Here is a 57,671-nt window from a genome sequence, read left to right as displayed (position 1 = left end):
TTTGCTGAAAGCCGATCAACTCATGAATGGTACTCGTCGTCGGGTTATACACCCACTCATGATCAAAGAGGCTCTTTAGCCGCTGAACCATATAGGCAGAGCCGACCACCAGAGAGTAAAAGCGGTTACCCTTACCACGCTGTTGCTCGATATTTGCCAGGGTCGCCGGTGGCAGATCCGCCATGATGAAGTCAGAAATCATCAGTAGGTCAGCCTTTTGGTATGTCTCTGCGGCCATGGTTTTCAACGCATGGCCAAGGGCTGGTGTCGCATCAGTACCGCCATGAAACGACATTTTCAGAAAGTCGATTATCGACGCAAGGCCCCATTCTCCACTCAACTCCAACGTCTTGATACCCGTAGAGAAGTTAATCAGGTAACAGGGGCGTTGCTCCTCTCTCGCTTTGGTTGCCAGAAATAGCGTCATCGCTTTGGCGATCGTCTCGGGCGCACCGCTCATCGAGCCACTGGTATCAACGCAGAGGATCATGGGGCCGCGCTTCTCCTCTTCGTTGACCTGCCTCTCCTCTTCCCTTTCAACATGCTGATGTTGAGTCTGTATACCAGCCATATCAAAGCTCATCAGTCGTGACTCGACGAACTTCAAATCAAACAGCAACGCGGTCTCGTCATCAGCCAACAGGGCTTTCTCGCTGGGCAATACATGCTCCGGATCTCGTCCCAACCGAATACCCACAATCTCCTCTCGGGAGTTGATATCGGGCAGACAGAGATCCAGAACGTGGTTGACCTTCACCCGCTCAATCTTTTCGGAGAGTTCAATCTGCCGGATCTTGCCGAGCAAGTCGCATAACGCACGCAGCCCCTTGTCGTTTGCCAGATAGCTTGCCCACTTTTGGAACTGGGCCAGATCTTGGGCAGAGAGCTGACCACTGGAAAGATCAACTAGCCGCCCCGGATCCAGCCCCAACGCTTTAAGCAAAGGTTGCAACTGCTGCAACAGCTTGAGCATGCTCTCCAATTGTTCCATTAACTGGCGACGCAGCTGCTCGATCCTGGCCAGCTCCCAACTATTGCGGGCTTTATCCAGCACCTTTTGCCATTCAGTAGCCAGCAGTTGACAACTGACGACCTTATCCTCTCTCGGCGGCTCCGCGTCCTGACCGAAACTTTCGGCAACCTGCTTTTGCCAAAATGGCGGATCCACCGGGTGCTGGCTGGCTTTACAGAGCGCGAGATAATCCTTCACCGCCCCTTGAAAAGAGGCTTTGGATATATCGCCAAGCGCACTCTCTCTTCGCCAGTGGTTCAGCTTGTGGGCATGCCCGGCGAATGGACACTCGTTGGTCAACGCGGCCTCAGCATCTCTCTTCCACTCCTCTATGTGCTGCGTGACCTGGCTGGTCAGCGAGCTGGAGTGAGCCAGCAATTCACCATAGCTGTCGCGGAGTTCTTTTTGAGCGAGAAGCGACGCACTCTCCACCTGGCTTATTTGCATAAGGCTTCCAGCCGTTCACAATCTTTGATACGCAATTTGAGCCGCGCAATCTGCTCGGTAATGCCATCAATGGCCAATGCGCTCTGCTGTGCAGGAACGAAAATGGATGCCAATTTTTTCTCATAGCCTTGGCACTGTTTTTCTATCTTATTCAGAGTGGCTATAAGCTGTTCTCTGGTTTTTGCCACCGACTCAGCCAATGAGGTGATAAGCCGCTTGTTAATATTTGGTTTCTTGTCACCTTTATGGAAAAGAACTTCTGGCTTGAAGTTATAAATATTGTAACGATTTGATATTCGACAGCTACCTTGCCCATCAAATTTACAGTAAACGCCACTAATTTCGTTACCATGTTGGTCTACCGGATGAAACTCATGATCTTTTTTAAGGTTTTCCGATGGAATAAATATGGAAGACTTAATCCTAGTGTTGTCAAATGGATTTTCAACTACAAAAAAAACATTTCCATTAATTTCTTCCGTATCATAAACATCCGTAAAATGAAATAATTCACTATTTATTTCTTTATCCAAGGCCTCTTTTTCGGCATCAATCTGCGCGAGATTAATACCACTGTCAAAACCGCTATCCTTGACAGCTTGCTCAACGATATCGTTAACGGCAACACGGTTATCTTCATGGGTCCACAAGCAGTGCCGCAATAGCAAGGCATCGCTGTGATTGGTTTCGCTGCGGCCATTAAAGAGGGCGGCAGCCTTGAGCAGTTGAATCGCCCGCTGCCAGCGGCGGTCGGAAACATAGACCTTCAGTTTGTCATATTTGGTGGCAAGTTCACTGCGGATCAGGCGAATAATGGTCAGGGTTTCCGGTGACAAGCTCACCTCATGCAGTTGCTCTCGCCATTTAGCCCACTCATCGGCCTTCACTATAAGCGACTCATCAACCCTGATGGCCGCCTCGGTCGGTTTGCACGCCAGCAATCGTTCAAAATTATCAGACTGCTCAATGGGCCCGACCAGCAGGCGGATGATAAAGCGATCATACAGCGCATCCAGCCCCTGATTGGCATCGGGCGTTTCATTCGACGCAGCCACCAAGGCTTTCAGTGGGGCCTGCTCGATCTGTTCGCCGTTACGAAAGGTGTGCTCATTGATAAGTGTCAGCAGGGTATTGAGGATCGCCGGGCTCGATTTCCATATCTCGTCCAGAAATGCAAAATCGGCCTGGGGCAGATAATGCTCGGTTTTACGAACATACCGATCTTCTTTAAGAGCCTTGATCGAGATGGGGCCAAAGACCTCCTCGGGGGTACTGAACCGGTTCATCAGATACTCGAAGTAGGCCGGATTGGCAAAGGCACAGGCGATGCGACGGGAGATCAGGCTTTTGGCCGTGCCGGGTGGGCCGTAAAGAAAGGTATTCTGACCGCACAAGGCACCCAGCAGCGCCACCGAGATCACCTCCTCACGCTCAAACATCCCTTCACATACCGCGTTGACCAGCCGTTCCATCCGTTGTTGTAATTTCATGTTTATCCCTAACTGACTGTTTATCTTATTTAATTTTTATGGTGATGCGATGCAACCAAGGCTCGCCATTCGCCTGGCCGTCACCCTCACTGAGGGTACGGGCCGAGCGCCTGATCAGTGCAAACAGCACTGCTTGTACTTCTTGCCGCTACCACAGGGGCAGGGCTCATTGCGCCCGACCTTGGCAGGGGCCTTGGCCGGTTTCACCTATGGCACCGCGACAGGCCCCCTGTTTGGCCCCCGTTGGGCGAGAAAATAGGCGTGCAATTTCAACGCGGCAGAGCCCACTTCGGCCACGCTCTGCTGATGTTCCGGCAGCGACAGGCTGGCAAGCAGTGGCAATTGGTCATCGCTGCCATGCAGGCGGATCACCTCAAGCCAGGTATCCAGCTCCTCTGGCAAGGCTGACCAGTTCCCCAGCGCCATGCCACGCAAATAGCCAAAGCACCACTCTTCGGCGTTGCAGATCTCTTGTTCTTCGAAAAGATTGACCATCAACACAGGGATAAAGTGCTCGGGCTGATAACAGAGGGTATGGGCCAGAATATTCATATGGCCCATGATAAGGTCCAGCGCCCGTTTCATCTCCCGCTCGGACGACCACTCGGGGGGCATGCCGCCCCAGAGTGCCGGCCACCACTGGCTGGGTGGTACCAGCTCGGGGCCGGAGAGCACGGCGGTCAGAAAGCCGTCGAGTGCCGACAGACTCAGCATCGAGTCGTCGTTGCCATAGTCCATCAGCCGCTGCTCCAGCCACTCAACGTCTTCCTCGGTCATGGGGTGAAGGGTCACTTTTTTCATGCGACCTCCTCCACCTTGACCCGCCGCTTGCCGGTTAGCAGTTGTTGCATCAGCGCTTTTTTCTCTTGCTTTAAGGCGTCGAGTTTCTGTTGCAGGGCTGTGATTTCTTGATCGGCAGTGGAAAGTACCGCTGCGATTTTTTGTTGCTCCTCAAGCGTGGCTGGAATAATAACCTTTTCCTTTACAAACATATTGAAATTGAAGGTCATCTTTTCAATATGAACACCATAGCTACAAAGGAATGCCTTGTGATACATTATTTTTTGTTTACTGAACCAAGAGAAAAAAGCAATGTCTATTTTTTCATCATCTTTTGGTCTCAGAGCAATGTATGAGTCTGATATGTGACACTTATTAAACTCTTCTGTTACTAACCCTGTGGCTCCGTGAACAACCTGCATCTTTGAGATTAAAAAGTCACCGGCAAGTGCAGTGTTCATTTTTTTTGTCAAAATATCTGAACCCTTTAAAATTTCACGAAGCACAACTCCCTCCGAGCGGCGCTTGACACTTAAAAGGTGATATTCACTATCATCGTCCCATTGAACTGGCCGCTTAACCTCTTTTAAAAGAGAACCAATACGTTGAGCTTTCCACTCCCCACTAAACCTCACTCCATTGTTATCCAGCAAGCGTTTTTGGCCGGTGAGCAGTTTTTGCATCAGCGCCTTTTTTTGCTGCTGGCTATTGGCTAACAGTTGCTCGGTAGTGGTGATGGCCTTATCCCAAGTGGAGAGGATTTGGGCGATTTTCTTTTGTTCAGGCAGTGAATCAGGAACCAAAATACATTGTGATTCAAATGTGGTTTTGTTAATTATTGGAACTGCTTGGGTTCCTGCTAACTTTGCAATATATGCAGCTCTCAACTCTAACTGATAATATACATAATCATCGTCGTAATCTGGCTTGGGGATCACAACATTAATTTGCTGATTTGTTGCTAGCGTGCATCCCGCAAGCCCTATTTTTCCGATTGTTGAGCCAATGCAAGTGAAAAGCGTAGCACCTGCTCTTACACTTCTTGCTTTTTCCATTCCTTGGGAGGATAAACTCTTAATACTAGAGTTTATCAATTTATGCGCACCTAAATCAGCCGGAGATACAAAAGGATATTTCCCATTGTAATACTCAGGGTTACTGGTTGGTGGAGTATTTCCTGTTACGACTGCACCGACATCAGAAATTAACTTCTGAGACCACCCCTTAGGCACCATAGCCCAGCTCCTCCAGATACTTAGCCATCTCGATTTCCAGCTCGGCCAGTTGGGTTTTCAGTTGTTCGCGCTCGGCCCGCACCGCCAGCAGATCGATCTCCTCTTCCTCCTCGAAGGTATCCACATAGCGTGGGATATTGAGGTTGTAGTCGTTCTCCTTGATCTCTTTAAGCGAGGCGAGATAGGCGTATTTATCGACATTGCCGCCGTTGCGGTAGGTGGCCACGATCTTGGCGATATTGTCCGCACTCAACAGGTTCTGGTTTTTACCCGCCTTGAACTCACGGCTGGCATCGATAAACAGCACATTGTCATCCACCTTCTGCTTTTTAAAGATCAGGATGGCGGCCGGGATGCCGGTGCCATAGAAGAGCTTCTCTGGCAGCCCGATCACCGCATCGAGCAGGTTCTCATCGATAAGCGCTTGGCGAATTTTCCCCTCGCTGGAACCCCGGAATAACACGCCGTGGGGCACCACTACCCCCATGCGGCCGCTCTTGGGTTTGAGGGTCTCAATCATATGGAGGATAAAGGCGTAATCCCCCTTGGTCTTGGGCGGCAGCCCGCGCTTGAAGCGACCGAACTTATCGTTCCCCGCCTCCTCATAACCCCATTTATCCAGCGAAAAGGGCGGGTTGGCGGTCACGATATCGAAGCGCAGCAGATCACCGTTTTTATCGAGCAGCTTGGGGTTGCGGATGGTGTCGCCCCACTCGATCTTGTGGTTGTCTTCCCCGTGCAGGAACATGTTCATCTTGGCCAGCGACCAGGTAGAGCCGATGGCCTCTTGACCGTAGAGGGCGTAGTGCTTCTCGCCATGGTTTGCCACCACCTTGCGTCCGCACTTCATCAACAGCGACCCCGAGCCACAGGCCGGATCGCAGATGGTGTCGCCCGGCATCGGCTCCAGCAACTCGGCGATAAGATCGGAGACTTCGGGCGGGGTATAGAACTCCCCCGCCTTCTGGCCGCCGCTGGCGGCGAAGTTCTTGATGAGATACTCGTAGGCGTTGCCGATCACATCCAGGGTGCCGACCCGGCTCGGCTTGAGGTTGAGCTCATCCTTGGCAAAGTCTTCCATCAGATGGCGCAGTATGGTGTTCTTCTGCTTCTCTTCGCCGAGGCGGTCGGTGTTGAAGCTGATGTCCTGAAACACGCTCTTGCCCGCGTCTTTGAGCTTGGTGCCATTGGCCTCTTCGATGGCGTGCAGCGCCTGATCGATCCGCTCGCCGTTGCCCGGCTCGTGACGACGCTCGAACAGGCTGTAGAAGCTGGCCTGTTTGGGCAGCACGAAACGCTCGTTTTTCAGCATCTCTTCAATGAGCTCCGGCTCATCGCCATATTCGGCCTTGTAGCCATCGTAGTGATCCTGCCAGACATCCGAGATGTATTTCAGGAACAGCATGGTGAGCACGAAATCTTTATAGGTATCAGGGCTGACCGTGCCCCGGAAGGTATCACAGGCAGACCAGAGGGCCTTGTTGATATCGTCCTGGTTTATCGAGGTAGTCATAAGTCACAATTCCTTGGGTATTTCTTGGAAAAATGGGCTGCTCAGCGAAACTATTTCGGTTGCTGATCGGATTGTTCGAGCAGGCTGGCAGCGATAGCCTGCATCATCTGCTCGCCGTTACGTTGCAGTTGTTGCATCAGGTTTCGTTCTTCACGCAGGCTGTGGACCAGCTTCATGATGGCGGCTTGTCTCGCAAGAGACGGGATGCCGATAGGGGCATCCTCCAACACCTGACGGCGAATACTTTTTGCCGCGCTGCCTTCGGCGTGAAGCTCGAAGTAGCGCTGGCAAGGGGACTGATTGAGCTGCCAGGCCAGAAATTCGGGACTGAGCGCCTCGCTATGCAACCGCACCACATAGAAGTGAGGGGCGGCTACGGCGGGCAATGATGCAAGCCCGGTATCGACCAGCACGGCATAGTTAGTACTGCCACGGGCCGCCACCAGGATATCGCCGGTTTGCAGCCAGTCAGGCTCCTTCTTGCTGGTAGGCTCAGAACGAAGGCAGGCAGACCAGTCAACCCCCCCTTCTGGCGAGGCATCTCTCATCTGCACCACGGCCATGCTGCCGGAATCGATCTCCGGGATCTTGCCGCGATAGGGGTGCCCAGCACTGATGGTGGCAATTTGGTTCAGCTTCACAAAATCTCTTCATCGTTAATGATGCAGTTGCAGTGTGTCGCATATGACACTGCTGCGTCAATACCACTGTATCTTTTTTTACATCAGTGACGATGATGCTTATGTGTGTACCATTGGCAAGAGGTAGACCTTGACCAGCCTGAAAGATCCAACAGAGATCTTTTTGTAATTTAATTACAGTTAATCACCGCAAAAAATAAAAAGGCCCTGCTGTTGCAGGGCCGTTGAGTTTCCAACTGCAATATCACGGTTTCCAACTTAATTGTCCGTGATCAACAACGCAGTGAATTGCCACAACCTATGTGGTTGACATTTAATTAATTTTCTATATAAAAGTACAATAAGTCTCATAGCAATTACCTGAGACAATTACATAGCTTTTATAGCTACCGATAATTGCGTAAGTTATTGAAATTGAAGGTTATATTTGTGCTGCAACATGTGAGAATGAGGGTTCGAATCCCTCCCTCACCGCCAAATCTAAAAAAACCGACCTCAGGGTCGGTTTTTTGCTTTCCGGCAAACACCTATGCCGACAAGTGAGCCAGAGCCACGCAGTGGCAGATCATCCACGCACTCATCCCCCGGTTTGCAAAGCCCTGATGGAACATCACTGCTTTTCGTATTGCCAGCCCCCACCCCCTACCTTGCTTTTGTGATTGCCCCACCCGACAAGCGTTCCTTCCAGTCACAACAGGAGCAACAAGATGATTGCAATGCCATCTTATGGCCGCAACACGCCTTCTTTTATGGACGTTACCCAGCGCCCATTAATTGCTCAGCGATTGGATATCATTTTGAAAAACTGATACTTAAGTAGCTACACTAGCGATTATCAACATGCAGGGATGTGTAAAAAAATGAGCTTGATTGGCTTGGTACTGGCGTTGATCGCCATCCTTGGCGGCAACATGATCGAGGGTGGTCATCCCAGCGCACTGCTCGATCTGCCCGCATTTCTTATCGTGATCGGCGGTACCATAGGTGCTGCGCTGACCCAGTTCCCCTTCTCCGTCGTCGGCAGCACCATGAAGCGTTTCAAATGGCTGCTCTCCCCCTCAAGCTCGACATGCATGAACAGGCCCAGTTACTGGAGACCCTGGCAGGCAACGCCCGCCGCAGCGGCATGCTGGCGCTGGAAGGGATGATCGACGAGATCAAGGATCCCTTCCTGAAGAAAGGGGTGCAGATGATGGTTGATGGTTACGAGAAAACCAAGATACACGAGGTGCTGGAGAACGAGATCGAATTTGAACAGGAAGATCTCGAACAGACGGTCAAATTCTATGAAGCCATGGGCGGCTACTGCCCGACCATGGGGATCGTCGGGGCGGTATTTGGCCTGATCCACGCCATGGGTCTGCTAGATGCCCCCGACAAGCTGGGCGGCGCCATCGCGGTGGCCTTTATCGCTACCATCTACGGGGTATCCGCAGCCAACCTGATCTTCTTGCCGTTCGGCAACCGCTACAAAGGGTTTGCCCACCAGATCCGCCACTACAAGGAGATGACCCTGACCGGCATTCTCTGCATCGTGGATGGCGAATCCCAAGCGCGCCTGCAAGTTACCCTCGAACCTTATCTGGGAGGTCACGGTGGCCAAAAAGAAAAAGGCTGAAGCACCGGAGAACCATGAACGCTGGCTGGTCTCCTATGCCGACTTCATGACCCTGCTGTTCGCCCTGTTTGTGGTGCTCTACTCCTTTGCCATGGCCAAACAGTCCGAAACCCGGGTGCTTATCCAGGGCTTTATCGAGTCGCTGGGTAAAATCGGCCTCATCTCCCCGCCTGCCGGCTCCCCCTTGATGCAGGGGGGCACAGGGATTCTCGAGCCGGAATCGAAGACCACGCCGAGCAGCCCGAAAGAAGAGACTGTACTGGAAAAAGATGCCCCCATGGCGGCATCGGACCCCTTCAACGAGACCATAGGTGCCTCGGAAAAACCGAGCGCCACCGAAGCCTGGCCCCACAAGACCAAGGAGCAGGAGTGGGTGCAGGTGACCAAGCAGAAGCTTGAGCAGCAACTCAAGGCCCAGATTGAATCGAAGGATCTCGAGGTCGAGCAACTCGGCAGTCAACTGGTGATCCGCATCGGCGAGAAGGCGCTATTCCCCTCCGATTCGGCGTTCCTGCAGCCCCAGTTCATCCCGCTGGTCAACAAGATCGCAGGCATTCTGGCCAATATCCCGGGGCAGGTAGTGGTCACCGGTCATACCGACAACTCCCAGGCGCCGGTGGAGCTTTATCGCAATAACTGGGAGCTCTCGGTGCTGCGGGCCTCTTCCATCGTGCAGACCATGCTGACCAACCCCCAGCTGGATGCCAGACGAGTCATCGCTCAGGGGGTTGCCGACACTCAACCCCGCTTTGCCAATGACACCCCTGAACATCGCCAGGCGAATCGCCGGGTCGATATCACCCTCTCTCAAGGCAAGGCCGCAGAAGAGTCGCTGCAACTGCTCAAGCCCTGATCCCCCCGCTCCTGCCTCGCGTGGGAGCCTCTTTTTAAAAACAAATAGCTCAATAATATCAACATCATAAGATCTTAATGATAATGATTGCCATTTATTGTCAAGTGGTCAGGCCTCTGCAATAATGCCGCCCCTCAGGCTTAAATAAAAACAATTATCATTATGAACAAACTGCTTCAGGCATGGCCAGCACTCTTGTGTGCCTCCGCTGGCGCGGCCGATCTCCCCCCTGTGGAGAAGGCTCGCAGCGACGACACCATCATTGTCACCGGGCAACGGGTACAACAGAAACTCTCCGATGTTTCCGGCTCCATCACCGTCATCACCCAGGAAGAGCTGGACCGTCAGGTCGCCAGCGAGCTGACTCATGTGTTTCGCAAGATCCCCGGTGTCTCGGTCACCGGCTCTGCCGGGCGACCGCAAAACATCAGCGTGCGCGGCATCGGGGGCAACCGTATCCTGCTGATCAAGGATGGGGTGCGCGTCAGCGACGGCTTTGGCGCCGACAACATCAATGACAAGGTGGGTCGCTTCAACTTCGACCTTGATGACATCAAGCAGATTGAGGTGGCCAAGGGGGCCGGCTCCTCCCTGCATGGCTCCGATGCCATCGGCGGCACCGTGGTGATGAATACCAAGCAGCCGGAAGATTATCTGCAACAGCAAGATAGCTATCTGGCGGCCAAGACCCTCTACGGTGGCGACAGCAACAAGAAGAAGCTCAGCATGACCGGCGCGGTGCGGGCACTGGAGAGCGAACATCTGTTGCGCCTCTCCGGCTGGCGTGGCAACGAAACCGCCAACTTTGAGGAGAACCGCATTCCGGCGGATCTGGATGGCATGAGTGCCTCCACCAGCAGCCGCCTCCCCCTCAATGCCCATCACGCTCTGCGGCTGGAGCTGGACTACTACGAGGATCACGCCAAACGCCAGATGGGGCCCAAAGCGGTGCCCCAACCCGATGGCAGCTGGGACGTGGTCGGTTTTCAGGAAGATGGCGATCAGCGCACCCAGGGCGGCAAGTTCAGCTGGGAAGCCAGCGATCTGGGCATGGTCGATACCCTCAACTGGAGCCTGTTTGGCAACCAGTCACGCAACGAAGCCAACCAGCGCCAGCTGCTGCGCAACGATGCCCTGAGCGGTTATCCCAGATATCGCAGCCAGCGCACCCTCTCCACGTTCGAGGAGCTGCGCCTTGGCAACGAGCTGGAGTTGCAGAGCAAGCTGAGCACCGGCTCGCTGGATCACACCTTCAGCTACGGTGTGGAGCTGGAGCAGGCCAACCACGAGCGGCCGGTCAGCAATCTGACCCTGGAAGATGGCATCACCACCCAGGGACAGAAAGCCCCCTTCAGCAAGGCCGAAACCCGCCGCGATGGCATCTGGCTGAGCGATGTGATCGATCTGGGCAACTGGCAGTTTACCCCGACCCTGCGCTTTGACCGCCAGCGCCTGCGCGCACCGGACAGCAATCTGGCCGAGAACCACAGCGACCATATCTCCCCCAGTGTGGCGGCCAGTTACCGCTTCAACGAGACATGGCGCAGCTGGCTCAGCTATGCCAACGGCTTCCGCGCCCCCGCTTATGATCAGGTTTACGGCAACATTCCCCACTACTTTGCCATGCCGCCATTCGAGATCATTGCCAACCCCAACCTCAAGGAGGAGACCAGCCACAGCTTGGAGTGGGGAGTGAATGGCCAAAGCGACAACTGGAGCGTCAAACCGGCCGTTTTCTACAACCGCTACTACAACTTCATCGACTGGCGCCAGACCGGTTTTCGCCTCGATGACGGTGTCTTCCTGCGCCAATATCGCAACGTCGCCAAAGCAGAAACCTGGGGCGCCGAGCTGGCCGCCAGCCTCTGGCTGAGCGACGAGTGGGAGCTTTCGACCAATCTGGCCTGGATGGATGGCAAGGATCACCGCGGTGAGCCGCTGCGCACCCAGACACCGCTGGAAGGCAACACCACCCTGCGCTGGCAACAGCTCGACTGGGGGGTTGAGCTCAGTGGCAACTATGCCGCCGCAATGACCAAGGTGCCCCAGTGCGCCAATGCGCAGACTGGCTACAACGGTGCCTGCCAGAGCAGCGCAGGCTGGTTCAGTCTGGACCTCACCGGCGACTGGCAGATCACCGAGGCGCTCAAGGTCAATGCCACCATCGGCAACCTGCTCGATACCCGCTACGTCCGCTATCAGGATGTGGCCGGACTTCCGGCTGGCAGCGATACCTCCCTCTACAGCCAGAGCGGCCGCTACCTGTCAGCCAGCCTCAGCTACCGTTTCGTGGGGATGTGATGAAGCATCATGCAATCATGGCGGCCCTGTTGGCCGCCCCGTTGGCGTGGGCGCAAGAGGCCCTGCCACCGCCGATCCCGTCCCAATCGCACCTGATTTCAGGCAATCCCGTACGCCAGGATCCCTACTTCTGGTTGCGGGACGAGAGCCGTAGCAACCCGGCCATTCTCGCCCTGCTCAAGCAGCAAAATCGCTGGAGCGAGCAGCAGCTCGCCGCGCAGCAGCCGCTGGAAGCAACCTTGCGCGCCGAGTTTGCCCGTCATCCGGCGGGTGAACCCGTACCGGACAACTGGCTTGTCCGCGGCGATCAGGCATGGCAGCTGCGCCCGGATGGCTCACTCTGGCAACGCCACGGGGGCAAGGTGCAGCAGCTGCTTCCCGCCAGAGCGGGTGAGGGCTATTACGAAGCGGGCGGCTGGGCCCTGAGCCCGGATAACCTCACACTGGCCATCGCCGAAGACAGGCGCGGCGATCTCGACTATCAAGTTACCCTGCTCGATCTCCAAAGCGGCAAGGCGCTAGCCAGTTTGGCGCAGCGCAGCGCTGATCTCGCCTGGTCACAAGATGGTCGCACCCTCTACAGCATCGCCAACGAGCGTTACACCCTGCGCCCCTGGCAGTTGCGCGGCTGGCAGGATGGCCAGGAGCAGACTCTCTATGAGGAGCAGGATCCCGCCTGGCTGCTCAGCCTCTATCGCACCACGGATGGCCAGCATCTGGTGTTGCAGGGCAACAACCACGACAGCTCGGAGCAGTACCTGCTCGACTCGGGCAAGCCGCAGCAGGTCAAACCCCGCCAGCGCGGGGTGGAATACTATCTGGACAGTCAATCCGGCTGGGTGATCAAGAGCAACCGAGAGGGGGCGTTTGCCCTCTACTCAGCCAGCACGCCGCTCGGTGAGTGGCAGCGCCTGTGGCCCGCCAAAGGGGAGGATCTCGGCGATCCCGACAAGTGGCGACTGTTTGATCGCCATCTGGTGGTGCAGTTTCGCCAGCAGGGGGAGGATTGGCTCGCCCTGCTCGATCGCAACGGCCATGAACGCCAGCGCCTGCCGCTGGCCAGTGGCGCCGGTACCGGCTGGCTGCAAGGAGAACATGACCCGGCCAGCGACCGTATTCTGGTGCGCAGTCAGGGCTTGAGCCAGCCCCCCGGCCAGCGCTGGCTGGATTTAAACAGCGGCCACTGGATCAACGACCAGCACACCGCAGGCAATAAAGCATTGCCCTATCAGAGCGAGCGGCGCTGGATCACCTCTGCCGATGGCACCCGGGTGCCTGTCTCGCTAGTGTGGCGCAAGGAGCTGGCCCCTCGCGCCGTACTGCTCTACGGCTATGGCGCCTATGGCACGCCGATGCGCCCCTACTACCAGAAAGAGCTGTTAAGCCTGCTGGATCGGGGCTTTGTCTACGCCATCGCCCATGTGCGCGGCGGCGGCATGCTGGGGGAGCAGTGGACCCGCGACGGACGGGGCATCCACAAGCAGAACGGCATCAGCGACTTTATCGCTGCCGGCAACACCCTGCGCCACTGGTCACCCGACTCTGCTCCCCTGCCCCTGTTTGCCATGGGGGGCAGCGCGGGGGGCACGCTGGTTGCTGCGGCCCTCAACCAGCAACCGACACTCTTTAGCGGCGCCGTGTTGCAGGTTCCCTTCGTCGATATGCTCGGCACCATGAGCGATCCTGCCCTCCCCTTGACCCGTCAGGAGTACCAGGAGTGGGGCAACCCGGCCAAGCCCGCAGAGTATCAGGCGATGCGCCGCATCAGCCCCTACGACAACCTGCACCGCGCCCCCTACCCGCCCCTGCTGGTCACTACCGCCCTGCACGACAGCCAGGTGCCCTACTGGGAGCCGGTCAAGTGGCTGGCCCGCCTGCGGGAGCACAGCACGGGCTCCGGCCCCTACCTGCTGCTGACCGAACTGGAGGGAGGCCACCGCGCCGGTGGTGGCGATCGGGCTCGTGAATTTGCCTTCTTGTTGCATCTGGCGGGGATCAATCAATGACCCTGCCGCTGATTGGGAGTACCACTATGAAACCCCTGTTGCCCGCCCTCTTGCTGGGGCTGGCTGGCTTTGCCACCGAGGCCGCCGAACTGCGTTTTGTCGAACAGGACGCCCCGGCCGATCCCCGCCTCTGGCTCGAACAGCAGCTCGGCATCACCCTGAGTGATGCCCCGGCCTATCAGCGCCAAGGCAAGCTGGGCCACTATCTGCATTATCGCCAGCAGCTCAATGGCGCACCGATCGCCGGCCTGATGGCCGCCGTCAGTCTCGATGAGCAGGGTCGCCCGTGGCGCCTTTATCACAATACCCGGCTGATGCAGGCACAGGCGGCTCCATGTGATGAAGCAAGCCGCGCCGGGGTGGATGCCTATACCGCCACGCTGGATGGTACGGTGTGGAAATTCGCTGGCAGTGACGAAGCCCAGCCCTGGTACTGGCAGGATGGCGACACACTGACTGCGGCCTGGCGCCTGCTGGCGGTGGAAAGCCAGCCGGGCAACAGCAAGAGCAGCCACTGGCAACTGTTTGTCACCTGCGATGGCAGCGCCCTGCTGGGGCGCACGCTGCAAGAGGCCAACACCCGTGCCGAAGCGGTCCCGCTGGCAAGGGAAGCGGCTACGGTGCAGGCCCGCATCTTTGCCCTCGACCCACGCACCCAGTTGCAAGATGGCAACCTGCTGTGGCGCCACGATCTGGTGTTGGACAACCGGGCCTATCGCACCGTACCGCTCACGGTACAAAAGGTGGATGACACCTACCAGCTAAATGGCCCACGCGCTCGGGTCGTGGATGGCACGGCGCCGGAAACTGCCCCCTTTAGCAGCCCTGATGCCGATGGCTTCCAGCTGGATCACCAGCAGCCCGCCTTCCTCGATATCAATGGCTACTACCATCTGGATCTGGCCCAGCGCCATGTGGAATCCCTGGGCTACCCGACGCTGATGGGCGGCCCCCTGGCCATCGATACCGATGCCGGGGAGCAGGACAACTCTCTCTATGACCCCTTCCTGCGCCGGTTGGAAATTGGCCGGATAGGGGTGCCCGATGCGGAAGATCCCATGGTGATCTGGCACGAGTTTGGCCATGCGGTGCAGCACCATATCCTGCCCGACATGGGAGAAGAGGGGGACTGGGGCGCCATCGGCGAGGGCTTTAGCGACTATCTGGCCGCCAGCTGGCGCCAGCGCAGTCCCGAAGCCCGCCAGTTCGAGCCTTTCATGGTCTTCAACTGGGATGCCAGGATCAGCGGCCGGACGCCCCGTCAGCTCGACGATCTGCGGGCGCGCTATCATCCGGGCTTCCTCTATCCGGCTCACCTCACCATCAACGGCAGCAACGGCGACCAGCTGTGGGGCACTCCGCTCTTCACCGCGCTGCGCCAGGCCGTTGAACAGTATGGCGAGGTAGCCCGTGACGAGTTCGATACCCTGCTGATTGAATCCCACTTCGGCCTCGGCCCGCAGGTGCGGATGCCCCAGCTGGCGCGGGTCACCGTGGATACCGCCAACCGCCTCTATCCGGATCGCAGTTATGGCAAGCTGCTGGAGCAGGCCTTCCGCCACCACGCCCTGCTGCCCACCCCCATCGCGGCCCGCCTTGCCGATGACAGCTACCTGCTACCCGGGGAGAAAAAGAGCCTCGCCATCGAATTGAACAACCAGAGCGGCCGTCCCCTGACAGTGGCTGACGCCAGCCTGCTCCCGAGCAAGGGGCTCATGGGTGACGATCACTGGCAGGGAGAGCTCAACGCCGATGGCTCCGCCCGCTGGACCCTGCCGCTGGAAGCGGCGAGCAACCTGACCTGTGGCGAGGCAGTCACCTTGCCGCTGCAGTTCCAGCTCACCCTGCCCAGCCCCACCGAGCGCCAGACCCGCCTTGACCTGCAACTGCCGATCGGTGAACCGCTCTGGCAGCGGGCCATCGGCCAGGGTGGCCAGATCAAGGATGCGGTGAGCGATGAACGGCACGGCCTGTCCCGCTTCACTCTCACCCTGCCCGAGAGCACGGCCCGCATCGACAGCGGATTCGTGGTTGCCCTCGATCTGGAGCACAGCAAGCTGGAGCAGCTGGAGATCTGGCTCACCTCCCCTTACGGTACCCGGATCAGCCTGTGGAACAAGGGTTACGCCAGCCATACCCGGCTCAAGGGGGAGTTCCCCCGTGAACTGGTACCGTTCGAATCGCTGGATAAGCTGCACGGCGAACCGCTCGCTGGCCGCTGGCTGCTGGAGATCAACGACACCAGCGCCGGTGACACCGGTCAGTTGCGCAACTGGCGGGTAGCCCAGCAAGTCGGCGCCCGCTGCGACAAGGATGAAGCCCTGCCCAACACTGGCATCATTCCCCTTGAGCAGGATGAAGGGGGTGGCGGCACGACTTCCCCCCTGCTGCTGTTGCTGGCCCTCTGGCCCCGCCTCTGGCGCCGGAGCCCCCCGCGCCGTTGAATCCTGCACCACGGGGGTTACCGCCCCCGTGAACCTGTGACCGAATCAAGGAATGTGAAGTGAAATCATCCGTACTGGTTATTGCAACCCTCTCAGCCCTGCTCAGCGCCTGTGGCGGCGGGGAAGATAACGCACCACTGGCGATCCCGGACTACCGGGTCGATGTCGCTCTGCCGACCACCGGTACCCTGTGCGCCGATCTGGCTCAGAACTGGCAATGTGATCCTGCCGACCCTGCCGTCAGCGGCGAAGGAGCGGTAGCCCTGGTCAGCCGTTCGGCCAACATCGTCAACTCGCCCCTGCTGTTCGTACCGAGGAGCGGAGGGCTGCTGCTGGCACATCCGGCCGCCAAAGGGGATCCACAACGGCTGCAACCAACCCTGCTCAGCACCCTATGGCAGAGCCGCATTGCCGAAGGGGTGGCCGCCGATCGCGCACTGACGCAGCTGCTGGCCGATCTCGCCCTGCTGCAACCGGGCAGCGACCGCGCGGCCCTCGCAGGTCTCGGCCAGTTTGATCAGGCGCTACAGCAGGTGGCGATCAGCTTGCAGCAACAGGCCCGCACACGCCTTGCCACAGCCAAGGAGACCCAGTTGCTCACCACCAGCTATCGCGCCATCAGCCTGATGCTGGAGCAATTGGCTCAGGAGTGGCAGCGCAACGGCCAGTTTGCTGAAGAGACCCAAAGCGAGCTGCTGACCCTGCTGGTGCAGCAGCAGCCACGCAACCTGCTGACCGTCACCGGCGTCACCACCTTCAGCGATGGCAACGACCCGCTGCTGGAACAGGAACCCGATGACTATCCGGGACAAGATGCCAGCTGGAATCGCACTCGTCCCCAGCTTGCCTATCGCAAACTCGATGATCTCGGTCAGGTTCTCCCCGACAACGCGCCGAGCTGGCAGTGCGTCAAGGATCTCAATACCGGTTTGGTGTGGGAGGTCAAATCGGACGATCCCTTGAGCCCGGCCTGGAAAAGCAGACCCTTTGCCTATGAGGATGAGCAGTTCAAGGCGACCGCAGGCGAGCAGCAAGCGGCCTACCAGCATATTCATAAGAGGATCGAACAGCTCACCGCCGAAGGAGATCTGGCGGCCCTCGCCCGGGCACAGGCGCTGACCACCATGCTGACCACCCGCGCGTATCAGCAGTGGCTCAATGGCGAGCAGCGCTGCGGCATCAGCCAGTGGCGGCTGCCCAGCATGGGTGAGCTGATGTCACTGATGCACTACGGCAGCCTGGCCAAGGACCCGCTGGGTCAACGCATCATCGTGGATACCCGTTACTTCCCGGATATCGCCCCATCGGAAGATGACACCTACCATGGCTACTACTGGAGCGCCACCAGCAACACCGCCCAGCGCTTCTCCGGTGGCCCCATCAGCAAACGCACAGTCCTGCTCCTGGGAGAAGATGCGGGCACCACCTATCCCGCATTGGTGCAGCAAGATACCTATATCGAGCTGATGCAGGTACGACTGGTCGCCACTCCCCAATAATCCGAGGAATATCATGAGCCTTTATCGCTTTTCATTCGCCATGCTGGCACTGCTGGCCCCCCTGGCCCACGGTGCTGCCATTTGTGATGACACTATGGATCGCACCGCCCCCTCTGCCCGTTTTCTTGACCATGGCAACGGCACCGTCACGGATCAACACACCGGCCTCACCTGGATGCGCTGCAAACTGGGACAGACATGGAGTGGCAGCAGTTGCCTGGGGGAACCGACCGTTTACTACTGGCAGCAGGGGCTGCAAGTGGCGGAGCGGATCCGCAGTGACAGCAGTCATGCTCTCTATCACTTCGGCGGTATCAGCCAGTGGCGTCTGCCCGACATCAAGGAGCTGGCGACCCTGGTCGAGCATGCCTGCTACAAGCCCTCTCTCAATGAAGCCATTTTCCCGCGCGCCATGGCGGGGGGCGGTAAAGAGGTCAATGAGGGCTATGTCTATCTGATGAGCAGCACAGTAACCTCCGCCAATGGTCAGCGGGCGTATCTGGATATCACCTCGGGAGATATCGGTCTTCGCGCCATTGGCGCCTACCCGGATCAGGTCTTGCTGGTCGCCAATAAACCCTGACCGCCCCACGCTCGAAACCGGAACGCGATGACAGGAGAGGCTTGAAAGCCTCTCTTTTTATTGCTCTTGCCGCCCCCCTACCTCACCCGCCATCACGCTCTTCTCCCGCCTGTGCCCCCTGCCCGCGATATCGACCTGATCCGGCTTCGCCCGCGGCATTTACCCCTTTCAGGTGATGACGAGGAGCAGCTCTCTGCGCTTTCCAGGCCTTTCCCACCCGCCATAACCAGCAAAAAAGTGCGCTTCTTAACAAAATTTAATTACCGGTTAACCGATTAATAATTAACCCGTAAAAATGACATGTAAATCAGTGCGAAAGTGTCATAATGCGTAACATTATTGTTAAGTCACTTGATTAATTTGGTTAGGAAAAACCTCTATGTTTGCTGATATTTCTGCTCAACATTGGGCTTTTGCCATTTATGTCATCGGTGCCATCACCATCTGTCTGGTGATGATAGGCCTCGCCGCCCTGCTGGGAGGTCGTGCCTACGGCCGCACCAAGAACAAGCCATTTGAATCTGGTGTCGACTCGGTCGGCAGTGCCCGCCTGCGTTTTTCCGCCAAGTTCTATCTGGTCGCCATGTTCTTCGTCATCTTCGACGTCGAGGCGCTCTACCTGTTTGCCTGGTCTGTCTCCGTGCGGGAGAGCGGCTGGGTCGGCTTTATTGAAGCCACCATTTTCATCGGACTGCTGCTTATCGGCCTGATCTACCTCTGGCGCATCGGCGCACTGGACTGGTCACCGCGCAAACCGCAGTTGAACAACAAAAACAGTGATTGAACCACAGACCCTTTCCTTGAGGTTGCACCATGAAGTACACCCTGACCCGGATTGACCCGGATGCACCCGTTGAGCGCTACCCCCAGGAGCAGCGCCAGACCGTCGATGACCCACTGGCGCAAGAAGCGACGCGCGGCATCATGATGGGCCGTCTCGAGGAGGTGCTGCAAGACACAGTCAACTGGGGCCGCAAAACTCCCTCTGGCCTTACAATTTCGGCATCTCCTGCTGCTACGTGGAGATGTGTACCGCCTTCACCTCCCCCCACGATGTGGCCCGCTTCGGCGCTGAAGTTATCCGCGCTTCGCCCCGTCAGGCCGATTTCATGGTGATTGCAGGGACCCCCTTCATCAAGATGGCGCCAGTCATCCAGCGCCTGTATGAACAGCTGCTCGAACCCAAGTGGGTGATCTCCATGGGGGCCTGTGCCAACTCCGGCGGCATGTATGACATCTATTCAGTGGTGCAGGGGGTGGATAAGTTCCTGCCGGTCGACGTCTACATTCCGGGTTGCCCGCCCCGTCCCGAAGCCTTTTTGCAAGCCCTGATGCTGCTGCAGGACTCCATCGGCAAAGAGCGCCGCCCCCTCTCCTGGGTAGTGGGCGATCAGGGGATCTACCGTCCCCAGATACAGGCCGAAAAAGAGCGCAAGCGCGGCGAACGGATCAATGTGACCAACCTGCGCACGCCGGATGAGATCTGACCATGAAACTGACTCGTGATTTTCCCAGCAATTACGCCATGGCCCAGTGGCAGCCCAGCGACCACAAGGATGCCAAAGTCATTGGCGAACTGTTTGCCCACTTCGGGGCCGAGCACTTCACCGTACAGACCACGCGCACCGGCGTGCCGGTGGTCTGGCTCCCCCGCGAACTGCTGCAGGATGTGATGGGCTTTTTGCGCAAGGTGCCCTCCCCGTTCGTGATGCTCTTCGATCTGAGTGCGACTGACGAGCGGCTGCGCAGCCATCGCGACGGTCTGCCCCAGAGCGATTTCACCGTCTTCTATCACCTCATCTCCATCGACCGTAACGCCGATGTGATGTTGAAAGTGGCGCTGGCCGAGAGTGACCTGCATCTGCCCACCATCACCAACCACTTCCCAAATGCCAATTGGTACGAGCGGGAAGTGTGGGATCTGATGGGCATCACCTTCGATAGCCACCCCCATCTGACCCGCATCATGATGCCCAAGAGCTGGCAGGGTCACCCGCTGCGCAAGGATTACCCGGCGCGCGCTACCGAATTCGATCCCTTCATGCTCGATGCCGCCAAACAGGACATGGAGCAGGAGAACCTGCTGTTCAAACCGGAAGAGTGGGGGCTGGCCCGCGGCAACGAGAATGAGGACTACATGTTCCTCAACCTCGGCCCCAATCACCCCTCTGCCCACGGTGCCTTCCGGTTGGTGTTGCAGCTCGATGGCGAGGAGATCCGCAACTGCGTGCCCGATATCGGCTATCACCATCGTGGTGCCGAGAAGATGGGCGAGCGCCAATCCTGGCACAGTTACATCCCCTATACCGACCGGGTCGAGTATCTGGGCGGGGTGATGAACAACCTCCCCTATGTGCTGGCGGTCGAGAAGCTGGCCGGCATCAAGGTGCCGCAGCGAGTCGACATGATCCGGGTGATGATGGCGGAGCTGTTCCGCATCCAGAGCCACCTCTTGTTCCTCGGTACCTATATCCAGGACGTGGGGGCCATGACCCCGGTCTTCTTCACCTTCACCGACCGGCAGAAGATCTACACCATCATCGAAGCGATCACCGGTGCCCGCATGCATCCGGCCTGGTTCCGTATCGGCGGTGTGGCCCACGACCTGCCGAAGGGATGGCAACGGCTGGTGCAGGACAACCTGCTGAGCTGGTTGCCCAAGCGCTTGATGGATTACGAAAAAGCGGCGATGCGCAACAGCATTCTGCGCGGTCGCACCATAGGCGTCTCTGCCTACACCACCGAGCAGGCGTTGTCCTGGGGCACCACGGGGGCCGGATTGCGCGCCACCGGCCTCAACTTCGACGTGCGCAAGTGGCGCCCCTACTCCGGTTACGATCAGTTCGACTTTGAAGTGCCGGTCGGCAGCAATGGCGATGCCTACGACAGAGCCACCGTGCGGATCGAGGAGATCCGCCAGAGCATGTCGATCATCGAGCAGTGCATGAAGAACATGCCGGAGGGCCCCTTCAAGGCGGATCACCCCCTCACCACCCCGCCGCCCAAAGAGCGCACCCTGCAGCACATCGAGACCCTGATCAACCACTTCCTGCAAGTGTCTTGGGGCCCGGTGATGCCCGCTGCCGAGTCGTTCCAGATGATTGAGGCGACCAAGGGCGTCAACAGTTACTACCTGACCAGTGACGGCTCCACCATGAGCTACCGGACCCGGATCCGCACCCCGAGCTTTGCTCACCTGCAGCAGATCCCCTCGGTGATCAAGGGCAGCATGGTGTCGGACCTCATCGTCTATCTGGGCAGTATCGATTTTGTTATGTCGGATGTGGACCGTTAAGTGATCCGCCCTCCCGGCCATGGCCGGGAATTGGGATCGCCGGACGAGCAGTAAAAGGACAAGCCACCAAAGGTCAAGTCATGAGCCAGCAATGTCAGTGTCACAATAATCAGACCCCACAGGGGCAAAGGGCAGGCAGCAGCAAACAGGACGACTTCGTTCTGAGCCAGGCTGAACGCGATGCCATCGAACACGAGAAACACCACTACGAAGATCCCCGCGCCGCCAGCATCGAAGCGCTCAAGATCGTGCAGCAGGCCAGAGGCTGGGTACCCGACGGCGCCATTCACGCCATCGCGGCCGAGCTCGGCATTCCCGCCAGCGACGTGGAGGGGGTTGCCACCTTCTATAGCCAGATCTTCCGCCAGCCAGTAGGGCGCCACATCATCCGCGTCTGCGACAGCATGGTCTGCTACATCAATGGCCATGAAGATCTGCTGGCCGGTCTCAAGGAGGTGATGAACCTCGGCCCCGGTCAAACCACCCCGGATGGCCGCTTCACCCTGCTGCCGGTCTGCTGTCTTGGCAACTGCGACAAGGGGCCAGCCATCATGATCGATGACGACACCTATGGCGGCCTCGATCCGGTGACCTTGCTGAAAACGCTGGAGGCTTACCCATGAGCCTGCCGCAGAACAAGATCCTCGCCTCTCTTGGCACCGCCAACCGCACGGCCCGCACCGCCGAGACCCACCCGCTCACCTGGCGGCTGCGGGACGACGGCCAGCCGGTGTGGCTGGAGGAGTATCAGGCCAAACAGGGGTATGACGCCGCCCGCAAGGCGCTCGGCCAGATGAGCCCGGACGAGATCGTCAGCACCGTCAAGGATGCCGGCCTCAAGGGGCGTGGCGGCGCGGGCTTCCCCACTGGTGTGAAGTGGGGGCTGATGCCCAAAGACGAGAGCATGAACATCCGTTACCTGCTCTGCAACGCCGACGAGATGGAGCCCAATACCTGGAAAGACCGCCTGCTGATGGAGCAACTGCCCCATCTGCTGATCGAGGGGATGATCATCAGTGCCCGGGCGCTCAAGGCCTATCGCGGCTATATCTTCCTGCGCGGCGAGTATGTGGATGCCGCCATCCACCTGCGCCGTGCGGTGGAAGAGGCCAAGGCCGCCGGTCTGCTGGGCAAAAACATTCTGGGATCCGGTTTTGACTTCGAGCTGTTCGTCCACACCGGCGCCGGCCGCTACATCTGTGGTGAAGAGACGGCGTTGATCAATTCGCTGGAAGGGCGCCGTGCCAACCCGCGCGCCAAACCCCCCTTCCCCGCCGTCTCCGGCGTCTGGGGCAAACCCACCTGCGTCAACAACGTCGAAACCCTCTGTAACGTCCCCGCCATTATCGGCAACGGGGTGGCTTGGTATCACGGGCTGGCGCTGCCGGGCTCGGAAGATCACGGCACCAAGCTGATGGGCTTCTCCGGCAAGGTGAACAACCCCGGGGTCTGGGAGCTGCCCTTTGGCATCACCGCCCGCGAGCTGTTTGAAAATTACGCCGGCGGGATGAAGAGCGGCTATCGCCTGAAAGCCTGGCAACCGGGCGGCGCGGGCACCGGCTTCCTGCTGCCGGAGCACCTCGATGCCCAGATGTATACCGCCGGTATCGGCAAGGTAGGTACCCGGATGGGGACTGGCCTCGCCATGGCGGTGGATGACTCCATCAGCATGGTGAGTCTGCTGCGCAACATGGAGGAGTTCTTCGCCCGCGAGTCGTGCGGCTGGTGCACGCCCTGCCGCGACGGCCTGCCCTGGAGCGTTAAGCTGCTGCGGGCACTGGAGCGTGGCGAGGGGCAATCCGGCGATCTGGCGACTCTGGAACAACTCTGCGGTTTCCTTGGCCCGGGCAAGACCTTCTGCGCCCACGCACCGGGCGCCGTCGAGCCGCTCGCCAGCGCCATCAAATATTTCCGCTCCGAATTCGAGGCCGGGATCAAAGGCAGCGGTGATAACCGCAAGCCGGTCAAAGGGATCCAGCCCAATCTGCTGGGCGAGCGCTGGTAACGACACCACAGATTTCACAAAACAGGTTTCAGGGAAGTTGTATGGCAACCATTTATGTAGACGGCAAAGAGTACGAGGTAGACGGAGCAGATAACCTGCTGCAAGCCTGTCTGTCGCTGGGTCTGGACGTCCCCTATTTCTGCTGGCATCCGGCGCTGGGTAGCGTTGGCGCCTGCCGCCAGTGTGCGGTGAAACAGTATCAGAATGCCGATGACAAACGCGGTCGTCTGGTCATGTCCTGCATGACCCCGGCCACCGATGGCAGCTACATCGCCATCGAGGATGAAGAGGCTAAAGAATTTCGCAAGAGCGTGGTGGAGTGGCTGATGACCAACCACCCCCACGACTGCCCTGTGTGTGAAGAGGGCGGCGCCTGCCACCTGCAGGATATGACGGTGATGACCGGCCACAACAGCCGTCGCTACCGCTTCACTAAACGCACCCACCAGAATCAGGAGCTGGGCCCCTTCATCGGTCACGAGATGAACCGCTGCATCGCCTGCTACCGCTGCGTCCGTTACTACAAGGATTATGCCGGTGGCGAGGATCTCGGGGTCTACGGTGCCCACGACAACGTCTATTTCGGGCGGGTCGAGGATGGCACCCTGGAGAGCGAATTTTCCGGCAACCTGGTGGAGGTCTGCCCCACCGGCGTCTTCACCGACAAGACCCACTCCGAACGTTACAACCGCAAGTGGGACATGCAATTTGCCCCCAGCATCTGCCAGCAATGCTCCGTGGGCTGCAACATCAGTCCGGGCGAGCGTTATGGCGAGCTGCGCCGCATCGAAAACCGCTTCCACGGCAGCGTCAACCACTACTTCCTCTGTGACCGTGGCCGCTTTGGCTATGGCTATGTCAATCTGGCCGACCGCCCGCGCCAACCGCTGCTCAAAGATGGCAACGACCAGCTGACCATCACGGTCGATGGCGCCCTCAACCGAGCCGCCGATGCCCTGCGCACGGCCTGCGGCCTCATCGGCATCGGCTCGCCCCGCGCCTCGCTGGAGAGCAACTTTGCCCTGCGCGAGCTGGTGGGTGAAGCCAACTTCTACGCAGGCGTCGAGCAGGCAGAGTGGGCCTGTCAGCTGAAGATGCTGCAGATCCTGCAACAGGGCGGCGTGCCGACCCCGAGCCTGCGGGACATGGAAGAGGCCGACGCCATTCTGCTGCTCGGCGAAGATGTCACCATGAGCGCCGCCCGTATCGCGTTGGCGCTGCGCCAAGCCGTCAAGGGCAAGGCTCGCGAACTGGCCCGCAAGATGAAGGTCGATCTGTGGCAAGTCGCCGCCGTTCAGACCCTGGGTCAGAACGAGCGCTACCCGCTGCTCATCACCAGCCTCGACACCACCCGTCTGGACGATGTGGCGGCCGACAAGCTGCACGCCCCCTATGCCGATCAGGCGCGCATTGGCTTTGCCATCGCCAACCTGCTCGACCCGAGTGCACCGGCTGTGGCCGACCTCTGCCCCGAGCTGCAGGCACAAGCGACTCGCTGGGCCGAGCTGCTCGGCAACGCCAGGAAGCCGCTCATCATTGCAGGCTCCACTGCCCGCGATGTGGCGCTGCTTGAGGCGGCCAGCAACATTGCCCGCGCCCTGAAAGGCCGAGGACTGGAAGCCAACATCGCGCTGGTTGGCCAGGAGGCCAACTCGCTGGGGCTGGCCATGCTGGGCGCTCAAACCTTGTCAGACAAGCCGCTCGAAGCCGCCCTTGCGCGTATCGAGGCCGAAGAGGGGTTGGCGCTGGTCACCCTGGAGAACGATCTCTACCGCCGCGCGCCGCGCAACCGGGTGGATGCTGCGCTGGCACGGCTGCAGCACCTGCTGGTCATCGACCATCAGGCGACCCCGACCGCCAACAAGGCAGATCTGGTGCTGCCAGCGGCCAGTTTTGCCGAGGCCGATGGCACCCTGGTGAACATGGAAGGGCGCGCCCAGCGCTTCTTCCAGGTCTATGCGCCCGCCTTCTACAACGCAGATATTCAGGTACGTGAAGGGTGGCGCTGGCTGGCGGCGCTGCAAGGGGCGATCGAACGCAAGCCGCTGCACTGGCAGAACTTCGACCAGGTCAACCATGACTGCGCCACCAGCAATCCGCTGCTGGCTACCATGCTGGAAGCGGCGCCCAACGCAGGCTTGCGGATCCGTGGCATGCGACTGGCCCGTGAGCCGCATCGTTACAGCGGTCGCACCTCCATGCTGGCGGATCAGAACGTCAGCGAGCCGCGGGTAGCGCAAGATCCCGACTCCCCCTTCAACTTCTCCATGGAGGGGTATGCCGGAGCCCGTCAGCCGCTGCCGCAAGTACCGTTCGCCTGGGCGCCGGGCTGGAACTCTCCCTCCGCCTGGAACAAGTTCCAGGATGAAGTGGGTGGCAAACTGCGTGCCGGCGATCCGGGTCGCCGTCTGCTGGAAGCAACAGACCCGCAGGCAGAAGGCAAGGAGCTGCTCGGCTGGTTCACCACCATCCCCGCCCCCTTCAAGGCCGCAGAGGCGCTGCAAGTGGTCAATTATGCCCAGCTGTTTGGCGGCGAGGAGCTCTCCGCTCGCAGCCCGGTCATTCAGGCCCGGATGAACGAACCCGAGCTGGTGCTCAATCCCCTTGATGCGCAGCGTCTGGCCCTCCACGGGGGCAGTCAGGTCTCCTTCTCCTGGGGCGGTAGCCACTGGCAACTGCGTCTGCGGCTTAGCGAGCAGCTGAGCGCCGGTCTGGTGGGGCTCCCCCTTGGGGTGAACGGCCTGCCGACGGCCCTGCAACAAGCCTCAATCACTAACCTGCAGGAGGTGATCGCATGAGCGAGTCGCTGATCGATCTGTTGCTGGAGGTGGGCAAGGCACTGATCGTGCTGGTGGGGATCGTGGGGGCTGGTGCCTTCATGAGCTTCATCGAGCGCCGTCTGCTGGCCCTGTGGCAGGATCGCTACGGCCCCAACCGGGTGGGGCCGTTTGGTCTGCTCCAGCTGGCCGCCGACATGATCAAGATGTTCTTCAAGGAGGACTGGATCCCGCCGTTCGCTGATCGGCGGATCTTTATCTTGGCCCCCATCATCGCCTTCACTGCCTTTATTCTGGCGTTTGCGGTGGTGCCCATCACCCCCACCTGGGGCGTGGCGGATCTCAATGTGGGGCTGCTCTACATCCTGGCCATCGCGGGGCTGGCGGTCTACGCGGTGCTGTTCGCCGGCTGGTCGAGCAACAACAAATACTCATTGCTCGGCAGCTTGCGCGCCTCGGCCCAGACCCTCTCCTACGAGGTGTTTCTCGGGCTATCCCTGATGGGGATTGTGATCCAGACCGGCAGTTTCAACCTGCGGGATATCGTCGAGGCACAGGCAGACTTGTGGAACGTGGTGCCCCAGATCCTGGGCTTTGTCACCTTCCTGTTTGCCGGTGTCGCCGTCACCCACCGTCACCCGTTTGACCAGCCGGAAGCCGAGCAGGAGCTCGCCGACGGCTATCACATCGAGTATGCGGGGATGAAGTGGGGTCTCTTCTTCGTGGGCGAATATATCGGCATCGTGCTGATCTCCTCGCTCATTGTGACCCTCTTCTTCGGTGGCTGGCACGGCCCCTGGCTGCCTCCCTTCATCTGGTTTGCCCTGAAGACCGCCTGTTTCATGGTGTTCTTCATCCTGCTGCGGGCCTCCCTGCCTCGCCCGCGCTTTGACCAGGTGATGTCGTTTGGCTGGAAAGTCTGCTTGCCGCTGACCCTGATCAATATGCTGGTCACCGCGGCAGTTGTACTGATAAGTACGCAGTGAGGCACTCAATATGAAAATTGTTAGCATTATTCAGGGTGTCGGCACCCAGTTACGCAGTCTGGCCATGGTCTTCTCCCATGCCTGGCGGCCCCGTGAAACCCTCAACTATCCGGAGCAGGCAGTCTATGCGGCCCCCCGCTACCGCGGTCGCATCGTGCTGACCCGCGACCCCGACGGGGACGAGCGCTGCGTGGCCTGCAACCTCTGCGCAGTTGCCTGCCCGGTCGGCTGCATCTCGCTGCAAAAATCCGAGCGGGAAGATGGTCGCTGGTATCCGGAGTTCTTTCGCATCAACTTCTCTCGCTGCATCTTCTGCGGCCTGTGTGAAGAGGCCTGCCCCACCACCGCCATCCAGCTGACGCCGGATTTCGAAATGGGTGAGTATCGCCGCCAGGATCTGGTGTACGAGAAGGAAGATCTGCTGATCAGCGGGCCCGGCAAATACCCGGACTACAACTTCTATCGCATGAGCGGGATGGCCATCGACGGCAAGCCGAAAGGGGATGCCGAAAACGAAGCCAAGCCCATCGATGTCAAGAGCCTGCTGCCCTGAGGAGTCAATCATGGAACTGGCATTTTATGCCTCGGCCCTGGTGGCCATTTACAGCACGCTGCGGGTGATCAGCACCAGCAATCCCATGCATGCGCTGCTCAATCTCATCATCTCCCTCATCGCCGTGGCCATGATCTTCTTCTGCCTGGGTGCCGCCTTTGCGGGCGCCCTGCAGGTGATCGTCTACGCCGGCGCCATCATGGTGCTGTTCGTGTTCGTGGTGATGATGCTGAACCTGGGGAGTGCCCAGGCGCAGGAGAAAAAGTGGCTCACCCCCATGACCTGGGGAGGGCCTGCCCTGCTCTCGCTGATCCTGCTGGGCTTTCTGGCCCACGGCATTCTCGGAGTGACCGGGGGCCGATCGGGGTGACCGAGGTGACCGCCAAGCAGGTGGGTGTCGAGCTCTTTGGCCCCTATGTGCTGGCGGTGGAGCTTGCCTCCATCCTGCTGCTGGCGGGTCTGGTAACCGCCTATCACCTGGGGCGGGAAGAGAAGAGCGGTGAAGTGCTCTCCGTCCCGCGCTCTGCTTCCCGCTCTGCACAAGAAGGAGGTCAGCAATGAATGGAATCCCTATGGAGCACGGCCTCCTGCTGGCCGCGGTGCTCTTCTGCATCGGCTTGTGCGGTCTGCTGATCCGCCGCAACCTGCTCTACATCCTGATGAGTATCGAGATCATGATGAATGCCTCGGCACTGGCGTTTGTGGTGGCGGGTAGCCGCTGGGCCCAGGCCGATGGCCAGATCATGTATATCCTGGTGATTTCTCTGGCGGCAGCGGAGGCCAGTATCGGCCTTGCCCTGTTACTGCTGCTCTATCGTCGTTACCATACCCTGAACGTGGACACTGTGAGCGAGATGCGCGGATGAGCCTCTTATATCTGACTTTTCTATTTCCGCTGCTGGGATGGCTGGTGCTGGCCTTCTCCCTCGGCCGGTTTGGCGAGCGTACCTCTGCAATGATCGGGGTGGGCTCCATTGGCCTGTCGGCCCTCACTACCCTGTGGGTGGGCATCGACTTTCTGGGCAACCCGCCTGAGGGTGGCGTCTATATCCAGCGCCTGTGGCAATGGATGGCGGTGGGCAACTTTACCCCGAGCTTCTCGCTGGCACTGGATGGCCTGTCGCTGACCATGCTGGGGGTGGTGACCGGGGTGGGTTTCTTTATCCACCTGTTCGCCTCCTGGTATATGCGCGGGGAAGAGGGTTACTCCCGCTTCTTCACCTACACCAACCTCTTTATCGCCAGCATGCTGTTTCTGGTACTGGCCGATGACCTGCTGTTTGTCTACCTCGGCTGGGAAGGGGTAGGGCTGTGCAGCTATCTGCTGATCGGCTTCTACTACAAGGATCGCAAGAACGGAGCGGCGGCCCTCAAGGCATTTGTCGTGACCCGGGTGGGTGATGTCTTCCTCGCCATCGGCCTGTTTATCCTCTATCGGGAGCTGGGCACCCTCAATATCCACGAGCTGCTGGTTCGTGCTCCCACCCTGTTTGCCGAGGGCTCCCCTGCCCTGTCACTGGCCTGCCTGATGCTCTTGGGTGGTGCGGTCGGCAAATCGGCCCAGTTGCCTCTGCAAACCTGGCTGGCGGATGCGATGGCAGGCCCGACCCCGGTCTCTGCGCTGATCCACGCCGCCACCATGGTGACCGCCGGTGTCTACCTGATTGCCCGTACCCACGGCCTGTTCCTGCTGGCGCCAGAGATCCTCCATCTGGTCGGGCTGGTTGGCGCCATCACCCTGGTGCTGGCAGGCTTTGCCGCGCTGGTTCAGACCGATATCAAGCGGATCCTCGCCTACTCCACCATGAGCCAGATTGGCTACATGTTTCTGGCACTGGGTGTCGGCGCATGGGAAGGGGCCATCTTCCACCTGATGACCCACGCCTTCTTCAAGGCGCTGCTGTTCCTCTCCGCCGGTGCCGTTATCGTTGCCTGCCACCATGAGCAGAACATCTTCAAGATGGGCGGGCTGCGCAAGAGTCTGCCGCTGGTCTATGCCTGCTTCCTGGTGGGGGGCTCGGCGCTGGCCGCGCTGCCGCTGGTCACCTCCGGTTTCTACAGTAAGGACGCCATCCTGTGGCAAGTAGAGGCCTCTGGCCAAAGCGCGCTACTGTGGGCCGGTCTGGCGGGGGCATTCCTCACCTCGCTCTATACCTTCCGGCTGATCTTCATCGCCTTCCATGGCAAAGAGCAGACCAAAGCCCATGCGGGCCACGGTCTGGCTCACCATCTGCCGCTGCTGGTATTGCTGGTGCTCTCCACCGGCATCGGCGCGCTGATCACCCCGCCACTGGCAGGTGTACTACCCGCAGGCCCGGGGGACCATATCGAAGAGGGTCGCCATGCACTGGAGGTAGCCTCCGGCATCATCGCCATTGCCGGCATTGCGCTGGCCGCGTTTCTGTTCCTTGGTGAGCGCCGTCTGGCCACCTCCATTGCCAACAGCGCGCCGGGCCGCCTGCTCAGCACCCTCTGGTTCAACGCTTGGGGCTTTGACTGGCTCTATGACCAGCTGTGGGTCAAACCCTATCTGCTGGCGACCCGTCTGGTCGGGCAGGATCCGCTGGACTGGATGATGGGCCTGCCCGCCTGGCTTGCCCTGCGTGGCAACCAGCTGCTGGCCTGGACCGTGACCGGCAAGTTGCGCTGGTATGCCGCCTCCATGGGGATCGGCGCCGTGCTAGTGCTGGCGCTGTTGCTGCTGGGGTAACGCGATGAACAACCGGACAATCATACAGCCAGGCTGTTTGCTCTCCCTGATGGAACAGGGAGCGCAATCTCATATGAACTTGAACGAGAGCTGATACCGTGACCTTACTCTGGATCTTGCTAATTCCTTTTATCGGCGGCTTGCTCTGCTGGCAGATGGAGCGTCTCGGCGGGCAGTTTGTCCGCTGGGTTGCCCTGCTCTCCATGAGCGCCAGCTTGTTGCTATCCTGTGCCATCTGGCTAAGTGGTGATTTCTCCCTTGCCACGACCGGCCTCGACAGCGCGGGCGTCTCTGGTGCTGCCTCCGCCTGGGCCGCCGAGTGGCGCCTGCCGTGGATCCCCAGCTTCGGCATCTCTTTGCATCTGGCGGTGGATGGCCTGTCGCTCTTGATGGTGATCCTCACCTGCTTTATCGGGGTACTGGCCATTCTCTGTTCGTGGAAAGAGATCGTACAGCGCATCGGCTTCTTCCACCTCAACCTGCTCTGGATCCTGGGCGGCGTGCTCGGGGTCTTTATGGCGCTGGACCTGTTCCTCTTCTTCTTTTTCTGGGAGATGATGCTGGTTCCCATGTACTTCCTGATTGCGCTCTGGGGCCACTCGGTCACTGACGGCAAATCACGGATCAACGCCGCAACCAAGTTCTTCATCTACACCCAGGTGAGCGGCCTTATCATGCTGGTGGCCATCATCGGGCTGGTGCTGACCCACCAGCATGCCACCGGAGTCTTCACCTTCAACTATCTGGAGCTGCTCAATACCCCGATGAGCAAGGGCGTTCAGTGGCTGCTGATGCTGGGCTTCTTTATCGCCTTCGCGGTCAAGATGCCGCTGGTACCGCTGCACGGCTGGCTGCCGGATGCCCACAGTCAGGCGCCGACCGCAGGTTCGGTGGATCTCGCCGGTATTTTGCTCAAAACCGCCGCCTACGGTCTGCTGCGCTTTGCCTTACCGCTGTTCCCCGAGGCGTCCGCCGAGTTTGCCCCCTACGCCATGGTGCTTGGCCTGATCGGTATCGTCTACGGTGCCATCGTGGCCTTTGCCCAGACCGACATCAAACGGCTGGTAGCCTACACCAGCATCTCCCACATGGGTTTTGTGATGATCGCCATCTACTCGGGTAGCGAGCTGGCCCTGCAGGGCGCCGTGGTGCAGATGATCGCCCACGGTCTCTCGGCTGCCGGCCTCTTTATCCTCTGCGGTCAGCTCTACGAGCGGTTGCACACCCGGGATCTGCGCCAGATGGGCGGCCTGTGGGGACGCCTGCGCTATCTGCCCGGCGTGATGCTCTTCTTCTCGGTAGCGTCGCTCGGCATGCCGGGCACCGGCAACTTTGTCGGCGAGTTCCTGATCCTGGTCGGCAGCTTCCAGGTTGCCCCTGTCATCACGGCGGTCGCCACCTTCGGTCTGGTGCTGGCCTCGGTCTACTCTCTCATCATGTTGCAGCGTGCCTGCTTTGGCCCCGCCAAGGATGAGAGCATGCTCAAGGGGCTGGATCGCCGCGAGCTGACCATGATGATGGTGATCGCGGGCCTGCTGGTTCTGCTTGGCCTCTATCCCCAACCCGTGATTGACACCGCCAGCAGCAGCCTTATCAACGTGCTGCACTGGTATCTGCTGCCGACTGCTGGAGCTCTGCAATGACTTTCTCCGCTTCCCAACTGCTGGCACTGCTTCCCCTGCTGTTGACCACCGGGGCCATGGCGGCCCTGATGCTGGCCATCGCCTGGCGCCGCTGTGTCACCACCGCCTTTACCGTGACCATTGTTGGCCTCAACCTTGCTCTGTTCTCGCTGCCCATCGTGATGGCGCAAGGGGATCAGGGGGTCACCCCGCTGCTGCAAGTGGACAGTTACGCCGTCTTCTACATGGGACTGGTACTGATCGGCGCCCTGGCCACCTGCACCTTCGGCCAGTCGTGGCTGAAAGCCTACCCGGACAACCGGGAAGAGTTCTTCCTGCTGCTGCTGATCGCCACCGCTGGTGGTCTGGTGCTGGCCTGCTCCCGTCACCTAGCCTCTCTCTTTATCGGGATCGAGATGTTGACCCTGCCGATGTTCGGTCTGGTGGGTTACGCCTACCGCGAGCGCCACTCGCTGGAAGCCGCGGTGAAATACATGGTGCTCTCTGCCGCCGCCACCGCCTTCCTGTTGTTTGGCATGGCGCTGCTCTACGCGCAGGCTGGCAGCCTGAGCTTTGCCGCCCTGGGGCAGACCCTGGCCGAGAGCCCGGCTCACCACCCGCTGCTGATGGGCGGTTTGGGGTTAATGCTGGTCGGCTTTGCCTTTAAACTCTCTCTGGCCCCCTTCCACCTCTGGACCCCGGATGTCTACGAAGGTGCCCCGGCACCGGTCGCCACCTTCCTCGCCACCGTCAGCAAGGTCGCCGTGTTTGCTGTGCTGCTGCGCTTCTATCTGGCGGTACCGGCGGCGAGCGATCCCATGATCCACTGGCTGCTGGCAGCCATGGCGGTCATCTCCATCCTGGTCGGCAACCTGCTGGCCCTGGTGCAGACCAACGTCAAACGGATGCTGGGTTACTCCTCCATCTCCCACTTCGGTTACCTGCTGGCGGTGATCGTGGCGAGCCGATTCGGCCAGATGCCGGTGGAAGCAGCCGGGGTCTACCTGCTGATGTATCTGTTCACCAGCCTGGGAGCCTTTGGGGTGGTGAGCATGATGTCGAGCCCCTATCGCGGCAAGGATGCAGACTCCCTGCACAGCTATCGCGGTCTGTTCTGGAAGCGCCCCTATCTGACTGCCGTACTGACGGTGATGATGTTGTCACTCGCGGGCATCCCGATGACCCTCGGCTTTATCGGCAAGTTCTACCTCATCGGCGTCACCGTCGAGGCGCAACTCTGGTGGCTCTCCGGTGCCATCGTGCTCGGCAGCGCACTGGGTCTCTACTACTACCTCAAGGTGATGGTGACCCTCTATCTGCGCGAACCGGGTATGCAGCAGCGGGATGCCAGCGCCGACTGGGCACTCTCCTCCGGTGGAGTGGTAGTGCTGCTCTCTGCAGCGCTGGTGGTGTTGCTGGGGCTCTATCCCCAGCCAGTCATCAGCTTGGTACAAGGGTTTCAGCACGTAGTCTTGCAGTAACCTTCACAGACGTACCCCCTCACCATTACCCGCAAAACCGGCAGCCTTGGCTGCCGGTTTTCTATTTGCGGACCGACAGCATCGCGCACTCCGCGAGCCAGCAAATGATAGATCAGTCAGCGAGGGTGATGCCCATCATGGTTTTTGCCATACAACCAGAACCGGGCGAGATCCTCATACCCTCTTGAATTCCTTATTGATATATTGGTTATATTCTGGAATGGAGTTCAGATTGATGAAGCAACACTACGTTTGCCAATTTAACCCGACAGAACTGGCTGCCACGCTGGCACCCTTGCAAGGAGGCAAGCTGACCATACTGCTGGCCGAACAGGATTGCGCGCAGGTTCCCCTGTTGCAGCAGTTGTGTCGCGACTTCAACATCGCCCTGGATGGCGCCATTTTCCCCCAGCTGATCGGTGCGCAAGGATTGTTGCCGCAAGGGGCCTGGCTACTGCCCAGAGCCAACCCCTATCACGCCACACTGCTGCCCCTGACACCGCAGGCCAGCGCAGTATCCCTTGCCCACCGGATTGCGGAACAGGTGGAGAACATGCTGGCCACCTGGCCAACCCCCTCGCCGCCACCAACCCTGTTTCTGACCTTCGACAACCTCATTCCCAATATCGCCTCCATTCTGGATGCGCTTTATCTGCAACTGGCCAATCGCGTCAACTATGCCGGCGCCAACGCAGGCAGCGGCAGCTTCATCCCCCTTGCCTGCCTGTTCGACAATCAACGGCAACTTGCCTACGGGGTCACCTGTACGCTGCTGCCCAGCAACAGCTTTCCCTTTCTGGAACATGGTTACCAGCTCTCGGCCCAACCGATGCTGGCCACCAGCAGTGAAGCGAACAAGATTGCCTACATCGACTGGCAACCGGCCTTTCAAAAATATCAGGGGCTGATCAGCCAGCAATTCCAGCACACTATGGTGCGCGAGGAGCTCTACCGTTTCGTGGTGCACATGCCACTGGGCCTGCTGCGGGCCAACGGGGATGTGATTGTCAGGATCCCCGTCGAGGCAAACGATGACGGCGCCCTGCTCTGCGCCGGCGAGGTCGCGGAGCACAGCATCCTCACCCTGCTGAAGGCGCCAGAGAGTGCCACCGAACATGCCTGCTTACTGGCCAGGCGCCTCAACCAGCAACAAACCCTCACCCGGGCACACTTGCTGGAGGTCTACTACTGCGCAGGACGCCAGCTGCACTTCGACCAGCAGACGGTGACCGAGCTGCACACCCTGCTGACCCACTCGGGGGCCGGCGATCTGGCAGGAGCCCTCTCCCTTGGCGAAATTGGCAGCGTGCGCCACGGGGATTACCCCCAATTTCATAACGGCGCCATTCTCTGTAACGGGGCATTAATATGAACAACGACCACGCCATGGCCATCGTCTGCGATCTGGCGCTCTGCATCGGGCGTGAAGTCACGCTGGATGCGCTGCTCACCAAGGTACTGCAACGCTTCATGCATCACTGCGCCACGCCGGTTGGCGCGGTATTGCAGCAACAACGGGAGGGATACAAGCTGCTCAAGGTGATCGGCGACGAGCAGCTGCGCCAGCACACCGGCACCACCCTGCCACTGCCTGGGTGGGTCAGCGAGGAGGAGCACTGCCTGCTGCAACAGACGCTCCCCCTGCCGGGCAGCCGCCCCTACCAGTTTGCCTATCGGCTCAAGGTTGAAGGGGGTTATCTCATCTTGCTGCTCGCCCCCCAGCCACATCAGCAGATCGTACCGGTCTGCCATCTGTTCAGCCCGGTGCTCGGCAACCTGGCCCGCGCCATTTCCCTGTGCAAGGACAGCGAGCTGCTCGCTCTGCGTCAGCAGGCCGAACTGAAGGATCTGAAACACTTCAACGAATCCCTGCTCAAGGCCATCCCGATCCCGGTGTTCTACAAAGATATCGAGGGGCGATTTCTGGGCTGCAACCAGGCCTTCAATCAGGTGATCGGCATCGGCAAGGAGGCGCTGCTGGGTCGACGGGTCGAGGAGCTGCTGCCAGTCGGGCTTGCCGAGGCCTACAGCATGCGGGAAGCCGAGTTGCTGCGAAGTCGCCAGCCCCAGTGCATCGAACAGCAGTTGCATGATCGCAATGGCATGCGCTATCAGGTCATCTGTTTCAAGGATCTCTTCTATGACCATCAGGGGATGGTTGCCGGCATCATCGGCACCCTGGTCGACATCACCCGCCTCAAGGAGAGCGAGCACCACCAGCGTGAGCTGCTGTTCCAGACCATCAGTGCCCTCGCCAGCGCCATCAGCCACAAAGATCGCAACAGTGCGGGCCATGAGCTGAGGGTGCGCGATTTGGCACTGGCCATCGGGCAGGCCATGCAACTGCGGCAAGAGCGGCTGGATGCGCTGGGACTGGCGGCCATGGTGCACAATATCGGCCTGCTGCAGATCCCCACCGAGATCATCACTCGCCCCCGTGAATTGCGGCCGGTGGAGTTCGAACTGATCAAGCAGCACCCCCAGGCCGGCCACGATATTCTCAAACAGATCGACTTCCCCTGGCCCATCGCCACCATAGTGCTGCAGCACCACGAAAACCTCGATGGCAGCGGCTATCCGCAGGGGCTGGCGGGCAACGCCATTACCCTGGAGGCGCGCATTATCCGGGTGGCCGACTCGCTGATCGCCATGACCTCCCATCGCCCGTTCCGCCGGGCCATGCCCCTGAGTGACGCCTTTGCCGAACTGACCCGCTATGCCGGGATCCATTACGATGAAAAAGTGGTCAACAGCTGTATCGTGCTCTGGCAGACCGGCTACCACTTCGGTCCTCCCATCAGTCAACTTGCAGACAAGGCGGGATAAGATGTCAGAACTCCTCACCTCCTGTGCACTCCCCCACCCACTGACCAATGCGCTCCCCTCCTCGGCGCTGTTGCTGACCCAAGTGATGGATCAGCTTCCCTATCGGGTGCTGCTCAAAGACACCCGATTCAGCTACATTGCGGGCAACCGCCTGCTGGCGGCGGATCTCGCCCTCTCCCCAGAGGCACTGGTGGGCAAGAATGACTGCGACTTTTTTCCCCCCGAACTGGTACAGCGCTATCGGGAGGATGACGCCCGAGTCATGCGCGAGGGGATACACCAGCACATCGAAGAGCCCTATCTGAAGGGGGGAGAAGCCCGCTGGCTCAGCACCACCAAGTTTCCCCTGCGTGATGAGGCGGGGGTCATCGTGGGGGTCGGCGTCTTCTTCGAAGACATTACCGAGCAGAAGTGGCAGCAGGAGAAACTGCAACAGTACACCTGGACCCAGCAGGCGATCAGCCGCGCCCACCACGCCCTGCTCAAACCGGGCGATGAGCCACAACTGCTGCAGGATATCTGCGATGCCATCGCCGTCGATGACCGTTTTCCGCTGGTCGCAGTGCTGCAAGGCCAGCCCGAACCCGCCCAACCGCCGAGGATCGTGGCGCAGGCAGGCAGTGCCGATGCATCGGAACAAACGTTGTGGTTGAACGATGAGGCCCTCACCCAGGCCATCCTCCACCAGCGGCGTCTCAATCAGGTGATCTTCCACGAGCGGCACCATACCGGCCACCACCCGTTGCGTTCCCGCCTGCTGATCCCCTTGCCACTGCAGGAGGATCTGGCCGGTGCGCTGATCATTCACAGCGACCAGCCACGGTTGTTCAGCCAGGAGGAGGAGCAGCTCTTCATCCAACTGACCGACTACCTCACCTATGGCCTGCAGGCGCGCCATACCCAGCAGGCTTATCTGCGCTCGCAACAGGAGAAGATCTTCCATGCCCGCCAGCTGGAGCTGGCACTGGAAGATGCGCTGGGTGCCATCGCTGCCGTGCTGGAGCAGCGCGATCCCTATACCGCTGGCCATCAGAAACATGTGGCCAAGCTGGCCCAAGCCATCGGCCGGGAGCTCAGGCTGGAAGAGAAGCGGCTGCGGGGGATCTATCTGGGCGCCATGGTGCACGATATCGGCAAGATCCAGGTACCGGCCGAAATTCTCACCAAACCGGAGCGCCTCACGCCGCTGGAGTTCGAGCTGGTCAAGGAACACCCCGCCATCGGCTATCTGGTGCTCAAGGATATCGACTTCCCCTGGCCCATCGCCCGGATGATCCACCAGCACCACGAGTATCTCGATGGCTCCGGCTATCCGCAGGGGCTCAAGGGGGATGAGATCCTGCTGGAGGCCCGCATCCTCACCGTCGCCGATATCGTCGAATCCATGTCCTCGGATCGCCCCTATCGCGCCGCCCTCGGCATTCCCCAGGCCCGTGAGCAGATCATCCAGATGCGCGGCCATCAGCTCGATGCGGATGTGGTGGATGCCTGCCTGCGGATCCTCGACCGGGGAGACTTTATCCCCCAACCGCTCGGCAAGCCGTAACGACACGGATAAAAAACCGGCCAATTGGCCGGTTTCTGTTTTTATGCGCTGGCGCTCTCTCTATTAACCCAGACGAACCCGGGCGTTGCGGAACATCCGCATCCAGGCGCCGTCCTCACCCCAGTTGTCGGGGTGCCAAGAGTTGGCCACGGTGCGGAACACCCGCTCCGGGTGCGGCATCATGATGGTGGCGCGGCCATCGGTGGTGGTCACGGCGGTGATACCATCCGGCGAGCCGTTCGGGTTGGCCGGGTACTGCTCGGTCACGCTGCCGCGGTTGTCGACAAAGCGCAGCCCTACCAGACCGCTCTGCTGCAGTGCGCTCAGGTGAGCGGCATCGCGCACCTCGACACGCCCTTCCCCGTGGGAAACGGCAATAGGCATCACCGAACCTGCCATGCCGGCGAAGAAGGCCGACGGGGACTCCTGCACCTCAACCAGACTGAAGCGGGCCTCGAAGCGCTCGGAGCGGTTGCGCACAAAGCGCGGCCACAGCTCAGCACCCGGGATGAGGTCTCGCAGGTTGGACATCATCTGGCAACCGTTGCAGACACCCAGAGAGAGGGTATCGCCACGCTCGAAGAAGCGCTGGAACTGCTCGCGGGCGTTGTCATTGAACAGGATGGACTTGGCCCAGCCTTCCCCCGCCCCCAGCACGTCACCGTAGGAGAAACCGCCACAGGCCACCAGGGTCTGGAACTCCTCCAGCTTGATGCGACCGGAGAGAATGTCGCTCATATGGACATCGACCGCCGCGAAACCGGCACGATCGAACGCCGCCGCCATCTCCACATGGGAGTTGACCCCCTGCTCGCGCAGCACCGCCAGACGGGGGGAGACCCCGCGGGCAATGTAAGGTGCAGCCACATCCTCGGACGGGTTGTAAGTCAGCTTGGCATGCAGACCCGGATCGGTGGCGTCCTGACGGGCCGCGTGCTCACTGTCGGCACACTCGGGGTTGTCGCGCAGGCGCTGCATCTGCCAACTGGTCTCGCCCCAGATGGTGCGAAGGGCGGTACGGCTGGCACGATAGACCTCCTGGCCGCCCCGCTGCAAGGTGATGAGGTCCCCTTCGCGCACGGTACCGAGCACATGGGAACAGGCCGCCAGACCGTGACCAGCCAGCAGGGTCATCACCGCCTCTTTATCTTCACGACGCACCTGAATGACGGCGCCCAGCTCTTCGTTGAACAGCGCCGGCAGCAGCTCGCCGCCAATGCGATCGAGCTGGATGTCGAGGCCGCAGTGGCCGGCAAACGCCATTTCGGTCAGGGTGACGAACAGGCCGCCGTCGGAGCGGTCGTGGTAGGCGATCAGTTTGCGATCGGCTACCAGTGCCTGAATGGCGTTGAAGAAGCCCTTGAGCTGGACCGGATTGTCGAGATCCGGCGCCTTGTCACCCAGCTGGCGATAGACCTGCGCCAACGCCGAGGCGCCGAGGCGCCGCTTGCCATTGCCAAGGTCGATGAGGATAAGGTCGGTTTCACCGAGATCGGTACGCAGTTGTGGCGTGACGGTGTTGCGCACATCCTCGACCCGGGCAAAGGCGGAGATGAGCAGGGAGAGCGGCGAGGTGACGCTGTGCTCCTTGCCATCCTGCTGCCAGCGGGTCTTCATGGACATGGAGTCCTTGCCCACCGGGATGGTGATGCCAAGGGCCGGGCAGAGCTCCTCGCCCACCGCTTTGACCGCCTCATAGAGACCGGCATCTTCCCCCGGATGACCGGCAGCGGCCATCCAGTTGGCGGAAAGCTTGACCCGCTTGAGGGAACCGATGTGGGCCGGCGCCAGGTTGGTGAGCGCTTCCGCCACCGCCATACGAGCGGATGCGGCGTGGGAGAGCAGCGCCACCGGGGTACGCTCGCCCATGGACATGGCTTCGCCGTGATAGCTGTCGTAGGTGGCCGCGGTGACGGCGCAATCGGCCACCGGGATCTGCCAGGGGCCAACCATCTGATCGCGATTGACCAAGCCAGTCACGCTGCGATCGCCGATGGTGATAAGGAAGGACTTCTCCGCCACGGTCGGCAGACGCAGAACCCGCTCGGCCGCGTCACTCAAAGTGATGCCATCGAGCTGGAGCGCTTTGCCTTGTGCAGGCAGGGTCACCACGTCGCGGTGCATCTTGGGCGCCTTGCCCAGCAGCACGTCCAGCGGCAGATCGATGGGCTGATTGTCAAAGTGGCTGTCAGAGAGGGTCAGATGCTTCTCTTCGGTCGCGGTGCCGATCACGGCATAGGGTGCGCGCTCACGCTCGCACAGGGCCTTGAACAGCGGCAGCTTGTCCTGCGCTACCGCCAGCACGTAACGCTCCTGGGATTCGTTGCACCAGATCTCCAGCGGGCTCATGCCCGGCTCGTCGCTCTGGATGGCGCGCAAATCGAAACGACCGCCACGCTCACCGTCGTTGACCAGCTCCGGCATGGCGTTGGAGAGACCGCCCGCCCCCACATCGTGGATAAAGACGATAGGGTTGTCGTCACCCAGCTGCCAGCAGCGATCGATCACCTCCTGGCAACGGCGCTCCATCTCGGGGTTGTCACGCTGCACCGAGGCAAAGTCGAGATCTTCGGCTGACTGGCCGGAGGCCATGGAGGATGCGGCACCACCGCCCAGACCGATGTTCATCGCCGGGCCGCCCAGCACGATCAGCGCCGCGCCGACCGGGATCTCCCCTTTCTGGACATGTTCGGTGCGGATGTTGCCGATGCCGCCTGCCAGCATGATAGGTTTGTGGTAGCCACGCACCTCGACGCCGTTGTGGCTCGGCACCTCCTCTTCGAAGGTACGGAAGTAGCCGAGAATGGCCGGACGGCCGAACTCGTTGTTAAACGCGGCGCCGCCGAGCGGCCCCTCCTGCATGATGTCGAAGGCACTGACGATACGGCTCGGCTTGCCGAAATCCTGCTCCCAGGGCTGCTCGAAGCCGGGAATGCGCAGGTTGGAGACGGAGAAACCGACCAGACCCGCCTTGGGCTTGGCACCGCGACCGGTGGCCCCCTCGTCGCGGATTTCGCCGCCGGAGCCGGTGGCTGCGCCCGGGAACGGGGAGATCGCGGTCGGGTGGTTGTGGGTCTCCACCTTCATCAGGATGTCGACCTGCTCCTGGTGATACTGGTATTCGCCGTTGGCCGGGCTCGGGAAGAAGCGGCCACCCTGGCTCCCTTCCATCACGGCGGCGTTGTCTTTATAGGCAGAGAGGACATGATCCGGCGTCTGCTCGAAGGTGTTCTTGATCATCTTGAACAGCGACTTGGGCTGCTGCTCGCCATCGATGGTCCAGTCGGCATTGAAGATCTTGTGACGGCAGTGTTCGGAGTTCGCCTGGGCGAACATGTAGAGCTCGATGTCGTTGGGGTTGCGACCCAACTTGGTGAAGTTCTCCACCAGATAGTCGATTTCGTCGTCGGCCAGCGCCAGACCGAGCGCCACGTTGGCTTCGGCCAGGGCTGCGCGACCACCGCCCAGCACATCCACCTGGGTGAAGGGGCGCGGCTCGTGGTGAGCAAACAGGGCGGCAGCTTCGCTCATCTCGGCAAACACCACTTCCATCATCCGATCATGGAGCACGGCGGCAATGGCGCTGCGCTGGGCGGCACTCAGCTCACCCTGCCCCTTGATGGTCAGGTAATAGGCAATACCACGCTCCAGCCGCTTGACCTGTTTCAGGCCGCAGTTGTGGGCGATGTCGGTTGCTTTGGAAGACCAGGGGGAGATAGTGCCGGGGCGGGGGGTAACAAGAAACAGCTGACCGCTGGGGGTGTGTTCGGGGATAGTCGGGCCGTAGCGCAAGAGCTGGCCCAAGGTCGCTCGCTCGGGGGGAGAGAGGGGGCTTGTCAGCTCGGCAAAGTGCACATACTCGGCATAGACATCCTCTATCTCTACTCCGCTCTCTACTCCACTCTCGTTTCTCATCTGTGCGAAGCGTTGCAGCAGTTTTTGGACACGAAAATCAGACAGTGCTGGGGCACCACGCAAGATATCCATATGACCTTTCTCACCAAGTTTTAAAGTGGGGGGGGAATTGAGACGCGCGTATTATAGGGATCTGGCTCACAGCGGACAAACGTTTTTCTCACTTCGTGCAGTGTGACTCTGCGCACACTCTCTGGTATAAAGGTGCCTCTTTTTTGACAAATGCCGATTTTTTCAACAAAGGTACTCACCTACTTGCGCTGCATTTTTCGACTGTTTATCGGGCTGTTGTTGACGCTGACGCTGGTTGGCTGCGACTTCTATAGCCCCTCCAGCCAGCTGGAGCAGATCCGCCAGCGAGGCGAGATCCGGGTTGGCACCATCTATGGTCCCACCTCCTATTACCAGCGTGACGACCTCGCCCAGGGGTTCGATTACGAGCTGGCGCAAAATTATGCCGACTGGTTGGGGGTGAAACTCACCATCATCCCAGTCGACACCACTGACCAACTGGTTACCCTGCTGAAAAAGGGCAAACTCGATCTGGCGGCTGCCGCCATCATGGTCACCCCCGAGCGGCGCGAGCTGTTTCGCTTCGGCCCGGGCTTCTACCAGGTCTCCCCCAAACTGGTCTACCGCAACGGCAAGCCCAAGCCGGCCTCATTGAACGATATCAAGGGCAAGCTGGTGGTAGCCGCCGGCTCCACCGGTGAAGATCTGCTCAAAGAGATGAGCAAAGAGAATCCGAAACTAGCCTGGAGCACCAGCGACAACGCCGATGTGGAGGAGCTGCTCAAGCAGGTGGTGGATGGCAAGATTGACTACACGGTGGTGCAGGATACCGTGCTGGCCCGTACCCAGCGCTACTACCCGGAGCTCACCGAGGGGCTGACCCTGGCCCAGAAGCAGACCGTTGCCTGGGCCATGAGCAAGCTGCCCGATGACAGCCTCTATGCCAGCGTGATCGACTTCTTCGGTCAGCGCTTTATGGATGGTGCCATCGCCAAGCTTGACGAGAAGTACTTCGGCCATGTGCAGAACTTCGACTTTGTCGATACCCGCACCTTCCTCAAGCGCGCCAAGAGCCTGCTGCCCAAGTACCAGCCGCTGTTCCAGACCCACGCCAAGAATATCGACTGGCGTCTGCTCGCCGCCATCAGCTATCAGGAGTCCCACTGGGACCCGCAGGCCCGCTCCTACACCGGCGTGCGTGGCATGATGATGCTGACCGAGCCCACTGCCAAGGCGATGGGAGTCAACGACCGGCTTCATCCGGAAGAGAGCATCAAGGGTGGCTCCCTCTATCTGCAACAGATGATGGAGAAGGTGCCGGATTCGGTGCCCGATGACGAGAAGGTGTGGTTTGCCCTCACCGCCTACAACATCGGTTACGGCCACATGATGGATGCCCGCCGCCTGACCAAAGAGCTCGGCAAGAATCCCGACGCCTGGAGCGACGTGAAAGAGGTGCTGCCGCTGCTGCAGCAAGCGCGCTGGCACCGCAAGGTACGTTACGGCTATGCCCGTGGCAGCGAGGCGCGCAACTATGTCAACAACGTGCGCCAGTATTACCAGAGTCTGCTCTGGCTCGACAACGAGCAACAGAAGGCACATCAGCGAGAGAGTCTCGACAACGACAGCGAGCCCGAGCTGGCCGAGCGCCCCACCGCCATCGCCGAAGTGGTCAATCAGATCACCATGCGCTAACCAGCCATTATTCGGCTGTTTTCACGCAAACTTCTCTGTTACCATCGATTCACATCGGAGCCTATCCGAAATCGCATTGTTTTCATTATGTTGAGAGATTAAATAACAGCAATTTCGGATGGGCTCCATCAATGACCCAAGGCCTGGATGGCCACCTGAGTTGGGAGGAGACCAAGATGCAAAAACGTAGAAAAATCAGTCTGGTCAGAAAAGCGAAGTGCAGCTGGAGCCCCAGACGCAAACTCAAGCTTAATGACATCAAGCGCAATCTGTGGCGCAGAAATCGATCCTATACCCTGCTTATTGCAGAGCACACAGCATAAACCCGGCATTCGCCGGGTTTTTTTATCTTCTTTCTCACATGAATACTGTCTTACACCAGCGCCGCCTTGAACTGTACCGACCGCTTGGAGATCAGCGAGTTGCAGTGGTTGCAGAAGTAATCCACCGCGCCGCACGCCTTGAGACGCTCCAGCTCCTGCTGGCAGGTGGGGCAGATGGCCGTGACACGGACATTGGCCTGACACTGGCCACAGGTTTGCTCCTTGCTGCGGGTATCCAGTTCAGCCTGGCATGACGGGCAAAACAGGGCTTCCATAATCAACTCCTCGAAAGTGGATCTGCCATGGTCTTGTTCCATGGCAGATCCCCCTCACCTTAACATGGCGAGGATAACAAAGCGGCTGCCGGTGAGGGCAGCCGCAAGGACTTATTTCTTCTTCATTTTCAGCAGGCGTTTGCGCTGACGTTCCTGACTCAGGGTCATGGTGTTCTTCTTCCCTTCAAACGGGTTGACCGACTCCTGGAACTCGACCCGGATCGGCGAGCCCATGATCTTGAGGGACTTGCGGAAGTAGTTGATCAAATACCGCTTGTAGGAGTCCGGCAAGTCGTTCAGCTGGTTGCCGTGGATCACGATGCGCGGCGGGTTATAGCCACCGGCGTGGGCATACTTGAGCTTGACGCGGCGACCATTGACCATCGGCGGCTGGTGATCTTCCTGCGCCATCTGCATGATGCGGGTCAGCATGGCCGTGCTGGTACGACGGGTGGCGGACTGGTAAGCCTCCTGAATGGATTCAAACAGATGGCCGACACCGCTGCCGTGCAGGGCGGAGATGAAGTGAACGCGGGCGAAGTCGATGAAGCCCAAGCGACGATCCAGCTCGTTCTTCACATCCTCTTTCACCTTCTGATCCAGACCATCCCACTTGTTCACCACCAGCACCACGGAGCGACCGGCGTGGAGCACATAGCCAAGGATACTCAAGTCCTGATCGGTGATGGTCTCCTGGGCGTCGATCACCAGCAGGCAAACGTTGGCATCTTCAATGGCTTTCAGTGTCTTGATAACGGAGAACTTCTCCACCGTCTCGTGCACCTTGCCACGACGACGAACACCGGCAGTATCGATGACCACATACTTCTGCTCGTCACGCTCCATCGGAATGTAAACGGAGTCACGGGTGGTTCCGGGCATGTCATAGACGATGACCCGATCTTCACCCAGCATGCGGTTGGTCAGGGTAGACTTACCGACGTTGGGACGACCAACGATGGCGAACTTGATGGGCAGGTCGGCGAACGGGGTCTCCTTGGTGTCCTCTTTGGTATCGAGTTCACCGGCAGCCACCATGCGCAGCAGGGCTTCTTCGTCGAAGTCCTCCTCTTCCTCATCCTGCGCATCTTCATCGGTAGCGGAGTCGACCAGGGTCTCCAGATGGGGAGCCAGGGCCAGTTCCAGCAGGCTCAGCACGCCACGACCGTGGGCGGCCGCTATCTGGTAGACCTCGCCCAGCGCCAGACCGTAGAACTCGGAGACCGCGGAATCACCGTCGATACCGTCGGTCTTGTTGGCCACCAGAAATACCTTCTTGTGAGCCTTGCGCAAGTGTTCGGCGATGGCTTGATCCGCTGCGGTCAGGCCGGCACGGGCATCCACCATGAACAGCACAACGTCCGCTTCTTCGATGGCCAGCAGGGATTGCTCGGCCATCTTCAGCTCGATCCCCTCTTCGGTGCCATCGATACCGCCGGTATCGACCACGATAAATTCCAGCTCGCCCAACTTCGCCTGACCGTATTTACGGTCCCGGGTCAGACCGGGAAAATCGGCAACCAGGGCATCCCGAGTACGGGTCAAGCGGTTAAACAGGGTGGATTTCCCCACGTTGGGGCGGCCCACCAGGGCTACTACAGGAGTCATAAAAGCCTCATTCTCAAGACGACAAAGGCTCCGGGTCCGAAGACCAGGAGCCGGATATTCACATTATCGGACGATCAAGGACGCTTGAGGGCGTACAACTTGCCGTCACGGCTCTGCACATACAGGGTCTCGCCATCCACCAGCGGGGCGGCGTAGAGACCACTGCTATCGAGCTGCTGCATCGCCTTGATGGTACCGTCGGTACGATCAAGCCAATACAGGTATCCTTCCACATCACCCACCACCACATAGTCACCGAAGATGACAGGTGCAGTGACGGTACGATTTTCCAGCTGGGTGTTGGACCACAGCTCCAGACCGTTGCGACGGTCGATGGCAAACAGGTGGCTGCGGCTGTCGGTCAGCACGATGGCATTACCGGTCATCGCCAGATCGCGATAGCCGGAATACTTGCGCTTCCACACTTCATCGCCGGTCATCAGCTTGCGCGCCATCAGCTGACCGTTGTAGGCGATGGCGTAGAGCTCATCACCGGCAATCAGCGGGCTGGCATCGACGTCAACCATGCGGTCCAGCTCGGTGGCACCGCGCGGATCAGCCACCTTGGACTGGCGCACAGGCTGGCCGTTGCTCAGCAGGGCGATGCCCACCTTGCCATCGGCACGACCGTAAATCACGGCGCCGTTGGTGATCACAGGTGCACCGGCACTGCGCAGGGTCAGCGGCGGCTGCTCTTCGGAGAGCGACCACTGCATCTTGCCTTCATCAGTGTCGAGGGCGATCAGGCGACCGGAGGTGGTCAACACCACCACGCGGCCATCTTCCACCGCGGGGCTTGCCACCACTTCGCCGGGCACATTGGTCTGCCACAGCACTTCACCATTCTCTTCGTTCAGGGCGTAGACCACCCCGTTCTCGGAGCCGAGGAACAGCTTGCCGTAACGGGAGACCAGACCACCCGAGAGGCGGGCGCTGCGCTTGTCGGCGTTGACCGGCAGGTCAGCCAGATCGACAGTCCAGAGGCGATCACCACTGGCACGGTCAAAGGCGCTGACATCGCCGTCACGAGCCGCCGCGTAGATGCGATCCTCTTCCACCACCGGCTTGAGCTGGGAGTAGAAGTCGCCGATGCCATCACCCACAGTGGATGACCATGCGGTGTCGGCAGTGAAGGCAGATTCAACCTTGGGCAGCGGCGCCATCGGGTTGAGATCCTCTTCGGAACTGAACAGGGAACAACCCTGCAGAGCGAAGGAGACCGCAGCCCCCAGCGCCACCATCTTGAATAGATTACGCATCCGGTGCCTCACCAGTCGCAACGGCCGGCAGGGCCAGATCGTCCATTTTCAGCTTGAGCTCGGCGCTACCCTGCAGGCCGCCGGCATCCGCCGCCGCCTGATAGGCATCACGAGCCTCTTCGGTCTTGCCCTGCTTTTGCAGCACATCACCACGGGCTTCGGCTACCTGCGCCTTGAAGGCCTCATTCTGGATGGTCGCCAGCTTGGCCAGCGCTTCATCTGCCTTGCCCTGATCATTCAGCACACGGGCCAGACGCAGCGCCGCGATGGGACGAATGCTCTCGTCACCCGTGGTCGCCACCAGCTCCAGCTGCTCGGCAGCCAGATCCAGCTTGCCCGCCTTGACGGCAGCGGCAGCCAGTTGCAACGCAGCCAGTTCACCGTAGGAGTCACCCTTGTTGGCAGTGACAAACTGCTGCGCCTGCTCGAAACCGGCGGCATCGCCCTTGGCCAGCTGCTCAATCACCTGGTTGTAAGAGTGGGAGGAGGCCTCCATGGTCTCTTGCTGATGCTGGTTGTAATAGCGCCAGCCGAACAGACCGACCAGACCGATCACGGTCCCGGCAATCACCGAGGTTCCGTTCTCTTTCCACCACTCCTTGATAACCTCAACCTGTTGTTCTTCGGTGGTATAGACTTCCACAGCTTACTCTCCTTTGGCTGCCAGCAGGGCAATGGCGGCGTCAACCTTGACGGTCTGTTGCTCGGCCTGACCACGCAGATATTTGATAGTGATCTCCCCGTTTTGCACCTCGGTTTCACCAAGGATCAGGGCGATTGCCGCGCCGCTCTTGTCGGCACGTTTGAGTTGTTTCTTGAAGTTGCCACCACCGCAGTGGCTCATGAGGCGCAGGTCCGGCAGGGCATCGCGCAGACGCTCGGCCAGCTGGAAGCCAGCCTGTTCGGTCCCCTCGCCCACCATCGCCAGATAGACATCCACCGCCGGGCGGATATCGGCGTTGAGCTCGAGAGTTTCCAGCATCAGCACCAGACGCTCCATGCCCATGGCAAAGCCCACGGCCGGGGTCGGTTGACCGCCCAGCTGCTCCACCAGACCATCGTAGCGACCACCGGCACAGACGGTGCCCTGGGCACCCAGACTGCTGGTGACCCACTCGAACACGGTCAGGTTGTAGTAGTCAAGACCACGCACCAGACGCTCGTTCACTTCATATTTGATACCGGCAGACTCGAGCAGGCGCTTGAGCCCCTCGAAGTGGGCCAGGCTCTCTTCGCCCAGATGGTCGAACAGACGCGGGGCACCCGCCAAAATGGCCTGCACCTTTTCATCCTTGGAGTCGAGCACCCGCAGCGGGTTGCTGTACATGCGGCGCTGGCTCTCTTCGTCCAGCTGCTCCTTGTACTGCTCCAGATAGGCCACCAGCGCATCGCGGTAAGCGGCACGCTCGGCGCTCTGACCCAGGGTGTTGAGCTGCAGGGTGACATGCTCGCTGATGCCAAACAGACGCCACAGACGGTGGGTCAGCATGATCAGCTCAGCGTCGATGTCCGGCCCGTTGATGCCGAACAGCTCGACACCGAACTGGTGGAACTGGCGATAACGGCCCTTCTGGGGACGCTCGTGACGGAACATGGGGCCCATGTACCACATCCGGCGTTCCTGGTTGTAGAGCAGACCGTGTTCGATACCGGCACGGACGCAGCTGGCGGTCCCTTCCGGACGCAGGCTGAGGCTGTCGCCGTTGCGATCTTCAAAGGTGTACATCTCTTTTTCGACCACGTCGGTCACTTCACCGATGGCGCGCTTGAACAGATGAGTCTGCTCGACAATCGGCATGCGCACTTCGCTGTAGCCATAGCTGGCAACGACCTGGCGCAGGATCTGTTCAACCTTCTGCCATACCGGGCTCTGCTCCGGCAGGCAATCATTCATACCGCGAATAGCTTGGATCTGTTTTGCCACGTTGATACTCGAGAAAAAGAGGTAAAATTTGGCCGCATTATAGGGATTTTCCCCCCAAGGTAAAATCAGGGAATCCGGATGCGGGATTTAAAATCAGTCACCTGGAAAAAGGGCCACCCAATGTGGCCCTGTTTCGCTCACTCCTTGTCCATCGGGATCCGGTTGGCGGGATCCAGCATGGCGGCGCGGGCGCGAATGCGGCGCTCCAGAGTTGGAATGAGATCCTTGTTGTCGAGCCGATCGACCCGCTGGCCCCCTTCATAGAAGGCACTCTTGTTGGCGGCACCCGCCAGACCAAGGTCGGAGACCAGCGCTTCACCCGGCCCATTCACCACACAGCCGATGATGGAAACATCCATCGGGGTGATGATGTCTTCGAGCCGCTCTTCCAGAGCATTGACGGTGGCGATCACATCGAACTCCTGCCGTGAGCAGGATGGGCAAGCGATAAAGTTGATGCCACGGGAGCGAATACGCAGGGATTTGAGGATATCGAAACCGACCTTCACCTCCTCCACCGGATCCGCCGCCAGCGAGATCCGCAGGGTATCGCCGATACCGTCGGTAAGCAGCATGCCCAGACCGATGGCAGACTTCACCGCGCCGGCACGGAAACCGCCCGCTTCGGTGATGCCAAGGTGCAGCGGCTGCTCGATCTGCTTGGCCAGCAGGCGATAGGCACCGACGGCCAGGAACACATCGGAGGCCTTGACGCTCACCTTGAAGTCCTGAAAGTCGAGGCGATCGAGGTAGTCCACGTGACGCATGGCGGACTCTACCAGCGCTTCGGGGGTCGGCTCGCCGTACTTCTCCTGGATATCTTTCTCCAGCGACCCGCCATTGACCCCGATACGGATCGGGATATTGAGGTCGCGCGCGCAATCGACCACCGAGCGCACCCGCTGCTCGTTGCCGATGTTGCCCGGGTTGATACGCAGGCAGTCGGCACCGTACTCGGCCACTTTCAGGGCGATGCGATAGTCGAAGTGGATATCGGCAACGATGGGGATGCGGGTCTGCTGTTTGATCAGCCGGAAGGCTTCCGCCGCTTCCATGGTGGGCACGGAGACACGGACGATATCGGCACCGACCCGCTCGATCCGCTGGATCTGCTCGATGGTGGCGGCGACATCTGTGGTCTTGGTGTTGGTCATGGTCTGCACGGTAATGGGGGCATCGCCCCCAACCGGTACATTACCAACCATGATCTGTCTGGATTTACGACGAATGATGGGTGATTCGTGAGAAGACATGGGAAACAGATTACTCCTGCGGCAGTGAGAAGCGGGCTGTACGACCGTTGTTGTAACGGCTCATATCAAACGACTGACCCTTGTAGTCAAGCTTGACGGCCATGGGCGCGCCAATGATGAACTTCAGGGGCTCGGCGCCTTCCAGCACCAGCTCGTCGTTGGCCTTCTTCAGACCACTGAACAGGGTCTTGCCGTTAGCATCCTTCACATCCAGCCAGCAATCGGCGGTGAAGCTCATCTTCAGTTGCGGCGCAGTCGCCGGATCAACGACAGCCTCTTCAGATTCAGTGCCATTGGCACCGGATACTGCTGCATCGGTCGCAGTGCCGACAGCCGCGCTGACATCGCTCGGGGCAACAGCCGCAGAAGCAGGCGCCAGGGTAGCCGTCGCATCGGAGATCACTGCAGGAGCAGTCACGTCCGTGGCGGCCGGTGCGATGGCTGCGCCTTCCACCGGGGCGGTGTTGATCACATCGGGCGGCGTGATAGCAGGTTCAGCCGGAGTCGAACTGGTTGCACTCATCTCGGTGGCTGCCAGCGCTTCATCACCGGCGGAGCGACGGGAAGTACTCTGCCACCACCAGGCGACCGAGAGCGCAATCAACACCAGGATCACCAGCCAGGTCACCACCTTGAGCCGACTGTCGTTGGCTTGCTGGCGGGAGCGACGGGAGAAGCTCTGCATGTCGATATTGTCGGGAGGAGTCAGACCCAGCTTGTCGTAAGCAGCCAGAATGGTCTCGTCGGGGATCCCGACCAGCTTGGCATAGGTACGCAGATAGCCCCGAATAAAGGTATGGGAGGTGTGCTTGTCGTAGGTATCCGATTCGATAGCGGCGATCAGGGTCAGACGAAGGTGAATGCGGGACGCAACCTGTTCTCGTGTCCAGCCAAGCTGTTCACGGGCGTTGCGCAGCAATTGGCCTGGGCCTACTGCCTGGGAGTCGTCTTGGAAATCGTGTTGCTGTTCAATAGTCATTGGCTAAATAACGCTTGGCTTGTTGCGAAGTGGGATATTGCCTTACCAGCTCAGTCCCGAATTGGTGAAGTAATGCCGGCTTGTCCATCGCCTGTGCCAGCCGAAGTCTCAACCAGAGACTCTCCTCGTTCTCGTCTGACACATCGGCAAAACGGGCGAGGTAGGACTGCACATCAGGCAGCTTGCCATCTTTCATGGAAAGCTCGGCCAAGTCCAGCAATAACCCTGGATTGCGGGGATTATACCCCAAGGCCAGGCGATAGTACTCGCCTGCTTTATCATTTCTGCGATTTTGCAGCGCACAAAGTGCCGCATTTTCATAGGTATCGGCAATTTTTACATAGCCTGGCTGAATAACAGCCTGGTTGAACGCCTGATCTGCCTCGGCATACCTGCCGCGATCACAGAGGAAGGCACCATAGTTGTTCATTGCGTCAGCATTGGACGGATCCATGGCAAGTGCGTTCTTGTAATGGGTCTCGGCTGCCTTGAAATCTCCTACCTTCTGGTAAAAGTAGGCAAAACCGATCTGGGTCTGGGGGTTGGAGGGGTCATACTGGAGGGCGCGGTCAAGATTGAACTTGGCCTGCTCGGCATTGCCCTGACGCAGGTACTGGATACCCAGGTCGAGGCGGGTTTGGGCAGCCGCCTTGAGGTCAGGACCCACTTCACGCTGGGTCGAGTTCTGGCCAGCGTAAGTGGTCTCGGTCACACAGCCTGGCAGCGCGCAGAGCGCTGCCACTACGATCAATGTACGTGTATCCATTCCCTGTCTATACAATGGCTTAGCATTTAAACCATTTTGACGGAAATCCCATCCTGTTGCATCCGATTTTTGATAGTTCGCTTGGTACGGTCAATCACGTCACCCACCAGCTGACCACAGGCGGCATCGATGTCATCACCACGGGTCTTGCGGACAATCACGGTGAAACCGTACTCCATCAGCACCTTGGAAAAGCGATCGATACGGCTGTTGCTCGGCTTGCCGTAAGGGTTGCCTGGGAAGGGGTTGAACGGGATCAGGTTGATCTTGCTCGGAGTGTCCTTGAGCACCTTGGCCAGCTCGTGAGCATGCTGCATATCGTCATTGATATGATCGAGCAGCACATACTCGACGGTCACCCGACCACCGTTGGCATTGGATTTGGCCAGGTAACGACGGACACCGGCGAGGAACTCCTCGATGTTGTACTTGTCGTTGATCGGCATGATCTCGGAGCGCAGCTTGTCGTTCGGGGCGTGCAGGGAGATAGCCAGCGCCACGTCGATCTGGTCACCCAGCTTGTCCAGCGCCGGTACCACGCCAGAGGTAGAGATGGTCACCCGGCGCTTGGAGATGCCAAAGCCGTAGTCATCCATCATCAGACGCATGGCGGGCACCACATTGGCGAGGTTGAGCAGCGGCTCGCCCATCCCCATCATCACCACGTTGGTGATGGGACGCTTGCCACCGACCACGCGGGCCGCACGCCACACCTGACCGATGATCTCGGAGACTTTCAGGTTGCGGTTGAAGCCTTGTTGGGCGGTAGAGCAGAACTTGCACTCCAGCGCACAGCCAACTTGAGAGGAGACGCAGAGGGTCGCGCGGTCATCTTCCGGGATGTAGACGGTCTCGACCTCCTGATCGCCCACCTGCAGGGCCCACTTGATGGTGCCATCGGCAGAACGCTGCTCGCGGCTGATCTCGGGCGCCTTGATCTCGGCGATCGCCTTGAGGCGCTCTTTGAGCACCTTGTTGACGTTGGTCATCTGATCGAAATCATCACACCCAAAGTGATAGATCCACTTCATGACCTGATCTGCCCGGAATGGCTTCTCGCCCAGTTCGACGAAAAAGGCACGCATGGCATCCCGATCAAGATCCAGCAGGTTGATTTTTGTTTCGCTCATCAATGGCCTCAGTTCAAACACTTCATCAATTATTGGCTGACGACGTCAGGGGGCGGCATTGTACAAATAATGGGTCTGGCTTTCCACCTGGAGAATAGAGGGATATTGCGTAAACGGCGAAAACAACAAAGGGAGCCGAGGCTCCCTTGGGTCATCATCCACGTAAATCAGCCGCGCGGGCAGATCTCGTTGTCAGAGAAAAAGTAGGCAATTTCGCGGGCAGCGGATGCCGGTGCATCGGAGCCATGTACTGCGTTGCGATCGATGCTCTCGGCATAACAGGCACGCAAGGTACCAGCCAGCGCCTCTTTCGGGTTGGTAGCACCCATGATCTCGCGATTGCGACGGATGGCGTCTTCCCCTTCCAGCACCTGCACCATGACAGGGCCAGAAGTCATGAAGCTGACCAGATTGTCATAAAAAGGCTTGCCCTGATGCTCGGCATAGAAACCGGCAGCCTGTTCACTGCTCATGTGCAGCATCTTGGATGCCACCACTTTCAAGCCTGCGCTTTCGAAACGGCTATAGATGGCACCGATCAGGTTCTTGCTGACAGCATCCGGTTTAACGATAGAGAAGGTACGTTCGATGGCCATTGATATCTTTCCTTAACTACAGAGTTTTATTGTTAGAATCCATGTTCGCTGGCGATTATACGTAAACAAAAACCGGAAAAACACACAAACAAGCAACTTTTTATTAAACATCACTCCCTTGCAATCAACATCCACACTCATCTTGACCGAGCAGAGCCGGAAAATATGTGCGCTTGCGCACGATAGTTACCTTAAGCCGCCAAAACCCCATCTTTTGTTCACAATTCGAACAGCATGAAAAAGGCACCCGAAGGTGCCTTGTCTCGCCTATTTGGCTTCCGCCAGCAGGGCCCGCGCTATAGTGCGCATCCCCAGAGTATTGGCTCCCGGCGCCCAGAGGGCATCGCCGTTGTCACTGAAGCAGGCGGCCAGATCGATATGCAACCAGCCCATCCCTTCGTTGGCAACGAAACGGGAGAGGAAACCCGCCGCGTTGGAGGCGCCACCCGGCCCGCCCCCCTTCACCGGACGGCTGTTGGCCGTGTCGGCGTAATGGGAGGGGCACTGCTGGCGGTGCCAGGGCTCCAGCGGCAGCGGCCAGGCAGGCTCATGCTCGGCATCGGCATAGGTCATGGCCCGGCTTACCAACCCTTTATCGAGGCCAAACAGGGCATTGTAGCGCCCACCCAGCGCCATCACGGCTGCGCCAGTCAGGGTTGCGGCATCGATGATCAGCGGTGCGCCTGACTCGCTCGCCAGTTGCAGGCCGTCGGCCAGCACCAGCCGCCCCTCGGCATCGGTATTCACAATCTCGACCGTGGTGCCGTTCTTGTAGGTGAGGATGTCGCCTAGCTTGTAGGCGTGGCCGGAGACCAGGTTCTCGGCGCAGCAGAGAATAAGCTTCACCCGCTTGTCGAGCCCGCGCAACATTGCCAGCGCCAGCGCACCGGTGACAATTGCCGCGCCCCCCATGTCGCACTTCATGGTGAGCATTCCCTCGGAACTCTTCATGGAGTAGCCGCCGGAGTCAAAGGTGATCCCCTTGCCCACCAGCGCTGCTGCCACCGGCGCCTTGGGGTCACGCCCCGGGTTGAAGTCGAGCTCCAGCAATACCGGTTCGCGCGCACTGCCGCGGCCCACTTGGTAAAGGCCAATCCAGCCCGCCTGTTGCAGCGCTTCGCCTTTCAAAATGCGATGACTTACCTTGTCCGGCGCCAGCTCGGTAATAAAGGAGGCCGCTTCCACCGCCAGCTCCAGCGGGCCCAACTGCTCCGGGGTGGCATTGGTCATCTCGCGCACCCAGCGGCCGCAGAGCCAACGCGCTTCCAGCTCCTCTCTATCCTCTTCCGAGGACATGGCCCACTGCAGTTGCACCTCCGCCTTGGGGGTTTGTAGCCCTTGGGCAAAAGCCCACTGCTGTTCACGCTCCCAGTGACCAGCCAGGGTCACTTTCTGGATCCCCTGCTGGCAGAGGCGACGGGCCGCCTGCTGGATATCGAGCAGCGGATTGGCCGTCACCAGATGGATCACCATGCCGTCGGCACGGTGAGAGAGCAGCGCCCCCTCCCCCCACTCGGCCGGTGCAAATTCACGACTTAACCAGACATTCATGCGGTCACCTCCTGCAGCCAGCGGGCGATGGTACGCAGACCGTGACCCTTGGCGCCGGTCGCCCAGAGATCATTGCCCGATTTCTGATAAGAGGCTGCCAGATCCAGGTGCACCCAACCCTTGCCCTCATCACGCACGAAACGGGAAAGGAACGCAGCAGCCGTGGTGGCACCGGCCGTGCCTTCTGCCGAGGCGACGTTGCCCAGATCGGCAAAGGCCGAGGTGAGCTGGCTGGCATGCCAGGGCTCCAGCGGCAGCGCCCACGCCTGCTCGTTTTCCACCTTGGCGGCGGCCAGCGCACGCTGCTGTTCGGTCTCATCGAGGGCAAACACCGCATTATAATCGCGCCCCAGCGCCATCTTGGCGGCGCCGGTCAGGGTGGCTGCGTCAAGGATATAAGCCGCACCGCTGTCGGAGGCCGCCATCAGGCCATCGGCCAGCACCAGACGACCTTCCGCATCGGTGTTCTGGATCTCGACCGAAACCCCATTCTTGTAAGTGAGGATGTCGCCCAGCTTGAAGGCGTGGCCGGAGACCAGGTTCTCGGCGCAGCAGAGAATGAGCTTCACCCGCTGGTTCAGACCGCGGCTGATAGCCAGCGCCAGCGCGCCGGTCACCATGGCCGCGCCGCCCATATCGGACTTCATCGGCAGCATGTTGTCAGAGGACTTCATGGAGTAGCCACCGGAATCAAAAGTGATCCCCTTGCCCACCAGCGCCGCCACCACGGGTGCATTGCGATCACCGGTCGGGTTGTAGTCAAGCTCCAGCAGCACAGGCTCGCGCTCGCTGCCACGGCCAACCGACCAGATCCCGATATGGCCGGACTCGCGCAGCGCTTCACCGGCGGTGATGCGAGCTGTAACCTGATCCCCGGCCAGACCACGAATGAGCAACAGGGCCGATTCCGCCAGACTCATGGGGTAGATCTCTTCCGGACAGCCATTGGTGATGTCACGTACCCAGCGAGCCGCCTTGAGCAGCGCATCCAGTTCACGGGCTTCCGCGTCGCTCTGCTGGCCAAAATCCAGTTCACGCGATCCCTTGGCGGCGTAGAACCCCTGGGCGAACGCGTAGCGACGCTCCAGATCCCAGCCTTCACCGACCAGCGTCACCCGCTTGATCCCGCTCGATTCGAGGCGACGGGCGGCGCGCTGAACGGTGCGCAGAACATCCTTCTCCTGACCGGCGGCACCAAGATGGATCAGTGCCTCATCGCCATTGAAACTTAGCTGGGCGCCTTCGCCCCAATAAGCGGCCGCAGCCTGGGTGGATAACGCTACCTTCATCATGTCAGCCATCGTGTTTGCTTCCTTTTTACTGGCACTATGTATAAGCATTCTTTATGGGAAAGAGCTTATTGGCAAAGAGAGAATAACGAATACAAAAAAGGCCGTGCCCCCGAGGGTCACGGCCTTCCACCATATCACCGAAGCACCACAGAATGCTGCACGTGCAATTCACTCATGTGTAATTAATGGCGTTCAGAGGCAAGGTTCAGGGTGTACTTGGGCAGTTCCACCACCAGATCCTCATCCGCCAATTTTGCCTGGCAACTAAGACGGGATTCCGGCTCCAGCCCCCACGCCTTGTCCAGCATGTCGTCTTCCAGCTCGTCACTTGGCTCGAGCGAGTCAAAGCCCTCGCGCACCACGCAGTGGCAGGTGGTGCAGGCACAGGATTTCTCGCAGGCATGCTCGATTTCGATACCGTTGCGCAGCGCCACATCCAGAATGGTCTCGCCGCTTTGCCCCTCGAGGGCGGCGCCATCCGGACAGAGTACGGGATGAGGAAGAATGATCAGTTTTGGCATATTACACCTTGTTGACGTTTTGTCCGGTCAGCACCTTGCGGATGGAGGCGTCCATCCGGCGGGCTGCAAACTCGCCACTGACAGCATCTGCCGCCTCAATGGCTTCTTTGATTTGATGGGTAGCGCCGCTGTTGCGCATGGTCAGCAGATGGGCGATGGCGGCATCAATCTCGGCACGCTCGGCAGCATTGAGCAGGGCATCGCCATCGGCGGCCAGCGCCGCATTGAGACTCTCGATCACCCGGTCGGCTTCAACCTGCTGCTCGGCCAGCATGCGGGCATCCATATCCTGCTGGGCGTTCTCGATGGAGGCACTCAGCATGTTGAGGATATCCTGCTCCGCCAGCCC

General features: G+C 59.6%; 43 protein-coding genes and 3 pseudogenes (2 of these 46 running past the window's edge). 24 read left to right on the top strand and 22 right to left on the bottom strand.

All coding sequences use genetic code 11. The features are described from left to right. The 7 genes from ACTG2W_RS21730 to ACTG2W_RS21700 all read right to left on the bottom strand — a co-directional run. On the bottom strand, nt 1-1,459 hold the 5' portion of the coding sequence (locus tag ACTG2W_RS21730) for a VWA domain-containing protein (RefSeq protein ID WP_440016529.1). 35 nt of this gene lie to the left of the window's left edge; 1,459 of the gene's 1,494 nt are visible here — the first part of the coding sequence; its start codon is at nt 1,457-1,459; its stop codon lies off the left edge, out of view. Then, entirely contained in the window at nt 1,450-2,949 is a 1,500-nt protein-coding gene (locus ACTG2W_RS21725; RefSeq protein ID WP_106844509.1) for an AAA family ATPase, read from the bottom strand. The genes ACTG2W_RS21730 and ACTG2W_RS21725 overlap by 10 nt, the downstream gene beginning before the upstream one ends. A 114-nt stretch (nt 2,950-3,063) precedes the next feature. Then, entirely contained in the window at nt 3,064-3,156 is a 93-nt protein-coding gene (locus ACTG2W_RS21720) for an SEC-C metal-binding domain-containing protein (RefSeq protein WP_216823838.1), read from the bottom strand. Continuing rightward, nucleotides 3,157-3,750 carry a UPF0149 family protein gene (locus ACTG2W_RS21715; protein WP_216823837.1) on the bottom strand — a complete coding sequence of 198 codons (594 nt, stop codon included), beginning with the start codon at nt 3,748-3,750 and terminating at the stop codon, nt 3,157-3,159. It abuts the gene before it with no gap. Then, nucleotides 3,747-4,964 (bottom strand): restriction endonuclease subunit S, encoded by a 1,218-nt coding sequence (locus ACTG2W_RS21710; RefSeq protein ID WP_440016528.1) that lies wholly within the window; start codon nt 4,962-4,964, stop codon nt 3,747-3,749. The genes ACTG2W_RS21715 and ACTG2W_RS21710 overlap by 4 nt, the downstream gene beginning before the upstream one ends. After that, on the bottom strand, nt 4,954-6,477 hold the full coding sequence (locus ACTG2W_RS21705) for a type I restriction-modification system subunit M (protein WP_106844511.1): 1,524 nt from the start codon (nt 6,475-6,477) through the stop codon (nt 4,954-4,956). The genes ACTG2W_RS21710 and ACTG2W_RS21705 overlap by 11 nt, the downstream gene beginning before the upstream one ends. A 50-nt stretch (nt 6,478-6,527) precedes the next feature. Next, a complete protein-coding gene (locus ACTG2W_RS21700; protein WP_106844512.1) occupies nt 6,528-7,118 on the bottom strand; it encodes a restriction endonuclease subunit S in 591 nt (196 codons plus the stop codon). A gap of 860 nt (nt 7,119-7,978) precedes the next feature. Here ACTG2W_RS21700 and ACTG2W_RS21695 point away from each other — a divergent pair. The 23 genes and pseudogenes from ACTG2W_RS21695 to ACTG2W_RS21585 all read left to right on the top strand — a co-directional run bounded on the left by ACTG2W_RS21695 (nt 7,979) and on the right by ACTG2W_RS21585 (nt 38,223). Then, nucleotides 7,979-8,736 (top strand): annotated as a pseudogene (locus ACTG2W_RS21695) (flagellar motor protein). Beyond that, complete coding sequence (locus tag ACTG2W_RS21690) at nt 8,714-9,589, top strand: flagellar motor protein MotB (protein ID WP_106844513.1); 876 nt, start codon at nt 8,714-8,716, stop codon at nt 9,587-9,589. Before ACTG2W_RS21695 ends, ACTG2W_RS21690 begins: the two are co-directional and overlap by 23 nt. Nucleotides 9,590-9,751: 162 nt before the next feature. Further along, nucleotides 9,752-11,890 carry a TonB-dependent hemoglobin/transferrin/lactoferrin family receptor gene (locus ACTG2W_RS21685; RefSeq protein WP_106844514.1) on the top strand — a complete coding sequence of 713 codons (2,139 nt, stop codon included), beginning with the start codon at nt 9,752-9,754 and terminating at the stop codon, nt 11,888-11,890. After that, nucleotides 11,890-13,896, top strand: coding sequence for a prolyl oligopeptidase family serine peptidase (locus tag ACTG2W_RS21680; protein WP_106844515.1), 2,007 nt, complete (start codon nt 11,890-11,892; stop codon nt 13,894-13,896). Before ACTG2W_RS21685 ends, ACTG2W_RS21680 begins: the two co-directional genes overlap by 1 nt. After that, entirely contained in the window at nt 13,893-16,340 is a 2,448-nt protein-coding gene (locus ACTG2W_RS21675) for a proprotein convertase P-domain-containing protein (RefSeq protein ID WP_106844516.1), read from the top strand. The genes ACTG2W_RS21680 and ACTG2W_RS21675 overlap by 4 nt, the downstream gene beginning before the upstream one ends. Before the next feature lie 59 nt (nt 16,341-16,399). After that, nucleotides 16,400-17,839, top strand: a complete 1,440-nt coding sequence (locus tag ACTG2W_RS21670) for a DUF1566 domain-containing protein (protein WP_106844517.1) — start codon at nt 16,400-16,402, stop codon at nt 17,837-17,839. 13 nt (nt 17,840-17,852) lie between these two features. Beyond that, a complete protein-coding gene (locus ACTG2W_RS21665; RefSeq protein WP_021231425.1) occupies nt 17,853-18,422 on the top strand; it encodes a DUF1566 domain-containing protein in 570 nt (189 codons plus the stop codon). 379 nt (nt 18,423-18,801) lie between these two features. Beyond that, nucleotides 18,802-19,206, top strand: a complete 405-nt coding sequence (locus ACTG2W_RS21660) for an NADH-quinone oxidoreductase subunit A (protein ID WP_005344919.1) — start codon at nt 18,802-18,804, stop codon at nt 19,204-19,206. Nucleotides 19,207-19,235: 29 nt separating this feature from the next. After that, nucleotides 19,236-19,909, top strand: a pseudogene (locus ACTG2W_RS21655) (NuoB/complex I 20 kDa subunit family protein). Nucleotides 19,910-19,911: 2 nt separating this feature from the next. Then, on the top strand, nt 19,912-21,717 hold the full coding sequence (gene nuoC / locus ACTG2W_RS21650; protein WP_106844519.1) for an NADH-quinone oxidoreductase subunit C/D: 1,806 nt from the start codon (nt 19,912-19,914) through the stop codon (nt 21,715-21,717). A gap of 80 nt (nt 21,718-21,797) precedes the next feature. After that, nucleotides 21,798-22,340 carry an NADH-quinone oxidoreductase subunit NuoE gene (nuoE, locus tag ACTG2W_RS21645; protein ID WP_106844520.1) on the top strand — a complete coding sequence of 181 codons (543 nt, stop codon included), beginning with the start codon at nt 21,798-21,800 and terminating at the stop codon, nt 22,338-22,340. Then, nucleotides 22,337-23,722 (top strand): NADH-quinone oxidoreductase subunit NuoF, encoded by a 1,386-nt coding sequence (gene nuoF / locus ACTG2W_RS21640; RefSeq protein ID WP_043823885.1) that lies wholly within the window; start codon nt 22,337-22,339, stop codon nt 23,720-23,722. Before nuoE ends, nuoF begins: the two co-directional genes overlap by 4 nt. Before the next feature lie 41 nt (nt 23,723-23,763). After that, nucleotides 23,764-26,520: an NADH-quinone oxidoreductase subunit NuoG gene (gene nuoG / locus ACTG2W_RS21635; RefSeq protein WP_106844521.1), complete on the top strand. Its 2,757-nt coding sequence runs from the start codon at nt 23,764-23,766 to the stop codon at nt 26,518-26,520. After that, entirely contained in the window at nt 26,517-27,485 is a 969-nt protein-coding gene (nuoH, locus tag ACTG2W_RS21630) for an NADH-quinone oxidoreductase subunit NuoH (protein WP_005337244.1), read from the top strand. Before nuoG ends, nuoH begins: the two co-directional genes overlap by 4 nt. 10 nt (nt 27,486-27,495) lie before the next feature. Next, nucleotides 27,496-28,038, top strand: coding sequence for an NADH-quinone oxidoreductase subunit NuoI (nuoI, locus tag ACTG2W_RS21625; RefSeq protein ID WP_005337245.1), 543 nt, complete (start codon nt 27,496-27,498; stop codon nt 28,036-28,038). 10 nt (nt 28,039-28,048) lie between these two features. Next, nucleotides 28,049-28,599 (top strand): annotated as a pseudogene (nuoJ, locus tag ACTG2W_RS21620) (NADH-quinone oxidoreductase subunit J). Further along, nucleotides 28,596-28,904, top strand: coding sequence for an NADH-quinone oxidoreductase subunit NuoK (gene nuoK / locus ACTG2W_RS21615; protein WP_005337247.1), 309 nt, complete (start codon nt 28,596-28,598; stop codon nt 28,902-28,904). Before nuoJ ends, nuoK begins: the two are co-directional and overlap by 4 nt. Continuing rightward, nucleotides 28,901-30,748, top strand: coding sequence for an NADH-quinone oxidoreductase subunit L (nuoL, locus tag ACTG2W_RS21610; protein WP_106844522.1), 1,848 nt, complete (start codon nt 28,901-28,903; stop codon nt 30,746-30,748). The genes nuoK and nuoL overlap by 4 nt, the downstream gene beginning before the upstream one ends. Nucleotides 30,749-30,846: 98 nt before the next feature. Then, entirely contained in the window at nt 30,847-32,391 is a 1,545-nt protein-coding gene (gene nuoM, locus ACTG2W_RS21605; protein ID WP_440016527.1) for an NADH-quinone oxidoreductase subunit M, read from the top strand. Further along, complete coding sequence (gene nuoN, locus ACTG2W_RS21600) at nt 32,388-33,851, top strand: NADH-quinone oxidoreductase subunit NuoN (RefSeq protein ID WP_005351071.1); 1,464 nt, start codon at nt 32,388-32,390, stop codon at nt 33,849-33,851. Before nuoM ends, nuoN begins: the two co-directional genes overlap by 4 nt. A 235-nt stretch (nt 33,852-34,086) precedes the next feature. Continuing rightward, on the top strand, nt 34,087-35,223 hold the full coding sequence (locus ACTG2W_RS21595) for an FIST C-terminal domain-containing protein (RefSeq protein ID WP_440016526.1): 1,137 nt from the start codon (nt 34,087-34,089) through the stop codon (nt 35,221-35,223). Further along, complete coding sequence (locus ACTG2W_RS21590) at nt 35,220-36,677, top strand: HD-GYP domain-containing protein (protein WP_106844524.1); 1,458 nt, start codon at nt 35,220-35,222, stop codon at nt 36,675-36,677. The genes ACTG2W_RS21595 and ACTG2W_RS21590 overlap by 4 nt, the downstream gene beginning before the upstream one ends. Before the next feature lies 1 nt (nt 36,678). Continuing rightward, nucleotides 36,679-38,223 carry an HD domain-containing phosphohydrolase gene (locus ACTG2W_RS21585; protein ID WP_106844525.1) on the top strand — a complete coding sequence of 515 codons (1,545 nt, stop codon included), beginning with the start codon at nt 36,679-36,681 and terminating at the stop codon, nt 38,221-38,223. A 63-nt stretch (nt 38,224-38,286) separates the two neighbouring features. Here the strand turns inward: ACTG2W_RS21585 and purL are convergent, their stop codons facing one another. Continuing rightward, nucleotides 38,287-42,210 (bottom strand): phosphoribosylformylglycinamidine synthase, encoded by a 3,924-nt coding sequence (gene purL, locus ACTG2W_RS21580; RefSeq protein WP_440016525.1) that lies wholly within the window; start codon nt 42,208-42,210, stop codon nt 38,287-38,289. 150 nt (nt 42,211-42,360) lie between these two features. On the opposite strand from purL, the gene mltF reads away from it, so the two are divergent. Further along, a complete protein-coding gene (gene mltF / locus ACTG2W_RS21575) occupies nt 42,361-43,845 on the top strand; it encodes a membrane-bound lytic murein transglycosylase MltF (RefSeq protein WP_005344877.1) in 1,485 nt (494 codons plus the stop codon). A 373-nt stretch (nt 43,846-44,218) separates the two neighbouring features. Here mltF and ACTG2W_RS21570 read toward each other — a convergent pair whose 3' ends face one another. The 14 genes from ACTG2W_RS21570 to hscA form a co-directional block, all read right to left on the bottom strand. Continuing rightward, nucleotides 44,219-44,443, bottom strand: coding sequence for a zinc ribbon domain-containing protein (locus ACTG2W_RS21570; protein WP_106844528.1), 225 nt, complete (start codon nt 44,441-44,443; stop codon nt 44,219-44,221). Between the two features lie 111 nt (nt 44,444-44,554). Further along, nucleotides 44,555-46,051 carry a ribosome biogenesis GTPase Der gene (der, locus tag ACTG2W_RS21565; protein ID WP_005333794.1) on the bottom strand — a complete coding sequence of 499 codons (1,497 nt, stop codon included), beginning with the start codon at nt 46,049-46,051 and terminating at the stop codon, nt 44,555-44,557. A gap of 74 nt (nt 46,052-46,125) precedes the next feature. Then, complete coding sequence (bamB, locus tag ACTG2W_RS21560) at nt 46,126-47,310, bottom strand: outer membrane protein assembly factor BamB (protein WP_005333796.1); 1,185 nt, start codon at nt 47,308-47,310, stop codon at nt 46,126-46,128. Further along, nucleotides 47,303-47,953: a YfgM family protein gene (locus ACTG2W_RS21555; RefSeq protein ID WP_021229680.1), complete on the bottom strand. Its 651-nt coding sequence runs from the start codon at nt 47,951-47,953 to the stop codon at nt 47,303-47,305. Before ACTG2W_RS21555 ends, bamB begins: the two co-directional genes overlap by 8 nt. A gap of 3 nt (nt 47,954-47,956) precedes the next feature. After that, nucleotides 47,957-49,234 (bottom strand): histidine--tRNA ligase, encoded by a 1,278-nt coding sequence (gene hisS / locus ACTG2W_RS21550; protein WP_005351051.1) that lies wholly within the window; start codon nt 49,232-49,234, stop codon nt 47,957-47,959. Between the two features lie 137 nt (nt 49,235-49,371). After that, complete coding sequence (gene ispG, locus ACTG2W_RS21545) at nt 49,372-50,487, bottom strand: flavodoxin-dependent (E)-4-hydroxy-3-methylbut-2-enyl-diphosphate synthase (protein WP_005333801.1); 1,116 nt, start codon at nt 50,485-50,487, stop codon at nt 49,372-49,374. A 10-nt stretch (nt 50,488-50,497) separates the two neighbouring features. Next, nucleotides 50,498-51,466 carry a cytoskeleton protein RodZ gene (rodZ, locus tag ACTG2W_RS21540; RefSeq protein WP_106844529.1) on the bottom strand — a complete coding sequence of 323 codons (969 nt, stop codon included), beginning with the start codon at nt 51,464-51,466 and terminating at the stop codon, nt 50,498-50,500. Beyond that, complete coding sequence (gene tapF, locus ACTG2W_RS21535; RefSeq protein ID WP_106844530.1) at nt 51,456-52,247, bottom strand: PilW family type IVa pilus biogenesis/stability lipoprotein TapF; 792 nt, start codon at nt 52,245-52,247, stop codon at nt 51,456-51,458. Before tapF ends, rodZ begins: the two co-directional genes overlap by 11 nt. Nucleotides 52,248-52,258: 11 nt before the next feature. Further along, nucleotides 52,259-53,362 carry a bifunctional tRNA (adenosine(37)-C2)-methyltransferase TrmG/ribosomal RNA large subunit methyltransferase RlmN gene (locus tag ACTG2W_RS21530; RefSeq protein WP_005344856.1) on the bottom strand — a complete coding sequence of 368 codons (1,104 nt, stop codon included), beginning with the start codon at nt 53,360-53,362 and terminating at the stop codon, nt 52,259-52,261. A 167-nt stretch (nt 53,363-53,529) separates the two neighbouring features. Next, complete coding sequence (gene ndk / locus ACTG2W_RS21525) at nt 53,530-53,958, bottom strand: nucleoside-diphosphate kinase (RefSeq protein WP_005333805.1); 429 nt, start codon at nt 53,956-53,958, stop codon at nt 53,530-53,532. A gap of 267 nt (nt 53,959-54,225) precedes the next feature. Further along, nucleotides 54,226-55,509, bottom strand: coding sequence for an aminopeptidase PepB (gene pepB, locus ACTG2W_RS21520; protein ID WP_204479017.1), 1,284 nt, complete (start codon nt 55,507-55,509; stop codon nt 54,226-54,228). Then, complete coding sequence (gene pepB / locus ACTG2W_RS21515; RefSeq protein ID WP_005351034.1) at nt 55,506-56,810, bottom strand: aminopeptidase PepB; 1,305 nt, start codon at nt 56,808-56,810, stop codon at nt 55,506-55,508. Before pepB (ACTG2W_RS21515) ends, pepB (ACTG2W_RS21520) begins: the two co-directional genes overlap by 4 nt. A gap of 173 nt (nt 56,811-56,983) precedes the next feature. Further along, the gene (fdx, locus tag ACTG2W_RS21510) at nt 56,984-57,322 is read right to left on the bottom strand and encodes an ISC system 2Fe-2S type ferredoxin (protein WP_005333808.1); all 339 of its coding nucleotides are present in this window, start codon (nt 57,320-57,322) and stop codon (nt 56,984-56,986) included. A gap of 1 nt (nt 57,323) precedes the next feature. Then, nucleotides 57,324-57,671, bottom strand: the end of a protein-coding gene (gene hscA, locus ACTG2W_RS21505; protein ID WP_128835496.1) for a Fe-S protein assembly chaperone HscA. Its footprint extends 1,500 nt past the window's final position; only the last 348 of its 1,848 coding nucleotides appear in the window; its start codon lies off the right edge, out of view; the stop codon is at nt 57,324-57,326.

Origin of the sequence: Aeromonas sp. 96A, assembly GCF_051919165.1 — a bacterium.
GTDB classification, from domain to species: domain Bacteria; phylum Pseudomonadota; class Gammaproteobacteria; order Enterobacterales; family Aeromonadaceae; genus Aeromonas; species Aeromonas veronii.
The sequence above is the reverse complement of the archived record's forward strand: the minus strand, read 5'-3'. Positions and strand labels throughout refer to the sequence as shown.

Coding starts and splice junctions, on each gene's coding strand:
- ACTG2W_RS21680 (WP_106844515.1), top strand. CDS start 11,890: ATGAAGCATCATGCAATCATGGCGGCCCTGTTGGCCGCCCCGTTGGCG.
- ACTG2W_RS21725 (WP_106844509.1), bottom strand. CDS start 2,949: ATGAAATTACAACAACGGATGGAACGGCTGGTCAACGCGGTATGTGAA.
- ACTG2W_RS21660 (WP_005344919.1), top strand. CDS start 18,802: ATGTTTGCTGATATTTCTGCTCAACATTGGGCTTTTGCCATTTATGTC.
- nuoH (WP_005337244.1), top strand. CDS start 26,517: ATGAGCGAGTCGCTGATCGATCTGTTGCTGGAGGTGGGCAAGGCACTG.
- pepB (WP_005351034.1), bottom strand. CDS start 56,810: ATGGCTGACATGATGAAGGTAGCGTTATCCACCCAGGCTGCGGCCGCT.
- nuoL (WP_106844522.1), top strand. CDS start 28,901: ATGAGCCTCTTATATCTGACTTTTCTATTTCCGCTGCTGGGATGGCTG.
- nuoG (WP_106844521.1), top strand. CDS start 23,764: ATGGCAACCATTTATGTAGACGGCAAAGAGTACGAGGTAGACGGAGCA.
- ACTG2W_RS21710 (WP_440016528.1), bottom strand. CDS start 4,964: ATGGTGCCTAAGGGGTGGTCTCAGAAGTTAATTTCTGATGTCGGTGCA.
- purL (WP_440016525.1), bottom strand. CDS start 42,210: ATGGATATCTTGCGTGGTGCCCCAGCACTGTCTGATTTTCGTGTCCAA.
- bamB (WP_005333796.1), bottom strand. CDS start 47,310: ATGCGTAATCTATTCAAGATGGTGGCGCTGGGGGCTGCGGTCTCCTTC.
- ACTG2W_RS21595 (WP_440016526.1), top strand. CDS start 34,087: ATGAAGCAACACTACGTTTGCCAATTTAACCCGACAGAACTGGCTGCC.
- ACTG2W_RS21705 (WP_106844511.1), bottom strand. CDS start 6,477: ATGACTACCTCGATAAACCAGGACGATATCAACAAGGCCCTCTGGTCT.
- pepB (WP_204479017.1), bottom strand. CDS start 55,509: ATGAATGTCTGGTTAAGTCGTGAATTTGCACCGGCCGAGTGGGGGGAG.
- ACTG2W_RS21530 (WP_005344856.1), bottom strand. CDS start 53,362: ATGAGCGAAACAAAAATCAACCTGCTGGATCTTGATCGGGATGCCATG.
- fdx (WP_005333808.1), bottom strand. CDS start 57,322: ATGCCAAAACTGATCATTCTTCCTCATCCCGTACTCTGTCCGGATGGC.
- nuoE (WP_106844520.1), top strand. CDS start 21,798: ATGAGCCAGCAATGTCAGTGTCACAATAATCAGACCCCACAGGGGCAA.
- nuoC (WP_106844519.1), top strand. CDS start 19,912: ATGAAACTGACTCGTGATTTTCCCAGCAATTACGCCATGGCCCAGTGG.
- ndk (WP_005333805.1), bottom strand. CDS start 53,958: ATGGCCATCGAACGTACCTTCTCTATCGTTAAACCGGATGCTGTCAGC.
- ACTG2W_RS21590 (WP_106844524.1), top strand. CDS start 35,220: ATGAACAACGACCACGCCATGGCCATCGTCTGCGATCTGGCGCTCTGC.
- ACTG2W_RS21685 (WP_106844514.1), top strand. CDS start 9,752: ATGAACAAACTGCTTCAGGCATGGCCAGCACTCTTGTGTGCCTCCGCT.
- ispG (WP_005333801.1), bottom strand. CDS start 50,487: ATGTCTTCTCACGAATCACCCATCATTCGTCGTAAATCCAGACAGATC.
- mltF (WP_005344877.1), top strand. CDS start 42,361: ATGCCGATTTTTTCAACAAAGGTACTCACCTACTTGCGCTGCATTTTT.
- ACTG2W_RS21585 (WP_106844525.1), top strand. CDS start 36,679: ATGTCAGAACTCCTCACCTCCTGTGCACTCCCCCACCCACTGACCAAT.
- nuoN (WP_005351071.1), top strand. CDS start 32,388: ATGACTTTCTCCGCTTCCCAACTGCTGGCACTGCTTCCCCTGCTGTTG.
- nuoI (WP_005337245.1), top strand. CDS start 27,496: ATGAAAATTGTTAGCATTATTCAGGGTGTCGGCACCCAGTTACGCAGT.
- der (WP_005333794.1), bottom strand. CDS start 46,051: ATGACTCCTGTAGTAGCCCTGGTGGGCCGCCCCAACGTGGGGAAATCC.
- ACTG2W_RS21665 (WP_021231425.1), top strand. CDS start 17,853: ATGAGCCTTTATCGCTTTTCATTCGCCATGCTGGCACTGCTGGCCCCC.
- ACTG2W_RS21715 (WP_216823837.1), bottom strand. CDS start 3,750: ATGAAAAAAGTGACCCTTCACCCCATGACCGAGGAAGACGTTGAGTGG.
- nuoF (WP_043823885.1), top strand. CDS start 22,337: ATGAGCCTGCCGCAGAACAAGATCCTCGCCTCTCTTGGCACCGCCAAC.
- nuoK (WP_005337247.1), top strand. CDS start 28,596: ATGAATGGAATCCCTATGGAGCACGGCCTCCTGCTGGCCGCGGTGCTC.
- rodZ (WP_106844529.1), bottom strand. CDS start 51,466: ATGACTATTGAACAGCAACACGATTTCCAAGACGACTCCCAGGCAGTA.
- ACTG2W_RS21675 (WP_106844516.1), top strand. CDS start 13,893: ATGACCCTGCCGCTGATTGGGAGTACCACTATGAAACCCCTGTTGCCC.
- ACTG2W_RS21570 (WP_106844528.1), bottom strand. CDS start 44,443: ATGGAAGCCCTGTTTTGCCCGTCATGCCAGGCTGAACTGGATACCCGC.